General features: G+C 66.8%; 36 protein-coding genes and 2 pseudogenes (1 of these 38 only partly in view). 20 read left to right on the top strand and 18 right to left on the bottom strand.

The genetic code is table 11. The annotated features are described in order from the left end of the window. Nucleotides 1-135: 135 nt before the first annotated feature. From A5791_RS21725 to A5791_RS21705, 5 genes are read right to left on the bottom strand one after another with little or no spacing between them, the layout of a single operon-like run. A complete protein-coding gene (locus tag A5791_RS21725; protein WP_067241257.1) occupies nt 136-693 on the bottom strand; it encodes a pentapeptide repeat-containing protein in 558 nt (185 codons plus the stop codon). Next, on the bottom strand, nt 693-1,277 hold the full coding sequence (locus tag A5791_RS21720) for an ATP/GTP-binding protein (RefSeq protein ID WP_067241255.1): 585 nt from the start codon (nt 1,275-1,277) through the stop codon (nt 693-695). The genes A5791_RS21725 and A5791_RS21720 overlap by 1 nt, the downstream gene beginning before the upstream one ends. Further along, a complete protein-coding gene (locus A5791_RS21715) occupies nt 1,258-1,635 on the bottom strand; it encodes a DUF742 domain-containing protein (RefSeq protein WP_067241253.1) in 378 nt (125 codons plus the stop codon). Before A5791_RS21715 ends, A5791_RS21720 begins: the two co-directional genes overlap by 20 nt. A gap of 6 nt (nt 1,636-1,641) precedes the next feature. After that, entirely contained in the window at nt 1,642-2,058 is a 417-nt protein-coding gene (locus A5791_RS21710; RefSeq protein WP_067241251.1) for a serine protease inhibitor, read from the bottom strand. Next, entirely contained in the window at nt 2,055-4,859 is a 2,805-nt protein-coding gene (locus A5791_RS21705; RefSeq protein WP_067241248.1) for a HAMP domain-containing sensor histidine kinase, read from the bottom strand. The genes A5791_RS21710 and A5791_RS21705 overlap by 4 nt, the downstream gene beginning before the upstream one ends. Before the next feature lie 386 nt (nt 4,860-5,245). Here A5791_RS21705 and A5791_RS21700 point away from each other — a divergent pair, with 386 nt between their 5' ends. Continuing rightward, nucleotides 5,246-5,710 (top strand): tRNA (cytidine(34)-2'-O)-methyltransferase, encoded by a 465-nt coding sequence (locus tag A5791_RS21700; protein WP_067241246.1) that lies wholly within the window; start codon nt 5,246-5,248, stop codon nt 5,708-5,710. A gap of 3 nt (nt 5,711-5,713) precedes the next feature. Here the strand turns inward: A5791_RS21700 and A5791_RS21695 are convergent, their stop codons facing one another. Further along, a complete protein-coding gene (locus A5791_RS21695; RefSeq protein WP_067241244.1) occupies nt 5,714-6,358 on the bottom strand; it encodes a nitroreductase family protein in 645 nt (214 codons plus the stop codon). Between the two features lie 23 nt (nt 6,359-6,381). On the opposite strand from A5791_RS21695, the gene A5791_RS21690 reads away from it, so the two are divergent. Beyond that, complete coding sequence (locus A5791_RS21690; RefSeq protein ID WP_067241242.1) at nt 6,382-6,792, top strand: TIGR03667 family PPOX class F420-dependent oxidoreductase; 411 nt, start codon at nt 6,382-6,384, stop codon at nt 6,790-6,792. A gap of 80 nt (nt 6,793-6,872) precedes the next feature. On the opposite strand, the gene A5791_RS21685 is transcribed toward A5791_RS21690, so the two are convergent. After that, nucleotides 6,873-10,160 carry an error-prone DNA polymerase gene (locus A5791_RS21685; RefSeq protein ID WP_067241239.1) on the bottom strand — a complete coding sequence of 1,096 codons (3,288 nt, stop codon included), beginning with the start codon at nt 10,158-10,160 and terminating at the stop codon, nt 6,873-6,875. Nucleotides 10,161-10,226: 66 nt separating this feature from the next. On the opposite strand from A5791_RS21685, the gene otsB reads away from it, so the two are divergent. Next, nucleotides 10,227-11,384 (top strand): trehalose-phosphatase, encoded by a 1,158-nt coding sequence (otsB, locus tag A5791_RS21680; protein WP_067241237.1) that lies wholly within the window; start codon nt 10,227-10,229, stop codon nt 11,382-11,384. Nucleotides 11,385-11,498: 114 nt separating this feature from the next. Here the strand turns inward: otsB and A5791_RS21675 are convergent, their stop codons facing one another. Beyond that, the gene (locus tag A5791_RS21675; protein WP_067241234.1) at nt 11,499-12,365 is read right to left on the bottom strand and encodes a MaoC/PaaZ C-terminal domain-containing protein; all 867 of its coding nucleotides are present in this window, start codon (nt 12,363-12,365) and stop codon (nt 11,499-11,501) included. 94 nt (nt 12,366-12,459) lie between these two features. Here A5791_RS21675 and A5791_RS21670 point away from each other — a divergent pair, with 94 nt between their 5' ends. The 3 genes from A5791_RS21670 (at nt 12,460) to A5791_RS21660 (ending at nt 16,025) form a co-directional block, all read left to right on the top strand. Continuing rightward, complete coding sequence (locus tag A5791_RS21670; RefSeq protein WP_067241231.1) at nt 12,460-13,167, top strand: histidine phosphatase family protein; 708 nt, start codon at nt 12,460-12,462, stop codon at nt 13,165-13,167. Nucleotides 13,168-13,242: 75 nt separating this feature from the next. After that, a complete protein-coding gene (locus tag A5791_RS21665) occupies nt 13,243-15,249 on the top strand; it encodes an SDR family oxidoreductase (RefSeq protein ID WP_067241229.1) in 2,007 nt (668 codons plus the stop codon). Between the two features lie 125 nt (nt 15,250-15,374). Further along, nucleotides 15,375-16,025 (top strand): 2OG-Fe dioxygenase family protein, encoded by a 651-nt coding sequence (locus tag A5791_RS21660; protein ID WP_082967065.1) that lies wholly within the window; start codon nt 15,375-15,377, stop codon nt 16,023-16,025. A 29-nt stretch (nt 16,026-16,054) separates the two neighbouring features. Here the strand turns inward: A5791_RS21660 and A5791_RS21655 are convergent. Beyond that, nucleotides 16,055-16,426 (bottom strand): annotated as a pseudogene (locus A5791_RS21655) (alpha/beta fold hydrolase); the annotation flags it as partial. A gap of 274 nt (nt 16,427-16,700) precedes the next feature. Between A5791_RS21655 and A5791_RS21650 the strand changes: the two are divergent. Then, nucleotides 16,701-18,287: an HNH endonuclease signature motif containing protein gene (locus A5791_RS21650; protein ID WP_067241224.1), complete on the top strand. Its 1,587-nt coding sequence runs from the start codon at nt 16,701-16,703 to the stop codon at nt 18,285-18,287. A gap of 221 nt (nt 18,288-18,508) precedes the next feature. Here A5791_RS21650 and A5791_RS21645 read toward each other — a convergent pair whose 3' ends face one another. After that, nucleotides 18,509-18,760 carry a hypothetical protein gene (locus tag A5791_RS21645; protein ID WP_067241222.1) on the bottom strand — a complete coding sequence of 84 codons (252 nt, stop codon included), beginning with the start codon at nt 18,758-18,760 and terminating at the stop codon, nt 18,509-18,511. 60 nt (nt 18,761-18,820) lie between these two features. Here A5791_RS21645 and A5791_RS21640 point away from each other — a divergent pair, with 60 nt between their 5' ends. Continuing rightward, entirely contained in the window at nt 18,821-19,765 is a 945-nt protein-coding gene (locus A5791_RS21640; RefSeq protein ID WP_067241220.1) for a nucleoside hydrolase, read from the top strand. Here the strand turns inward: A5791_RS21640 and A5791_RS21635 are convergent. Continuing rightward, nucleotides 19,762-20,160: a nuclear transport factor 2 family protein gene (locus tag A5791_RS21635; protein ID WP_067241218.1), complete on the bottom strand. Its 399-nt coding sequence runs from the start codon at nt 20,158-20,160 to the stop codon at nt 19,762-19,764. The genes A5791_RS21640 and A5791_RS21635 overlap by 4 nt on opposite strands. Nucleotides 20,161-20,224: 64 nt before the next feature. On the opposite strand from A5791_RS21635, the gene A5791_RS21630 reads away from it, so the two are divergent. After that, the gene (locus A5791_RS21630) at nt 20,225-20,677 is read left to right on the top strand and encodes a hypothetical protein (protein WP_067241216.1); all 453 of its coding nucleotides are present in this window, start codon (nt 20,225-20,227) and stop codon (nt 20,675-20,677) included. Here A5791_RS21630 and A5791_RS21625 read toward each other — a convergent pair. Continuing rightward, complete coding sequence (locus A5791_RS21625; RefSeq protein ID WP_067241214.1) at nt 20,664-21,776, bottom strand: enolase C-terminal domain-like protein; 1,113 nt, start codon at nt 21,774-21,776, stop codon at nt 20,664-20,666. The genes A5791_RS21630 and A5791_RS21625 overlap by 14 nt on opposite strands. Nucleotides 21,777-21,820: 44 nt before the next feature. On the opposite strand from A5791_RS21625, the gene A5791_RS21620 reads away from it, so the two are divergent. Together A5791_RS21620 and A5791_RS21615 are read left to right on the top strand one after the other, a co-directional pair. After that, the gene (locus tag A5791_RS21620) at nt 21,821-23,611 is read left to right on the top strand and encodes a glycoside hydrolase family 15 protein (protein ID WP_067241211.1); all 1,791 of its coding nucleotides are present in this window, start codon (nt 21,821-21,823) and stop codon (nt 23,609-23,611) included. Nucleotides 23,612-24,274: 663 nt separating this feature from the next. Next, the gene (locus A5791_RS21615; RefSeq protein WP_067241209.1) at nt 24,275-25,015 is read left to right on the top strand and encodes a cutinase family protein; all 741 of its coding nucleotides are present in this window, start codon (nt 24,275-24,277) and stop codon (nt 25,013-25,015) included. A gap of 32 nt (nt 25,016-25,047) precedes the next feature. Here the strand turns inward: A5791_RS21615 and A5791_RS21610 are convergent, their stop codons facing one another. After that, nucleotides 25,048-26,301, bottom strand: a complete 1,254-nt coding sequence (locus tag A5791_RS21610) for a KasA/KasB family beta-ketoacyl-ACP synthase (protein WP_067241206.1) — start codon at nt 26,299-26,301, stop codon at nt 25,048-25,050. A 259-nt stretch (nt 26,302-26,560) separates the two neighbouring features. Between A5791_RS21610 and A5791_RS21605 the strand changes: the two genes are divergently transcribed. Together A5791_RS21605 and A5791_RS21600 are read left to right on the top strand one after the other, a co-directional pair. Continuing rightward, nucleotides 26,561-27,301 carry a cutinase family protein gene (locus tag A5791_RS21605; RefSeq protein WP_067241204.1) on the top strand — a complete coding sequence of 247 codons (741 nt, stop codon included), beginning with the start codon at nt 26,561-26,563 and terminating at the stop codon, nt 27,299-27,301. Nucleotides 27,302-27,469: 168 nt separating this feature from the next. Then, nucleotides 27,470-28,635, top strand: a pseudogene (locus tag A5791_RS21600) (alpha-hydroxy-acid oxidizing protein). A 2-nt stretch (nt 28,636-28,637) separates the two neighbouring features. Here A5791_RS21600 and A5791_RS21595 read toward each other — a convergent pair. The 4 genes from A5791_RS21595 to A5791_RS21580 all read right to left on the bottom strand — a co-directional run bounded on the left by A5791_RS21595 (nt 28,638) and on the right by A5791_RS21580 (nt 34,030). Next, complete coding sequence (locus tag A5791_RS21595; RefSeq protein WP_067241276.1) at nt 28,638-30,173, bottom strand: DNA polymerase Y family protein; 1,536 nt, start codon at nt 30,171-30,173, stop codon at nt 28,638-28,640. A 35-nt stretch (nt 30,174-30,208) separates the two neighbouring features. After that, on the bottom strand, nt 30,209-30,847 hold the full coding sequence (locus tag A5791_RS21590; protein ID WP_067241201.1) for a hypothetical protein: 639 nt from the start codon (nt 30,845-30,847) through the stop codon (nt 30,209-30,211). 323 nt (nt 30,848-31,170) lie between these two features. Continuing rightward, nucleotides 31,171-32,745, bottom strand: a complete 1,575-nt coding sequence (gene guaA / locus A5791_RS21585; RefSeq protein WP_197504753.1) for a glutamine-hydrolyzing GMP synthase — start codon at nt 32,743-32,745, stop codon at nt 31,171-31,173. Nucleotides 32,746-32,836: 91 nt separating this feature from the next. Next, nucleotides 32,837-34,030, bottom strand: a complete 1,194-nt coding sequence (locus A5791_RS21580) for an acyl-CoA dehydrogenase family protein (RefSeq protein WP_067241197.1) — start codon at nt 34,028-34,030, stop codon at nt 32,837-32,839. Between the two features lie 58 nt (nt 34,031-34,088). Here A5791_RS21580 and A5791_RS21575 point away from each other — a divergent pair, with 58 nt between their 5' ends. Beyond that, nucleotides 34,089-34,742: a TetR/AcrR family transcriptional regulator gene (locus tag A5791_RS21575; protein WP_067241194.1), complete on the top strand. Its 654-nt coding sequence runs from the start codon at nt 34,089-34,091 to the stop codon at nt 34,740-34,742. 12 nt (nt 34,743-34,754) lie between these two features. Here A5791_RS21575 and A5791_RS21570 read toward each other — a convergent pair whose 3' ends face one another. Continuing rightward, nucleotides 34,755-35,396: a helix-turn-helix domain-containing protein gene (locus A5791_RS21570; RefSeq protein ID WP_067241192.1), complete on the bottom strand. Its 642-nt coding sequence runs from the start codon at nt 35,394-35,396 to the stop codon at nt 34,755-34,757. A 79-nt stretch (nt 35,397-35,475) separates the two neighbouring features. Between A5791_RS21570 and A5791_RS21565 the strand changes: the two genes are divergently transcribed. From A5791_RS21565 to A5791_RS21540, 6 genes are all read left to right on the top strand, one after another. Continuing rightward, entirely contained in the window at nt 35,476-36,996 is a 1,521-nt protein-coding gene (locus tag A5791_RS21565) for an MFS transporter (RefSeq protein ID WP_067241189.1), read from the top strand. Beyond that, nucleotides 36,993-38,084, top strand: a complete 1,092-nt coding sequence (locus A5791_RS21560; protein ID WP_067241186.1) for an NmrA family NAD(P)-binding protein — start codon at nt 36,993-36,995, stop codon at nt 38,082-38,084. Before A5791_RS21565 ends, A5791_RS21560 begins: the two co-directional genes overlap by 4 nt. Beyond that, on the top strand, nt 38,081-38,293 hold the full coding sequence (locus tag A5791_RS21555) for a hypothetical protein (protein ID WP_067241184.1): 213 nt from the start codon (nt 38,081-38,083) through the stop codon (nt 38,291-38,293). Before A5791_RS21560 ends, A5791_RS21555 begins: the two co-directional genes overlap by 4 nt. Further along, entirely contained in the window at nt 38,290-39,099 is an 810-nt protein-coding gene (locus A5791_RS21550) for a class I SAM-dependent methyltransferase (protein WP_067241182.1), read from the top strand. Before A5791_RS21555 ends, A5791_RS21550 begins: the two co-directional genes overlap by 4 nt. 75 nt (nt 39,100-39,174) lie before the next feature. Next, nucleotides 39,175-39,927: a beta-phosphoglucomutase family hydrolase gene (locus tag A5791_RS21545; RefSeq protein ID WP_197504751.1), complete on the top strand. Its 753-nt coding sequence runs from the start codon at nt 39,175-39,177 to the stop codon at nt 39,925-39,927. After that, nucleotides 39,924-40,940: the start of a glycoside hydrolase family 65 protein gene (locus A5791_RS21540; RefSeq protein WP_067241177.1), read on the top strand. Its footprint extends 1,344 nt past the window's final position; only the first 1,017 of its 2,361 coding nucleotides appear in the window; its start codon is at nt 39,924-39,926; the stop codon falls past the right edge of the window. Before A5791_RS21545 ends, A5791_RS21540 begins: the two co-directional genes overlap by 4 nt.

Genomic DNA, 40,940 nt, shown 5'->3' with positions numbered 1-40,940 from the left:
GACTCAGAAACCTGAACCCGACCCATGACACAACACCCCTTCACTCAGGTGTTGCGGTCATCCCTTGAATTCGCCCGTCGATTTCCGCCCTAGATTCACAGCCAACGCCCTCGATTCACACTGAATCTGCGCGGCTCACCCGTCCAGACGGAGGCCGTGCGCCACCGCGAAAGCGAGGGCTTGCGGGACGTCCACCCAGGCACCCGGCAGTGACGCGCTTCTCCACAATGTGGGATCCACCGTCGCGCCGCGTAGGTCGGCGTCGTCCAGGCGGGTACCGGTGGTCCGCGCACCGCTGAGGTCGACACCGCGCAGCACGGCCTTGCGCAGGTCGGTCTCTACCAGGCTGGCCTCTCGCAGCCGGCAGCCACTCAGGTCGACGCCGCGGAGGTCGTTGCCGCCCAGCACGGCAAGAGTGAAATCCACCTCGTCGAGGGTCAACGGCCGCATCCGGCACTGCTCAAAAACCGAGCCCAGCATGCTGCATTGTTCAAATCTGCTGTGCCACAGCAATGTTCGCCGGAAAGTACAGTTACGAAAGGCCGACCCGCGATGATGCGACTCGGCCAGGTTGGCACCGCTGAAATCGCATTCGGTGAACACGACCCGTTCGGTGCACAACCGGCTGAGGTCTTCGTCGGTGAAATCGTGACCGGCGAATTCGCAGTCAGTCCACTGCCCGTCCCGGGCCACTAGCTGGCCAGGGTGGCCAGCGCGTATTCACTCACCGCGATCAGGGCGTCCGTCGCCGACCGGCGATCGCGGGCGTCGACGGTGATCACCGGGATGTCAGCCGGCAACGTGAGCGCTTCGCGCACCGCGTTGAGCGGATACGTTGGGGCGCCCTCGAATTCGTTGACCGCGACCAAGAACGGCAGATTGCGGTGCTCGAAGAAGTCGACGGCGGCGAAGCTGTCCTCCAGGCGGCGGACGTCGACCAGGACGATCGCGCCGATGGCACCGCGTACCAGGTCGTCCCACATGAACCAGAACCGGCGCTGGCCCGGCGTCCCGAACAGATAGAGCACCAGATCCTCTTCCAAGGTGATCCGGCCGAAGTCCATTGCAACCGTAGTGGTCTGCTTGCCCGGAGTGGACTCGAGCGCGTCGACGCCGGACGAGGCGTCGGTAACCATCGCCTCGGTACGCAGCGGCATGATCTCCGAAACCGCGCCCACGAAGGTGGTCTTTCCGGCGCCGAACCCGCCCGCGATCACGATCTTCGTGGACGCAGTGCCGTGCCCGCCGGAGTGCGCCTCAGAGTGCCTTAAGGCCACGCAGCGTCCTTCCTATGAGTTCCTGGCGCTCGTCGCGGGTCGAACGGTCGGTCAACGTCCTGTGCACCCGAAGGTAACCGGCGTTGACCAGATCGCCGACCAAGACGCGCGCGACACCCACGGGCAAATCCAGCCGGGCCGAGATTTCCGCGACCGAGGGACTCTTGACGCCCATCCGGATGATGTTGCTTCGCACGTCGCCGGCCGGCCAGGAGTGCGCCAGTCCCAGCGTCTGCACCGGCGCTTCCAGCGGCAGGTCGACGTCGGTGCCGGTTCGTCCGGCCGTCAGCGTATACGGGCGGACCAGGTTGGCCTCCCGCGCGGTTGATCGGGATTTACGCGGCTCGCGTCCGTCCATCGCGGCTCAGGAATACGCCGGGCCCGGCGCTGCGCGGCGGGAGGACTGCACGACTCCGCCCACCCGTTCGACCAGCATCGCCATCTCGTAACCGATCTGACCGATATCGCACGACGTCACAGCCAGCGCCGCCAGATGCGAGCCGTCGCCGACATGCATCAGCAACAGATAGCCCCTCTGCATCTCGACCACGGACTGCAGCACCTGCCCACCGTCGAACAGCTGCGCGGCGCCGGTCGCCAGGCTCGCCAGCCCGGACGCCACCGCGGCGAGCTGGTCGGCGCGCTCGCGCGGAAGCCGGTCACTGGCGGCCAGTGGCAGGCCGTCGACGGAAACCAGCAAGGCATGCGCCACGCCGGGAACCTCCCGCGCGAACTTCGACACCAGCCAGTCCAGCGTGTTGTCCGACGTTTGCGTCGTCATTCGTCGTCACCCGGTCCTTGAGTGTCTTCCCGGGCATGCGAGCGTGCGCTGCGCACGCCGCCGAAATGGCTGCTCATCGACGCCCGAATCGCCTCGGGATCGCGACCCGCGGCGGCGTGCTCGACCTCCCTGGCCGGTTCTTGATGTTCGCCCGAAACCAGCCAGGTGCTCGACTCTCCCGTTTCGGTTCCCTTGGCGGCCCCCGGTACCAGCCGGGCGCCGGGTTTGCGCATCGGGAGGCCGGTGTCGGTCTGAGACTCGACGGGCGTCTCCTCGGCATGCGCGGCGAGCACCCAGCCGCGGTCCCACACCGACTTCCAATCGAGGTCGGGGTGCTGCGCCAGTTCGTGCGGGTCGCCGACGATCTCGGCGAGCATCCGCTGGTAGATCACGTCGTCGGCGGCTGAGTCGGGCGGGGCCGGTGGTGTGGCGGCCCGCCTGACCGGCGCCGCCGCTTGCGTTGACTGTTGCGGCGGCGCCGGGGAACGTCCCGCCGACTGCACAGCGGAGCGCGCTGCGAAGAACCCCGAGGTGTCCGACGCCGTCTGCGCCGGCTCCGGGGCCGGCGCTTGCTGCGGCTCCGGCGCTTGCCCGTGCTCCCACCATGGAGTGGGCAGCTCACGCCGCTGCTGCCGGGGCTGTTCCTCGGCAAAGGGGAGGTCGGTGATACCGCTGGAACCCGGACTGCGACGCGGCAGCAGCGTGACCGGCGGGGCGGATTCCGCTTCGGAGCCCGGGACGCCGTTGCGGTTCGACGTCTCGAGCACGGCGGTGTCCGGCTCCGCGGCAGGTGCGGCTGCCGGAGCCGCGGCCAGCGGCGAGCCGGCCGCGCGGTCGGGCTTGACGTTCGGCGCTCCGGCTCGTGCGCGTGCCCGCGGTCGCGCCCCGCGAACCACGACGGAGGCCTCGCTGAACACCGACAACGGCAGATATACCTCGGCTGTCGTGCCGTGGCCGCCCTCCGACATCGCCGGGCCGCGCAGCCGCACCCGGATGCCGTGCGGGGCGGCCAGCCTGCTGACCACGAACAACCCCATGTGGCGGGCGTTGTCGGGAGTGACCTCGCCGCCGGACTGCAGCCGCATGTTGGCGATCCGCCGATCGGAATCGTTCATACCCAGACCGGCATCCGAGACCCGCAGCAGCACTCCCCCGTCCCGGGCGGGCGCCGCCGAAACGGAAACCGGTGACGACGGGGGCGAGTAGCGCAGCGCGTTGTCGATCAGCTCGGCGAGCAGGTGGATGAGGCTGCCGGCCGCCGTACCGATGACGGTGGACTCCGGCATGGCCGCGATTTGCACCCGGCGATAGTCCTCGACCTCGGAGACGGCGGCCTGCACCACCGTCGACAGCTGCACCGGCTCGCGCCGGTCCCGCGAAAGCCGGGCGCCCGCGAGCACCAGCAGGTTGGCGCTGTTACGGCGCAACCGCGCCGCCAGGTGATCGAGACGGAAAAGACTGTCCAGGCGCTCGGGGTCCTCCTCGTCACGCTCCAGGCCGTCGATGAGCGACAGTTGCTGGTCGACCAGCGAACGGCTGCGCCGGGACATGGTTTCGAACATGTCGTTGACCAGCAATCGCAGCCGCGCTTCGTCACCGGCCAGCAGCAGGGCCTGGGTGTGCAGCTCGTCGACCGCGTGCGCAACCTGGCCGATCTCCTCGGTCGTGTACACCGGCAGCGGATGCGGGGTCGGCTCGGCGTCGCCGGCGCGCACCCGGGCTATCTCCTCCTCGAGGTCGGCGTGCGCGACTTTGAGTGCGGCGTCGCGCAGCACGCGCAGTGGCGCGACCAGCGCGCGCGCCACCAGCAGCACGATGAACACGGCGATCGCAATGGCGGCCAGCACCACTACCGCGTCGCGGATGGCGGCATCGCGCCGCACATTCGCCTGGCTCTGCACCGACTTGGTCACCGCCGTGGTCGCGTTGTTGATGACCTGCTCGGCGATCCCGTCGGTGACCTGAATGGAGTGCAGCAGCGCGGGGTTGTTGACGAGCGCGCTGGCCGGGTCGGACATGATCGCCATCCGAGTCACCATCTGCTGCTGCAGGGTCTTGGCGTCCGGCGAGCCGGCACCGAGCACCTCGGCCATCCCGAAAAGCGTCGAGGGCTCGGTTCCGGCCAGGGTGGTCATCGACGTGCGCAACTGCGGCTCGGGCAGCTCGGCGCCGCGCGTCACCAAAAGCTCCTGCATGGTCATCTGGCCGCGGGCACCGACCGCCCTGCTCAGGCCCTGTGCCTGGGCCCGGATCTGCTCGCTGTCCACCTGCACCGAAGCGTTGATCACGTTCTCGGCCGTCAACAGCAGCGGCGCGTAGGTGGTCACCCGGTCGCGCAAACCGATGCTGTTGGCCAATACCTTGTCCAACAGCGCCTGACCGCCGTTCAGCAGGCTGTTCACACCCGATCGGACGTCGGGGTTGACGTCGGTGGCGGCCAGTCGCGTCTGCAGTTCGTCCTTGCGGGCCTCGAAGTTGTTCTTCGCTCCTCCCACGTCGTTTCCGGCGGAGCTCGCCTTGAGCGCCACGTCCAGTGCCGACATGTACTTGGTGATCGCCGGTATCACGTCGGCGCGGGCAGCGGCCAGCCGCAGCGCTTTGGAGCTGGCCATCGCATCCGACACCCGCAAACCACCGAAAACAGTGGCCAGCGTCAGCGGCACCAGCACAATCGCCAGCACTTTCCACCGAACCGGCCAGTTACTCAGCGACCAGGCCAACGGCCGCTTCACCGGGTCGGCGGGAGGAACTTCCGGGGTGTCCGCCTGGGCCAGGTGGGCCGGGCGGGTGAAAGCGGTCACGTTGCTGCGGCTTTCGTTGGTTTGGCGGTACCGGCCGCTGCGCTGACACTCGGCGCTCCGACAAATAAGAGGCTCATGAAACTTCCTGCTTTATGTCGCCCGCCCCAGGCAGATCGGCGCGAGCGGTAAACGCCTGGCGATCCTGCGAGTATGACAGCCCGAGGCCCACGTCACCACATTCCTCCCTCTGTTCACAGCAGGCGCGGAATTTCTCCCGCGCAGCAGATATGGCCGACGGGGATGCGGGCGGCTATTCGCCGCATCTCTCTATATAAGGGGCCAAGGCGAAATTCTCCGCGAGCAGCAGTCAATCCGTGCCGAAAACCGCATACTCAGGTGCCGAAGTCCGATCGGACTTTGGGTGGATTTCGATGTCAGGGGAAGCCGTGTTCAAGCTGATGTTCGTTTCCCCGCGCATCGCCCCCAACACCGGCAACGCCATCCGGACCGCGGCCGCCACCGGCTGCGAACTCCATCTCGTCGAGCCCCTCGGCTTCGACTTGTCCGAACCCAAACTGCGCCGGGCCGGCCTGGACTACCACGACCTGGCCTCGGTCACGGTGCATCCTTCACTGGACGCCGCATGGGAAGCGCTGATGCCGGCCCGGGTGGTCGCGTTCACCGCAGGGGCGACGACGTCGTTCGCCGAGGTCGGCTACCACGCCGGCGACGTGCTGATGTTCGGGCCGGAGCCCACTGGGTTGGATACGGCCACCCTGGGCGACGCGCACATCACCCATCGGGTGCGCATCCCCATGCTGGCCGGCCGGCGGTCGCTCAACCTGTCCAATGCCGCGGCCATCGCCGTCTACGAGGCGTGGCGCCAGCATGGTTACGCGGGAGCCGGCTAGCCGCTACCAGGCGTTCCAGTGCGTCAGGCGCTCGGCCGGCAGGCGCTTGGCCGGCCGGAAGTCGGTGCCTTTGGTGTAGGCGATCGGAAACAGCCCACCCTGGCTGACCTGGTCGTACGGGATACCGAGCAGGTCAGCCACCTTGCGCTCGCCGTCGTGCAGCAGATGCAGCGTCGTCCAGCAGGAGCCCAGCCCGCGCGAGCGCAGCGCCAGGCAGAAACTCCATACCGCCGGGAACAGCGACGCCCAGAACGACACCCCACCTAATGGCTGCTTTTCTTCCCGACCGTAGATGCACGGGATCATCAGGACCGGTGCCTCGTGCATGTGCTCGGCGAGATAGGTCGCGGAGTCGCGGACCCGGCCCATCCGCTCGCCGCGTGTGTCGCCCTCGGCGTACTCGGCCGCGGGCGAGCTGAGGTAGCCGCGAGCGTTGGACAGATAGACGTCGCCGATTGCTTTCTTCTTTTCGGCGTCCTCGACGAACACCCACTGCCAGCCCTGCGAATTGGAGCCGGTGGGCGCCTGCAGCGCCAGGTCGAGGCATTCCATCAGCACTTCGCGAGGCACCGGCTTGTCGAAGTCGAGGCGTTTGCGGACCGAGCGGGTGGTGGTGAGCACTTGGTCGACGGACAGGTTGAGGGTCATGACGTGGAGGCTACCGTTACGTCATGAGCGTCGAACTGACACAAGAGGTTTCCAGCAGACTCAGCTCCGACCAGTACGGATGGCTGACCACCGTCGCGAAGTCGGGGCAGCCGGTGCCACGGCTGATCTGGTTCTACTTCGACGGGACCACGCTGCGGGTGTACTCCATGCCGCAGGCGGCCAAAGTCGCCCACATCAAGGCCCGCCCGCAGGTGAGCCTGAACCTGGATTCCGACGGCAACGGCGGCGGCATCATCGTCGTCGGTGGAACCGCGGCGATAGACGCGACCGATGTCGACTGCCGGGACGACGAGGCGTACTGGGCCAAGTACCGCGATGACGCCGCGAATTTCGGTCTGACCGAGGCGATCGCCTCCTACAGCACCCGGATGATCATCACTCCGACCAGGGTGTGGACCACGCCCACGGCCTAGCCATCTTCGGGCGAGCGTGCATGTTTGTACGCGACATGCCGGGTTTTGCCGGCATTTTGTGCACGTTCGGCAAAGGCGGTCTAGCGGAAGTCGCGGGACTTGGATCCGACGCTGAGGGAAATGCGGCCCATCCGCTCGGCGACGACGGTGATCGCGCCGCTGGCGTTTTGGAGCTGTCCGCGGATCAGCAGCGCCGGCGCGGTGTTCGCCAGCTTGCGGTGCCGCGACCACAACCCTGGCGTGCAGAGCACGTTGACCATCCCGGTCTCGTCCTCGAGGTTGAGAAACGTCACTCCCTGGGCGGTGCCGGGCCGCTGCCGGTGTGTCACCGCGCCGGCGATCAGCACCCGGTCGCCGTCGGGCACCGAACCCAGCGCCCCGGCGGGGACCACTCCCATCGCGTCCAGGTCCGCCCGCAGGAACTGCGTCGGATAACTGTCCGGGGAGATGCCGGTGGACCACACGTCGGCGGCGGCCAACTCCAGCTCGCTCATTCCCGGCAATTCCGGGATGTGCGACGACGAGCCCACCCCGGGTAGCCGATCCGGCCGCTGGGAGGCCGCGGCACCGGCCGCCCACAGCGCCTCCCGCCGGGACATCCCGAAGCAGCCCAGCGCTCCGGCCGTCGCCAGCGCTTCGGTCTGTGGCACACTCAGCTGCAACCGCGAGGTCAGGTCCAGCAGCGAGGCGAAGGGGCCGTTGGCTTTTCGCTCTTCGACCAGCTGTTCCGCCAGATCGTCGCCGATGTGGCGAACGGCGCCCAGACCGAGCCGGACCTCGGTGCCCGAATTCTCCAAAGTGGCGTGCGCCAGGCTGACATTGACGCATGGACCGTGCACCAGCACACCGTGCCGCCGGGCGTCGGCCACCAGCGACTGCGGCGAATAGAAGCCCATCGGCTGGGCCCGGAGCAGCGCGGCGCAGAACGCCGCGGGGTGATGCAGCTTGAACCACGACGAGTAGAACACCAGCGACGCGAAGGACAGCGCGTGGCTCTCGGGGAAGCCGAAGTTGGCGAACGCTTCCAGCTTTTCGTAGGTCCGGTCGATCACCTCGTCGGGTGCACCGTGCAGCGCGCGCATGCCGTCGTAGAACCGGCCGCGCAGCCGTCGCATGCGTTCGGCCGAACGCTTGGAACCCATGGCCCGCCGCAGCTGGTCGGCCTCGGCGGCGGAAAACCCGGCGCAGTCGACCGCGAGCTGCATCAGCTGCTCCTGAAAAAGAGGTACTCCCAGCGTCTTTCGCAATGCCGGCTCCATCGACGGGTGGTCGTAGACGACCGGGTCGAGACCGTTGCGCCGCCGGATATACGGGTGCACCGATCCACCCTGGATGGGCCCCGGACGGATCAGCGCTACCTCCACCACCAGGTCGTAGAACACTCGCGGCCGCAGCCGCGGCAAGGTGGCCATCTGCGCGCGCGACTCCACCTGGAACACTCCGACGGAATCGGCGCGGGACAGCATCTCGTACACCGCCGGCTCGGAGAGGTCGAGTTTGGCCAGGTCCACCTCGATGCCCTTGTGCTCGGCCACCAAGTCCTTCGCATAGTGCAGCGCGGAGAGCATGCCCAGGCCGAGCAGATCGAACTTCACCAAACCTATTGCTGCGCAGTCGTCTTTGTCCCACTGCAGGACGCTGCGATTCTCCATGCGCGCCCATTCGACGGGGCACACATCGGCGATCGGGCGGTCGCAGATCACCATGCCGCCGGAATGGATGCCCATATGCCTTGGCAGGTTTCGGATTTGGGTCGCCAGGTCGATCACCTGCTCAGGGATGTCCTCGATATCGGCAGAATCCGCAAGTCCGTTCCAGTGGCTGATCTGCTTGCTCCACGCATCCTGCTGGCCCTGCGAGAAGCCCAGGGCACGGGCCATGTCTCGCACCGCGATCCGGCCCCGGTAGGTGATGACGTTGGCGACCTGGGCGGCATAGTCACGGCCGTATTTGTCGTAGACGTACTGGATGACCTTTTCCCGCTGGTCCGACTCGATGTCGATGTCGATGTCGGGCGGCCCGTCGCGGGCGGGGGAAAGGAAGCGCTCGAACAGCAGCTCGTTGGCTATCGGGTCGACGGCGGTGACGCCGAGGGCATAACAGACCGCGGAATTGGCCGCCGACCCCCTGCCCTGACAAAGGATGTTGTTCTCCCGACAGAACCGGGTGATGTCGTGCACCACCAGGAAGTAACCCGGAAACTGCAGCTGGGCAATGACTTTCAGCTCATGCTCGATCTGGCTATAAGCGCGCGGCGCAGCCCCGGGCGGCCCGTAGCGGTCGCGCGCACCAGCCATGACCAGCCACCGCAGCCAGCTGTCCTCGGTGTGACCGCCGGGTACGTCGAACGGCGGCAGCTGTGGTGCAATGAGTGCCAGTCCGAATGCGCACTGCTCGCCGAGCTCGGCGGCGGCAGTGACCGCCTCGGGACACCACGCGAACAACCGGGCCATCTCCTCCCCGGACCGCAGGTGCGATCCGCCCAATGGCGCAAGCCATCCGGCCGCCGAATCCAGCGACTGCCGGGCCCGGATGGCGCCCATAGCCATGGCCAGCCGTCGGCGCGACGGCTGCGCGAAATGCGCTGCGGTGGTGGCGACGACGCCGACACCGAAACGCGGCGCCATCCCGGCCAGCGTCGCATTGCGTTCGTCGTCGAGCGGCTGACCATGATGTGTCAACTCGATGCTGACCCGATCGGCGGTGAACCGGTCCACCAGATCGGCCAGCGCCCGCTCCGCCGCTTCCGGGCCATTCTGGGAAAGCGCCTGTCGCACAGTACCTTTACGGCACCCGGTCAGTATGTGCCAGTGTCCGCCGGCCGCTTCGGTCAACGCGTTCAAGTCGTAGCGCGGCTTGCCCTTCTCGCCGCCGGCCAGATGCGCCGCGGCCAGCTGACGCGACAGCCGCCGGTAGCCCTCCGGGCCGCGAGCCAGCACCAGCAGGTGCGGGCCGGGCGGGTCCGGCTGCTCGGTGCGGGCGCCAGACCCCACGGACAGCTCCGCGCCGAACACGGTACGCACGTCGAGTTCCGCGGCAGCTTCGGCGAATCGCACCGCTCCGTACAGGCCGTCGTGGTCGGTCAGCGCGAGGGCGCGCAGATCCAGCCGGGCAGCCTCTTCGACCAGCTCTTCCGGCGTGCTGGCCCCGTCCAGGAAGCTGAACGCCGAATGCGCATGCAACTCGGCATACGGGATGGATGAACGCACCACCCTGTCGGCGGTGGGGGGCTGGTAGGTCGGGCGCCTACGCGATAACGGACCGTCTTCCGGGGCTTCGGCGGCCACCGGCGCGCCGGCATGACGCGGCTTGCTGTCGAGCACCCGCTCCATCTCCGACCAGCTCGGCGGCCCGTTGAACCATCCCACGCTTGCCAGTCTATCGAAAGTTTGTTCGAATGGCTCGCAATTTGACCACCGTGAGAAGGTTGGTCAATGCCGGTCACGATCGACCCGCGCCGCCACGACGCGGTGCTGTTCGACAGCGCGTTGAACTCCACCCAGACGCTGGTCCGGCAATTGCAGGAGGTCGGGATCGGCAGCGGCGTAGCCGAACCGGACGGTGGCGCTCTGCTCGAGGCGGCGCACCGGCTTTCGGTGCGGCCGGGCCGTTGTGTCGTCGTCGCCCACGACGAGGCCGGCGTCGCAGCCGCGCGAGACGGCGGATTCGCAATGGTGATAGGCGTCGACCAGACCGGGCACCGCGACGCCCTGCGCAGTCACGGTGCGGACACCGTCGTCGCCGACTTGGCGGAGGTCGAGGTACGGACCGGAGATCGGCGCATGTCCGAACTGCCCGACGCGCTCCAGGCCCTCGGACTGGCCGAAGGCCTGATCGCCCGGCAGCCCGCGGTGTTCTTCGATTTCGACGGCACGCTGTCCGACATCGTCGACGATCCCGACTCGGCCAAGCCGGCCGCCGGTGCGGTTGAGGCACTGCAGCAGTTGGCCGTGCACTGCCCGGTCGCGGTGCTGTCCGGCCGTGACCTCGCCGACGTGACCGACCGGGTCGGGCTACCCGGCATCTGGTACGCCGGTAGCCACGGGTTCGAGCTGACCGCACCCGACGGGGCCCATCACCAAAACGACGCCGCTGCGCAGGCCATACCGGTGTTGGCCGAAGCGGCCGCCCAACTTCGCGACCAGCTGGGGCCGATTGACGGTGTTGTGGTGGAACACAAGCGCTTTGGTGTGGCCGTCCATTACCGCAATGCCGGCCGAGACCGGGTGGGCGAGGTGGCCGCGGCGGTGCGTGCCGCGGGCCAGCGCGACGCGCTGCGGGTGACGACGGGCCGCGAAGTCATCGAGCTGCGACCCGATATCGACTGGAACAAGGGCAACACGCTGCGCTGGGTAATCGATCACCTGCACCATGCCGGCTCCGGGCCGCTGCTGCCGATCTACCTCGGCGACGACATCACCGACGAGGACGCCTTTGACGCGGTGCGCCACGACGGTGTCCCAATTGTGGTGCGGCACAACGAGGACGGCGACCGAGCCACGGCGGCGCTGTTCGCCCTGGACAGTCCCGCCCGAGTCAGCGAGTTCACCGAGCGTCTGGCCCGTCAGCTCGGCAGTCGCGAAAAAGCGTAGACAGGGCGACCAAGCGGCTGTCGAGTCTGCGTTCTTCGCTCCGAGCCTGCGGCTACGGCGCGAGTTTCTTTGATTCGGACGCCCTCACCGCAGGCTCGCTACGCATGCCGGGTCTTAGCTCTCCACGTATTCGACCACGCCGTCGTCCAGCACCACCCGAGGCTCGTCGGCGCCGTCGACCACCGTGCGATACACCGCCCTGCCGGGTTCGGTGCGCCAGATCAGCGTGGTCAGCGTCTCGCCGGGAAACACCGGCGAGGTGAACCGCGCCGCGATCGAGGTGACCTTGGTGGCGTCACCCTTGCCGAGTTCGGCCACCAGCGCCCGGCCCGAAACCCCATAGGTGCACAGCCCGTGCAAGATCGGCTTGGGGAAACCGGCCATCTCCCTGGCGAACCAAGGGTCGCTGTGCAGCGGGTTGCGATCGCCGGACAGCCGGTAGATCAGCGCCTGGTCTTCCCGGGTGGGCAGCGAAATGCGGGCATCGGGCTCGCGCTCCGGAAACTCCGGTGCGGCCGGCCGCTCGCCCGGCTGCCCGCCGAACCCACCCTCCTGACGGATGACCAGGGTGGTCAGTGTTTCCGCGACGAGCTCACCGGAATCCGGATCACTGCCCTTGCCGCGCAGCACGACGATCGCGTTCTTGCCCTCGCCCTTGTCCTGGATGTCGGCGACCTCGGTGACGACGGAGAGTTTCCCTGCGGGCGGCAAGGGTGCGTGCAGGCGAATGGTCTGGGATCCGTGTAACAGCAAGGCCCAGTTGAACGTTCCGATCTTGGCGGCGGCCCCGAACGCCGGGCAGCAGATCACCGCGTACGTCGGCAGCACCTGTTGAGTGATGCCATGGCTGTTTTCGGTGGTGAACTGCAAATCTTCGGTGCCCGCACCGACCCCGAGCGCGTAGAGGATCGTGTCACGGTCGGTCCATTCGAACAGCATCGGCTCGGTCACCGCGCCCACGGCGTTGGGGTCGATCGCCATACCAGTCTCCTATCGATGAAAATTTCGAGCCTTTTCTGCACCCAACCATCGCAAACCCTTCACATCGACCCCATCGGCAGGGCAGGCTATCGCCATGCGTAACCGCACCTTGGTCTGGAAAGCGGCGGCCGTGCTCGCCGCAACGCTGGTCGTCGGCGCCTGCGGCGGAGAACCGCAGGCGCGCAGCATCACGGTGACCTTCGTCCGAAACGCGCAGTCCCAGGCCGAGGCCGACGGGATCATCGACACCAACATGCCCGGTCCAGGGCTCAGCCAGGAGGGCCAAGACCAGGCCCAGCAGTTGGTGCACAAAATCGTCCACAAAGACGTCGACAGCCTCTACTCGTCGGGCATGGCGGAAGCGCAGCAGACCGCCGCGCCGCTGGCCAGCGAACTCGGCAAGCAGGTCGAGGTCCTGCCGGGCCTGCAGCCGATCAATGCCGGCTGGTTCAATGGCAAACCTCAATCGATGGCGAGCACGACGTATATGTTGGCGCCGCTGGACTGGGTCAACCACGGCGACATGAAGAACAGCATCCCGGGGTCGATCAACGGAAAAGACTTCAACGAGCAGTTCACCAAGGCCGTCAAGAAGATCTACGACAGCGGCCACAGCAAGCCGATGGTGTTCTCCCAGGGCACGGCGATCATGATCTGGACGCTGATGAACGTCCAGAATCCGAAGAACACTCTGCTGGACAACCATCCCCTGCCGAGCGGCGGCCGGGTGGTGATCAGCGGGAACCCGACCAACGGCTGGAAGTTGGTGGATTGGGACGGGATCCGGGAGTTCAGCAGTTGATCGGGTAGATCACACGAGGGTCGATCTGATCACACGATGTTGACGCGGGCGGCGGGCAGCCGCCACCATGGCTGAATGCGGTATGTCGTTACCGGCGGTACCGGGTTTATCGGGCGCCGTGTCGTGTCTCGTGTGTTGGCCACTCAGCCGGACGCCGAGGTGTGGGTGCTGGTCCGCCGTCAGTCACTGGGCCGCTTCGAACGCCTCGCGATGGAGTGGGGTGACCGGGCAAAGCCGCTGGTGGGCGAGCTGCCTGAGCTCGAGCTGACCGAGCAGACGATCGCCGAACTGGGCCACATAGACCATCTTGTGCACTGTGCGGCCATTTACGACATGACCGCCGGCGAGGCCGAGCAGCGCGCAGCCAACGTCGAGGGCACGCGCGCGGTCCTGCAACTGGCGCGCCGGCTTGACGCCCTGCTTCACCACGTGTCGTCGATCGCGGTGGCCGGCGACTTTCGGGGCGAGTACACCGAAGACGACTTCGACGTCGGCCAGCAACTGCCCACTCCGTATCACCAGACCAAGTTCGAGGCGGAGTCGCTGGTCCGTTCCACGACAGGGCTGCGCTACCGGATCTACCGCCCAGCAGTGGTGGTCGGCGATTCGCGCACCGGCGAAATGGACAAGATCGACGGGCCCTATTACTTCTTCGGCGTGCTGGCGAAGTTGGCCGTATTGCCGTCGTTCACACCGATGCTGCTGCCGGATACCGGGCGCACCAACATCGTTCCGGTCGACTATGTGGTCGACGCGGTGGTGGCCCTGATGCACGCCCCTGGCCGCGACGGGCAGACGTTCCATCTCACCGCGCCGAAAACCATTGGGCTGCGCGGAATCTACCGCGGGGTGGCCGATGCCGCCGGCCTGCCACCGTTGCGTGGCGCGTTGCCCCGGTCGATGGCCACCTCGGTGCTCAAGGTGAGCGGTCGCGCCAAGGTGCTGCGCAACATGGCGGCCACCCAGCTGGGCATTCCCGCCGAGATTCTCGACGTCGTCGACCTCGCGCCCACGTTCATCAGCGACGAGACGCAGGAAGCCTTGCGAGGCACCGGGATTGAAGTGCCGGAGTTCGCCAGCTACGCGCCGAAGCTGTGGCGGTACTGGGCCGAACACCTCGATCCCGACCGCGCCCGTCGCGCCGATCCGAAGGGACCACTGCAGGGCAAGCACGTCATCATCACCGGCGCCTCCAGCGGGATCGGCCGGGCTTCGGCCATGGCGGTCGCCGAGCGGGGCGCGACGGTCTTCGCGCTGGCCCGTAGCGCCGAGGCGCTGGACACACTGGTCGCCGAGATCCGCGCAAACGGCGGGCAGGCGTACGCCTTCACCTGCGACGTCACCGATTCCACGTCGGTGGAGCACACGGTCAAGGACATCCTGGGCCGCTTCGACCACGTCGACTACCTGGTGAACAATGCCGGCCGATCGATCCGTCGCTCGGTGGTCAACTCCACCGACCGGTTGCACGACTACGAACGGGTCATGGCGGTCAACTACTTTGGCGCAGTACGGATGGTGCTGGCGCTGCTGCCGCACTGGCGAGAACGCCGGTTCGGTCACGTCGTCAACGTCTCCAGTGCAGGTGTGCAGGCACGCAACCCCAAGTACAGCTCGTACCTGCCCAGCAAGGCGGCGCTGGACGCGTTCTCCGATGTGGTTGCGTCCGAGACATTGTCCGACCACATCACCTTCACCAATATCCATATGCCGCTGGTGCGCACACCGATGATCGCGCCGTCGAAGCGGCTCAACGTGGTGCCGGCGATCAGCGCCGAGCGTGCCGCGGCGATGGTGGTGCGCGGACTGGTCGAGAAGCCGGTGCGGATCGACACCCCGATGGGCACGCTCGCCGAAGCCGGCAACTACTTCACGCCGCGGATCTCGCGGCGAATTCTGCATCAGCTGTATCTGGGCTATCCCGATTCACCTGCGGCGCGCGGAGTGGTCGAACCACCCAAATCTATTGCCAGCCAACCAGTTTCCCGTCGACCCAAGCGTCCAGTGCGGGCCGTCACGCGCATGGCGGTGCCCAAACCGGTGAAGCGGCTGATGCGGTCGGTGCCCGGAGTGCACTGGTAATTTGTTTTAGCGGTACGGGATTGCGGTACTCCGGCGCTGTGGCCCGGATTCGCTGCGACAAGCCGACGGGCGCCGACCCGGAGGCTGTTGCGGTCCAGCAGCTTGCCACGACGGGTGTGTCGTTGATGGGCTCGGTCGGCGTGATGCGAAGCCTCGGGGTGGATCGGGACGAGTGGACTCGATTCGCCCGGCACTGGGAGGATTTGGCGCCCGACCCATACGCCGCGGAGCTGGGAATCCAGCGGCTGCGCCGCTACGGCCGGTACCTGTTGCGCGACGGAAGGCGACAGCCGATGCCAGCGGAGTCCTTCGTGCAGCCGGAGAACAGCAACCCCCTTTACATCGACCGGGATCGCCACTTCGAACCGCTGACCGACGCCTTCGCCGACGACCCGCTGCTGCGCCGTCTGCTGCAAGTGCTGCGACGGGTGGCCGATTCCCTGGACGCCGTGGCCGAATGGAACGTCAAGGTGCATCCGTTCCGCATCGAGGCGCCGGCCCATGGCGACGGCCGGCCCACTCCAGAGGGCCTGCACCGCGACGGCGTCACCCTGGTGTCGTCACTGCTGGTCGGGAGGCGAAACGCCATCGGCGGCGAAAGTACCGTGTGCGATCTCTCCGGCCACACGTTGGCGACGACGACGCTGGAAGAGCCCGGCACGTTGCTGCTGGGCGACGACCGTCGCACCCAGCACGGTGTCTCGCCGATACGGCCGATCGACGGCTCGGGGCCGGCCGTGCGTGACGTCCTGGTGATCACTTTCGCGTCGCGCTGACGTTTCGCGGCGCCGTGTTGGCCGTGGCACTAGGCAATGGTCAGCACTTGATTTCGCGCAATCCAGTCGTCGATGTGGCCCATGGTCGTCGGGACCGCCGGCCCGGAGAAGACGAGGTGGTCGGCGCAGGGAATCTGGACATAGGTTCCCCGGTGATACCGGGCTGCCGTCTTAGGGGCGATCTGTGCTGGGGGTATAGGGCAGGCGGCCACCACACCGGCGTGAAGGGTACGAGTGGCGACCAGCTGCGCCAACAGACCGCCCAGCGACAGGCCCACGACAAGCGGGGGCGACTCCAGCGAGTCGACCAGCGCGACGAGGTCGTCGGTGTACTCGCGCATACTCACCGGCGCGATCTTTATGGCACCTTCCTGCAAAGGCAGTTCATGATGACGCAGCGAAGGGGTGTGGACCGTTTAACCGCACTCTTCGAATGCCGCCCGGGCAGGACCCCAACTGTCGCCACGGGCCCATGCGCCGTGGATGAGAACCACATGCTTGGCGTCGGACATGACACAAAGGATGACACCCGGCGGGTCAAACAGTGCGCATTACGCCGGGAGAGACCGGTTTGCCCGCCCCTGCCGGCTCGGGCATGCCTGAAATGAGTCGGGTCGCTTACAGGGCAGGCGGCTAGCCACGGAAGTGTCGTACGGTCCAACTATACTCGAACACATGTTCGATGATTTGCTGGAGTTGGCTCCCGCGGCGCTGGTCGGGGTGGTCGAGTCGGTGCATCGGCAGGAGTCGATGTTGGTGGCGCGGCGGTTGGCGGCAGTGGCCAACCTGTTGGAACACCGGGTGGCTGCGACCGCCGATCAGGTCGAGCAGCTCGGCTATGCCACGGTCGACCCGTATATACAGACTGCCGCCGAGGTGGCCGCGGCGATGAACTTGTCGGCGCTGGCCGCGGGATTTGTGGTCTCCGACGCCGAGGCGCTGGATCGACGGTTCCCGAAGATAGGCGCGGCGTTGGCGGCGGGGCACACCGACTGGGCCACGGTGAAGGTGATCATCCGGCGCGCCGAGCTGGTCAGCGACGACAAGGTCGCCGCCTTGGATGCGTCGCTGTCGGCACGCCTCGGTGCCTGGCAAGGCTGGTCACGCCAGCGGGTCATCAACGCCGTTGATGCCGCGGTCCGCGCCCATGACCCCGATGCCATCCGCGAGCGTCGTCGCGACGCCGAAGACAAGCGCCGTATCGACATCCGCGCGGGCGAGCACGGCATGGGCGAGATCTCGGGCACCATGGCCGCCACCGGCGCCGCGGCGTTGGACCGGCGGCTTGCGCAGTTGGCCACCGGGGTGTGCGCCGGTGACCCACGCAGCCTCGATCAGCGCCGCGCCGATGCGCTGGGAGCCCTGGCGCAAGGCCAGAGCCTGGTCTGCCGGTGTGGGCAGCCGCACTGCCCCACCAAGACCGCGCCGGGCCCGGCCGATCCAAGCGGGGTGGCCACCGTGATCCATGTGCTGGCCGGCGAGCAGACCGTGCACGGCGACAGTGAACAGCCCGGCTACCTGGAGGGTTATGGGGTGATCGACGCCGAGCAGGTCCGCGCATTGGCCGCCGCGGCGAGCCTGGTGCCGGTGGTCGATCCGGTCACCAGCGCCGGTGAGGCGCTGCGCTATCAACCTTCGGCCGCGCTGGCGCGCGCGGTGCGCTGTCGAGACCTGACCTGCCGCTTCCCCGGGTGTAGCCGCCCGGCCCTGTACGCCGATATCGACCACACGATCCCGTTCAATCACGCCGATCCCGCTGCCGGCGGGCGCACGGTATTGACGAATCTAAAGTGCTTGTGCCGGCTGCATCACCGCCTGAAAACCTTCGGCGGGTGGCGCGATGAGCAGCTGCCCGACGCGACAGTGGTCTGGACCTCCCCGAGCGGACGCACCTATCGCACCGCCCCGGCCGGGGCGGATCTGTTCGCGCCGCCGCGCGCGCCGGCCTGCGCGGTCCCCACCCCATCGCGGCGACCCAACCGCTCCCGTCGGCGCAGCACCCGCATCGCCCGGGCACGCCAACACAACCGCGAGCTGCGCCCGCTCAACCACGCCCGCCGCCAGTTCGACCAGGCCCGCAAAGACGAGATCGAGGGCCGCAAATTCCGAAACCACATGCGCGACATGCTCTTCGCCTTCAAAGGCGCACCAAGCACCAGCCCGTTCTGCCCCTGGATCAACGACCCCTACGAATCCGAAGAACTCCCACCCGACTGGACACCCCCCGAACCAGAACCCGTACCCGACGACCCACCCTTCTAGAAGTGGTTATTTTGGTGATTCCGAACATCCTGTACAACGGCCGAGGTAGCGTCTTTGCCCAGCTTGGTTACAACAACCACGGAGCCACTAATGGGTTTTACGACAGGGCTTTCGGCGCGGCTCGGCACCTGTCTTGCCGTCTGCGCTTTCCTGGGTACGTTCTTGGCTCCGAGCTCCGCTGCGTTTCCCAGTAGTGGTAAGTGGCAAGGTTTTTGGTCAGACTATCCGGCCGACCAAACTCGCTCGGTTCCAGTCACTTTGACATTGTCGAGCACCGATCCCATCAAGGGAACGATTGTTGTCCCCAGCATGGGTTGCACGTCGAGTTGGACTGAGACGAATCGCACGTCGGATACGTTGCGGACGGTGGCGGCGAACAACATCGGGGGGCCCTGCCGGGACAACGTCTGGAATGTGACACTCGAGGCCGACGGGCGCATCTCCGGCACCGACAGTGTCGATTCCGGCGTCATCGTGAACCTCACCCCCAGCCGATAACGTCGAACGGCGGGGATCTGACGACCCTTACCGCGATGAACCTCGTTTTCACCGACGTCGACACCGGCATCGACGATGCGATGGCGTTGATATTCCTGCTGGCCAGTCCGGATGCCGAGCTGGTAGGCATCGCATCGACGGGCGGAAATATTTCCGTCGACCAGGTGTGCGCGAACAACCTCGGTTTGCTCGAATTGTGCGGGGCCGCCGACATACCCGTTTCGAAAGGTGCCGACGACCCACTCTGCGGCGAATGGCCCGATCACGCAAACTTCCACGGGCCCAAGGGCTTAGGTTATGCGGAACTGCCACCGACCAACCGCCGGATCACCGGCCACGACGCCGTCACCGCCTGGGTCGACGCGGCCCATACCCACTCCGGGGAGCTGATCGGTGTGGTCACGGGTCCGCTGACCAACCTGGCTCTGGCGGTGCGCGCCGAACCCGCGCTGCCCACGATGTTGCGCCGATTGGTCATCATGGGCGGCGATTTCGGGACGGCTGCCACCACTGCCGAGTGGAACATCAGAGTCGATCCCGAGGCGGCCGTCGAGGTATTCGCGGCTTGGACAGGGCGGCAACAACTTCCAATAGTGTGCGGCCTCAACGTAACTCGTAAACTCGCGATGACGCCGGACAGGCTGAGCACGCTGGCGTCCGCCGCGGGCCCGTCCGCGTTGACACGGGTGATCGAGGACGCGATGCGGTTCTACTTCGAGTCACACGTAGCCCGCGGTCACGGCTATCTTGCATACATGCACGATCCGTTGGCTGCAGCGGTCGCACTGGACCCCGAGTTGATGGCAACCGAGACGGCAACCGTGGACGTCGAACTGACGGAGCCGCGCGGCGCGGCGGCGGCCGACTGGTCGAGAACGCGAGAACCCAACGCGCAGATCGGAACTGACGTCGAGCCGGCGCTGTTCTTCGACCGCTACCTCGACCGCGTCGCGCCGTTCGCCCGTAGACTAGCCACCTAACCGGGCTCCGCCTGAACTACCGCCTTGATCTGATCCATGACCGACTTCAGGTCGTAGGCTTCTCGCCACTGCATGATTCGCCCGTCCGGGTCGAACTCGAATACCGCCATCACCACCGACGTAATCGGACGCCCCCGGAAGGTGGCGTTGCTGACCTGCTCCACCATGACGGTCGGCCCGTCGACGACCAGCGTCGTCACCTCAACACGCACGCCGCCGAGCGCGGTGAGCTGCGCGGTCAGTTCGGACTTGATGGCGTCGGCACCCTTGCGCACACCTTGCGGACCGTCCACCCATTCGGCGGCGGCGTGAAAAAAGCCGCCCAGTTCGTCCGGCTTCGGGTGTTCCCAAGCGGCAAAGAACCTGCGTACCAAGGACTCCGGCGAATAGCTCATGGCAGAATCCTAAAACTACGCCCGCTCGATTGGAGCCGGCAGGATTCGGGCATATCTGTAGGCCATGAACGTTCGTGGTATCGAGCTGTTGCGCGCGGCATGGGGTGCCGTGCTGCTGGCGGTCCCCGGTCTGGTGCTCACGTCGATGCGCGCGGTGCAGGTCGACCGAAAGTCCATTGTGGTGGTGCGCATCCTTGGAGCACGCCACCTTGTCCAGGCGATGTCGTCGGGCATCAATCCCAGCCCGGAAGTGCTCGCGGCGGGCGTGTGGGTCGACACCGTGCACTCGATGACGGCCGTGGGCCTCGCGGTCGCCGACCGGAACCGACTTCAGGGCGGCCTGGCGGACAGCGTGGTTGCGGCGGCGTGGGCGCTACTGGGTCGGCGACACCTGCACACCGGCAAGTTCGAGGTACGGCCCATGAGCGCGCGTGATCGGTTGGCGTACTTGGTGATAGGGAATCTGCCCGGGGGACGAGCGCTGATGTCCCAAGCGCGTCAGATCAGGCAACCCTGAACTGCTCGAGGTCCGCCTGCTTGACGGTCAACCCATGCCCGGGTGCCGTCCGGTCCGGGCGCAGCAGGCCGCCCGATTCGGGTTCGATCGCCCCGTCGAACGCCAGCCCTTCGATGCGGACGTGGTCGTGGAAGTACTCCAGGTGCCGCTGGTGCCACACCGCGGTGCCGACCTGCGCGCTTATCTGTGGGGCGCAGTGCAACGAGAGGTCCAGGCCACGCGCGTCGCACAGTGCGGCCACCTTGAGCACCCCGGTGATGCCGAGGGCACGGGTCACGTCGGCCTGCAAACAGTCCACCGCCCCCGCGGCCAGCATCTGGTGAAAGTACGGCAGGTGATATCCGTATTCGCCGGCAGCGATGTCCATCCCCGGCGGCCCCTGCTCGCACAGCTGGCGCAGACCGTCCAGATCGTCAGAGCTCACCGGCTCCTCGAACCACCGCACGTCGTACTCGGCGAAGCGGTTAGCCCACAACAATGCCTGTTTGCGGTGATAGGCGCCGTTGGCGTCGACGAACAATTCCACGTCCTCGCCGATCGCCGACCGGGCGGCCGCGACTCGGCCGATGTCGGCGCCGGGGTCCCGGCCGACTTTCATCTTGACCCGCGGAATACCGGCCTCGACCCAACCTTGTAGCTGGGAGCGCAGGGTGTCGTTGTCGTAGGAGGTGAACCCGCCGCTGCCGTAGATCGGCGTCGCGTCGTGAACAGCGCCGAGCGCGACGACGAGTGGTTCATCCAAGAGCCGGGCGCGCAAGTCCCACAGCGCGATGTCCACCGCCGAGATCGCCGAGGCCACCACTCCCGGCTTGCCCAGGTTGCGGACGGCGTGCTGCATCTGCGCCCACCGGGCCGGCGGTTGCAGGGCGTCGGCCCCGTTGAGGACATCGGCAAGCTTGGAGTCCACCACGGTGACCACCGAAGTGCCGCCGTAGGTGTAGCCGGTTCCGACCTGGCCGCCGGCCCGCACGCTCACCAGGATGAGGGTGGTGGAATCCCATGCCAGTGTGCCGTCCGACTCCGGCGCGTCGGTGGGGATCGAGTAGGCCGAAGCCTCGACCGATTCAATGGGGACCGGTTCGCCCGCATGCAACGTCATGCCGGGTGACTACCCGCCAGGTAAACGGGGTATGCCCGCATCCAGTGAAAGACCGCAAGGACAGACCACAAGCCGAACTGGCTCTGCCGCACGTCCTTCGCGAATACGCGTTGCTCGCCGACGGGGAACGCGGGATCGTCGTCGGGCCGCGCGGGGACTGCTGCTGGATGTGCTTGCCGCGCTGGGACAGTCCCGCGGTCTTCAGCTCGCTGCTCGGCGGTCGCGGCGGGTACGCCGTCGCTCCGGAACATCCCCGGTTCGTCTGGGGCGGTCGTTATGAGCAGCGGTCGCTGATTTGGGTGTCGCGCTGGGTGACCACCGACGGCATCGTCGAATGCCGCGAGGCCCTGGCGTTTCCGGGTGACCCCCACACCGCGGTGGTGTTGCGCCGCGTCCGCGCCATCGACCAGCCGGTCGCGATGCGCGTTGCCCTCGATGTGCGCGCCGGCTACGGCGCCAAGCGCATGCGCCAACTCTCCTGCGACGACGGAGTGTGGACGGGACGGTCGGGACCGCTCCGCTTCAGGTGGACCGGCGCCGGCGCGGCCACGCATCGCGAGAACGGCTCGCTGCAGATGGTTGTCGAGGTCAATCCCGGCGAGGACCACGACTTGGTCCTCGAACTCTCCGATCAGGAGCTACCCACCAGCGCAGCCCGGCCCAACGATGCCTGGCGCGACACCGAAAGCGCTTGGGCACAAGCGGTTCCAGCATTCTCCGACACGCTGGCCGACGCGGATACGCAGACTGCGTACACCGTGCTGCGCGGTCTGACCAGCAGCGGGGGCGGGATGGTGGCCGCGGCCACCATGTCGCTGCCGGAACGAGCCGAGCAAGGACGCAACTACGACTACCGCTATTGCTGGATCCGCGACCAGTGTTATGCAGGGCAAGCCGTCGCAGCCGCCGGCGCGCACCCCCTGCTCGACGACGCCGTCCGCTTCGTCAGCGAGCGGGTGCTTGCCGACGGTCCCGGCCTCAGGCCGGCCTACTGCGTCACCGGGGCTGCACCTCCTGAAGAAGAAGCCCTCGACCTCCCCGGTTATCCGGGTGCCGCAGTCAAGACCGGCAATTGGGTGACCGGCCAATTTCAGCTGGACGCGTTCGGCGAGGCGCTACTGCTGCTGGCCAGCGCCGCTCGGCTGGACCGCCTCGACAAAGAGCATTGGCAAGCCGTGCACACGCTGGTGCAGGCGATCGAACAACGGTGGCGCGAACCGGACGCCGGAATCTGGGAGGTCGACGACCGGCGCTGGGCTCATTCGCGGCTGATTTGTGCGGCAGGACTGCGGCGCATCGGCGAGGTGGCGCCGTTGCGGCACGGGTCCGAATGGCAGCGCCTGGCCGATCTGCTTGTCAACGACACGAATTCGGACTGCCTGCACTCCAGCGGAAGATGGCAACGCGCACCGAAGGATTCGAGGGTCGACGCGGCATTGCTGATGCCGTCGATCCGCGGCGCCATCCCGGTCAACGATCCGCGTACCGTCGCGACTCTGCAGGCGGTGCGCACCGAGCTCGGCCAAGACGGGTTCGTCTTCCGCTTCCGCCCCGACGAACGCCCGCTCGGCGAGGCCGAAGGGGCGTTCCTGCTCTGTGGGTTCCTGATGGCTCTGGCCGATCATCAGCAGGGCAACGAGCTGGCGGCGGTGCGGTGGTTTGAGCGCAACCGGACCGCGTGCGGCCCACCCGGTCTGTTCACCGAGGAATTCGACATCGAACAACGGCAACTGCGCGGCAACTTGCCCCAGGCCTTCGTGCACGCGCTGTTGTTCGAAGCGGCGCACCGGCTGGCGGATGCGAGCGGCCCGCCGGTGGGCACCGGAACCAACTGACGCAGCGGTTTCCGCCGTTTAACCGGCGTATCGGGCGGGTAAACCCCCGATTATAGCCATTGGCAACTGTTGCTCAAGGAGCCTGATGCCCAAGCGCGCGTCCACTCAGCCTGTCGGGTGAGACGGTGAATGTCGCTGTGGTGAATGTCGCTGTGGTGATCGACTTCTCGACGTATCTCACCGACCCCGTCGAGATCGACCCGCTGGGCAGTCCGGACGTCGCGGTGCTGGACCACCATGGAGCTGCTGACTCCAGTACAACGAACCTAGCGTCGAACTGCGAAAGAGTATGCGTACCAACGGTTACGGACTTTTGCTGCCGCCGCCCGCGCGTAGGATGAAAGCGCCGCTGCCCGCAGTGAAGCGCATAACTCCGGGCAAGACCTCCGCACCGAAGCGTCTTATCAGCCCGTCCGCACGAAAGTCGGCATGAGCACTGGGAGTTCGGCGACATCTGCGCGGGCTGCGACTGGACGATAGGATGGGTTGTTCACCCAACAGATTGAATTGATAGGACGTCGCGTGACTGATGAGTGGCGAAGGCTCTGGCGGCCAGCACATTTGGCTATCGAGAACGGGCATTGCGGGCAGCAGCGGACCCCGCGCTACAGGTCCGGAAAATTTTTCCGTTTAGCCAACGGTTCAGCGGGCAAGTACTGCGGCATGAACGCACGTGACATCCTTCGCCTTCTTGGTTCAGCAATCCTGACAGCCGCAGGCGTCGGCGCGGCAGTCCTGTGGGCTCCCGCTGTCCCGGACGCGTCGGCCCAGTCGTGTCCCGACGTAGAGGTGGTGTTCGCCCGCGGCACCGGTGAGGCTCCCGGTGTGGGTCCCACTGGACAGGCGTTCGCCGATAACCTGCGCTCACGCATCGGCGGACGATCCATGGACGTCTACGCGGTCAACTACCCCGCCAGCGACCAGTGGGACACCGGCATCGACGGCATCAGAGACGCCGGCGCCCACGTCGTCAACATGGCCGGCAGCTGCCCGCAAACCCAGATGGTGCTCGGCGGCTACTCGCAGGGCGCGGCCGTCATGGGCTTCGTCACCTCCAACTCCGTACCCGAAGGAATCGACCCCGCCACCGTGCCCAAGCCAATGAGCCCCAACGTGGCCAACCACGTCGCCGCCGTCGTGCTGTTCGGCATGCCCAACGTGCGCGCGATGAACTTCCTGGGCGAGCCCCCGGTCGTCATCGGCCCGGCCTACGCGGCCAAGACCATCAAAGTCTGCGCGGTCGAAGACCCGGTCTGCTCGGACGGAATGAACTTCTCCGCCCACAACACCTACGCCGACGACGCCTCAGTCATCGACCAGGGCGCTGCGTTCGCCGCAAGCCGCCTCGGAGGGCACAGCGCACCACCGCCAGCGGGAACACCCCAACCCGGCTTCGGAGAATAGCCAGCTCTCAGGAGCGGTAAGCCACCGAGGTGCTACCCGCACCGGCCAAAGACCAGGGCGACGTTGTGGCCGCCGAAGCCGAACGAATTGTTGACCGCGTACGTGTAGTTACCGGTCCGCGGCTCCCCTGTCACGACATCCAGGTCGATCTCCGGATCCAGATAACGCAGGTTCAGTGTCGGCGGGATGACGCCGTCCCGCAGTGCCAGAACCGTGAGGATCGACTCCACCGCGCCGACCGCGCCGATCGAATGACCGAGGGCCGCCTTCGGCGCGTAAACCGCCGGCCTGTGGGCACCGAACGCTTTGTTGATGGCGTTCGCTTCGGCCCGGTCACCGAGGTCGGTCCCGGCGGCGTGCGCATTGACGTGGTCGATGTCGGTGGGGGCCAGTCCGGCCAGCTGGATCGCCTTGGTGATCGCGTGCGCAGCCCGCACGCCGGTGGGATCAGGCGCCACTACGTCGTAGCCGTCGGAGGTGATGGCCGCACCCATCAACCTTGCCATCATGGGGGCACCACGGGCTTCGGCATGCTCTTTCGTCTCGACCACCAGCAGCGCGCCCGCTTCGCCGAACACAAAGCCGTTGCGGTCCTTGTCGAACGGGCGGCACGCGCCGGCAGGATCGTTGTCGGTCGTCGACAGCAGGCCCATCTGGCCGAACGCCGCGACGGGCACCGCCTCGATCTTGGTCTCGATGCCGCCGCAGATCGCGATGTCGGCCTCGCCAAGCACAATGTGCTGCCAGGCTCGGGCGATTGCCTCGGCACCGGAGGCATCGGCCGACGTCGGGGTGAGGATTCCGGCCCTGGCCCGATGTTCAAGGCCTACCCAGGCGCTACCCGAGTTGGGCATCGCCATCAGCACGCCCAACGGGTTGACGCCCTTCATACCGCGCTTGCGAATGTCGTCGTACCAGACGACCATTTGCTCCGTCGAACCCATCCCGGTGCCGATCGAAACCATCAACCGATTGGGTTCGGCCTCAGGCGAACCGGCGCTCGCCCACACTCGCCGCCCCAGCACTATGGCCATCTTCTGCAGGAACAGCAGTCGGCGCCGCTCCACCCGCGTCAATTCGCAATCAAAATCCTCGAGCAGTTGCGCGCCGATGCGTAACGGTGCGTCCAACAGCTCGGCATGCAGACCATCGAGCTTGCGAATCCCGGTCTGTCCGTCCAGCAGCTTCTTCCAGGTACCGTCCGCATCCGTGGCCAGCGCGGTCGTCATCGCGACACCGGTCACAACGATCTCGGGGAACCCATCTATGGTCGAGAATTCAGCCACAGCGTTGCCTCGTCTCCTCCAAAAGCCATGCTGTCAACCAACTTCAGTACCCATCGACGCGGAATGTCTCCGCTTGGACAGGGTAAACTGTCCGACGTTGCTGAGTCCGTTGCCAAAGAGGCCGGCGCAGCCGGGCCGACGGCTATGGCCTGTGGTCGCCGCGACCAGCACTTAAGCGCCCTGCGATGGTGGACAGCGGGTGGGACGCCTGGCGAAATTGCCCGTTTAGGCAAATCGTCCTGCGGGGAAATATTGCGGCATGAACGCACGTGACATCCTTCGCTTCCTTGGTTCAGCAGTCCTCACCATCTCAGGCGTCGGCGCGGCTGCCCTGTGGGCTCCCGCTGTCCCAGCTGCGTCAGCCCAGTCATGTCCCGACGTGGAGGTGGTGTTCGCCCGCGGTACGGGTGATCCTCCCGGTATCGGCAAGACCGGACAGGCCTTCGTCGACAACCTGCGCCCACGCATCAGCGGAAAGTCAATGGACGTCTACGCGGTCAACTATCCCGCCAGTGAGCAGTGGGAGACCGGGCTCGACGGTATTCGCGACGCGGGTGCCCACATCGTTTCCATGGCGAACAGCTGTCCACAAACCAAGATGGTGCTCAGCGGCTTCTCCCAGGGGGCTGCCGTCATGGGCTTCGTCACCTCGAACGCGGTGCCGGACGGTGTCGATCCTGCGACCGTGCCCAAACCAATGGACCCGGGAGTGGCGGATCATGTCGCTGCAGTCGTACTCTTCGGGACGCCGAACGCCCGGGCCATGAACTTCCTCGGCGAGCCGCAGGTGGTGATCGGCCCGCTGTATCAGGCAAAGACCATCAAGGTATGCGCCGTCGAGGATCCGGTGTGCTCGGACGGGATGAATTTCGCAGCACACACCACATATGCAGACGACGCCGCCGTGATCGACCAAGGGGCGGCCTTCGCGGCAGGCCGCCTGGGAGGTCGCAGCGAACCACAGCCGGCCGGAGCTCCACAGCCGGGGTTCGGGGAATGACCAGTTCCTGACCCGACTTTCGCGACCAAAGCTGGTTGGCGGCAGTGCGATTCCCCCGGGCTGATAAGCGGTGACACAGTCTCATGTAGTGGGGCAGCAGGTTTAGTTCGGATACCTGTTCGTCCGCGGGCGGCGTTTAGGGGACCAATCGCCGGGTATCTGCGTGCCATGGCGTTCGCCGAGTATCAAAACGAACTCTATGAACAAGGACAGGCCGGCAGGCAGCCGCCGTACCCGATCGCCTTCGCCGAGTTAGAAGCCAAGGCAGCCGCGGCGATGCCGCCGAAAGTGCTGGGGTATGTCGCCGGCGGCGCCGGAGACGAACTGACCCAGCGGGCAAATGTCGAGGCATTCAAGCGCTGGGGTGTGTTCCCGCGCATGGGTATTGCTCCCACCGAACGCGACATGTCGGTCGAGCTCTTCGGGTTGACATTGCCGGCACCGATATTCATGGCCCCGATCGGGGTCATCGGAGTGTGCGCCCAAGACGGCCACGGCGACCTGGCTGCTGCCCGCGCGTCCGCCCGCACGGGCGTGCCGTTCTTCGTCGGGACGCTGACCTCCGATCCGATGGAAGACGTCGCCCCCGCGCTCGGTGACACCCCGGGGTTTTTCCAGCTGTACACGCCCCCGACCGGGAGATGGCCGCCAGCCTGGTGCACCGCGCTGAAGCATGCGGGTTCAAGGGCATCGCGGTCACCCTCGACACCTGGGTCACCGGCTGGCGTCCACGTGACCTGAGCGCCGGGAACTACCCGCAGGTGCCCAGCGGCTGCCTGGCCACCTACACCAGCGACCCGGTTTTTCGCGCCGGCCTGGATCCCGGCGAAGACGCCACCGAGGCGGCCGTGCGCAAATTGCCGATCTTCGGCGGCCCATTCAGGTGGGACGACCTGGAGTGGTTACGGTCGCAGACCAGCTTGCCGCTGATGGTCAAGGGCATCTGCCATCCCGACGATGCGCGGCGCGCCAAAGACCTTGGTGTCGACGGCATTTACTGCTCCAACCACGGCGGTCGGCAAGCCAACGGCGGGCTGCCCGCGCTGGACTGCCTGCCGGGGGTGCTCGAGGCCGCCGACGGGCTGCCGGTGCTGTTCGACTCGGGCATCCGCAGCGGCGCCGACATCATCAAAGCCCTCGCGATGGGGGCGACCGCGGTGGGCATCGGCCGCCCGTACGCCTACGGCCTGGCGCTCGGGGGTGTCGACGGCATCGTGCACGTACTGCGCTCCTTGCTTGCCGAAGCGGACCTGATCATGGCCGTCGACGGGTATCCCTCGCTGAAGGACCTGACGCCTGATGCATTGCGCCGCGTCGAATACCTTGGGGCATAACCCTATTCGTAGATCCCTTCGAGATACCACCTCCTTTGGCGATAGCACAGCAGCAGCGCGCGCTCGGTTTCCAGCAGCACCTGGGCACGGGCGGTGCGGCCGGCGGCCCCCGCTCGCTCCGGATCCCACCACCGCTCGTCGACCGGCCACGGTCCGGACCACCACCGCAGCCGATCGTCTTGATCACGGAAGGTCAATCGTGCAGGGTCGGCGGAGAACATTCCCCGGTTGGTCACCCGTATCGGATTGCCTTGAGCGTCAAGCAATTCCACCGGATCGTCGAGCAGCACCGCCGGCGACGGTCCCGGCAGCTGGCCGGGCCAGGGCTGATTCGGGTCGGACTGCGGCACCGGCTCGTCGCCCAGCGGAGTAAGGGTGATGCGTTCGGCCGGTCCGCGGCCGCCGGACAACACCGGCACCTGCACCGCCTCCGGGCCGAGTAGGCCCTGCACCCGAACCAGCGCGCGACGGGCCCGCAGCCTGTCCTCCTCCCCCAGACCGCCCCAGAGCGGCAACTGCAGCGCCTCGGCGGACACCACCTCTATCGCCTGCAGCCTTAGCAACGTCACCGGCGACGTCGGCCGGTCCAGAGCCTTTCTGTTGCTCAGCCACCCGTCCAGTTGCCAGCGCACCCGGTCAGCGGTGGCATCCTCGGTCAACGGCTCGGCACACCGCCACACCCGTTCCAGCTCTTCGCCGTTGGCGGTGACGGCATGTATGGCCAGCCGGGTACATCCCACTCCGGCGGCCATCAGCATTTGATGCAAACTGCCGGCCAGCGAGCGGCCCGCGAAAGCCGCGGCATCAACCCGGTCGATCGGCGGATCGCAGTCCAGCACGGCTTCGAGCTCTTGCGGTGGCTCGCGACCGGACGGCCCACGTTCGGATTGCCCGCGAGCGAACCGGTGGGCCGCCACCCCGTCGGCACCGAATCTGGAAGCCACGTCGGTGCGGGACAGCGCGGCGAACTGACCAATGGTGCGAATCCCCAACCGCCACAACAGATCCGTCAGCTCTTCCCGGCCCGGACCGGACAGGCTCGGCTCGGTGGCAAGCTGCCGGATCGACAGCACCGACAGAAACCTCGCGTCGCCTCCCGGCTCTACGACACGGCCCGCACGCGCAGCCAGGACCGCGGTGGACAGCTGGTCTGCGATCCCCACCTGACACTCGGCGCCGGCCACGGCGACGGCATCGATCAACCGCTCGGCCGCCTGTTGCTCGGACCCGAAATAGCGGGCCGCCCCGCGCACCGGCAGCACCAAGAGCCCGGGCCGCAGCACCTCGGCGCGCGGCACCAGGTCGTCCACCGCCGCGATCACACCTTCGAAGAAGCGGGCGTCGCGGTCGGCGTCGGCGGTCGCAACGTGCAGTTGCGGGCAGCGGGCCGCCGCCTCCCGGCGACGCAGGCCTCGCCGCACTCCCGCCGCACGAGCGGCAGACGAGCACGCGATCACCCGGTTGGCCAGAGTGACCGCGACCGGAGCCGTCGCGGGCCGGCCCGCTGCTGCCCCCGCCGCGACCGCGGGCCAGTCCATGCACCAGATCGCCAAAACCCGGGAAGCCACGAGATTCACCCGGTTCGGATCCGGCCGATCACCCGTCCCCCCGCACACCCGCGAATCTGCAGCCGCACCCCCCTGATTCGTCCGAACCCGGGGCTGCTGTCGGCCGTGATCTCGTAGCCGCAAACCCGGGCCTCCAGCCGGGCCAGGGCTCCTTGCCAGTCGCCGTCGGTGACCAGCAGGGTGCAGCCTTTGTGACGGGCCCGGGCCGCCACCACCCGCGTCCGCGACCACGGCACCCGGCGCCCACCCAGACCGAGCACCACCAGGTCCATGCCATCGATGAGCACCGCGGCCACCTCCACCGGGTCGGTCCCGGGATCCGGTATCACTGCGAGCCGGCTCAGATCCGCTCCCATCTCCGCAGCGGCCAGCAGTCCGATATCCGGCTGCCCGACGATCGCCGCGTTACCTCCGGCCGCCGTCACCGACGCGACCATGCTCAGCACCAGCGACCGGGCCCCCGACAGCATCGCCACCGTTCCGCGGGGGACCAGCGCCTGCCCGGTCGGCTCCGGCAGCAGGTCATCTGGGTGGACATGGCTGCCGGACATCTTCTCGGAAACCGCCGCCATCTTCCGGCGCAGCAGTTTCAGCTGCTCAGCACGGTTTTCCTGAGGCAGTTCGGAGGCCAAAGCCGCAGTCATGCCAAGCCTCCCGAGAGTGATTGTTCGAAAGTATGTTCGATTAATTCGAGTAAACACCCGCCCTTGGACCCCGTCAAGCCACCGTCAAGACGCTGAAAACGCTGCCTTGCGGGAGGCGTGAAACCGCAGGGCAACCGCGGTCCGGCACACAGCGCCGGTTCAGTGTGTATCTACGGCGTTGGCTGTGAATCTATGGCGTTGACAGTGAATCCTGGGCGGTTAGAAATCGCGAATCGACGCCGTAGGCTCACGCGCAAAGCCCAGGATTCACGCGCAAAGCCCAGGATTCACACCCAACGCGCAAGGCCCAGCCGGCCTACCCGCTACTCCCACTCGATGGTGCCGGGCGGTTTGCTGGTGATGTCCAGTACGACGCGGTTGACCTCGGCCACCTCGTTGGTGATCCGGGTCGAAATGCGCTCCAGCACTTCGTACGGCACCCTGGTCCAGTCGGCGGTCATGGCGTCCTCGCTGGACACCGGCCGCAGCACGATCGGGTGCCCGTAGGTGCGGTTGTCGCCCTGCACCCCGACCGAGCGGACGTCGGCCAGCAGCACCACCGGGCACTGCCAAATCTGGTGGTCCAGACCTTCCGCCGTCAGCTCCTCACGCACGATCGAGTCGGCGTGCCGCAGCGTAGCCAACCGCCCGGCGGTGACCTCGCCGACGATCCGAATGCCCAGCCCCGGTCCTGGAAATGGCTGACGCGCAACGATTTCCTCCGGCAAGCCCAGCTCCCGGCCGACCGCACGCACCTCGTCTTTGAACAGCAGCCGTAGCGGCTCGACGAGTTTGAACTTCAGGTCGCCGGGCAGACCGCCGACGTTGTGGTGGCTCTTGATGTTCGCGGTGCCGCTGCCGCCGCCGGACTCCACCACATCCGGATACAGTGTGCCTTGCACCAGAAACTCAATGTCTTTTCCGGGGCCGTGCCCCCCCAACACATCCCGCACCGCACCCTCGAAGGCGCGGATGAACTGCCGGCCGATGATCTTCCGCTTGCCCTCGGGGTTAGTCACACCCGACAACGCCTCCAGGAAAGTCTGCGCCGCATCGACGGTGACCAGATTGGCGCCCGTAGCCGCGACGAAATCGCGCTCCACCTGAGCCCGCTCACCGGCGCGCAACAGCCCGTGGTCGACGAAGACACAGGTCAGACGATCACCGATGGCGCGTTGCACCAGCGCTGCGGCCACCGCGGAATCCACGCCGCCGGACAGCCCGCAGATTGCGTGGCCGTCGCCGATCTGCAGACGCACCTGGTCGACCAACGCGCTGGCGATGTTGGCCGGTGTCCAGTCGGTGCCCAGCCCGGCGAAGTCGTGCAGAAACCGGCTGAGCACCTGTTGGCCGTGCGGGGTGTGCATCACTTCGGGGTGATACTGCACCCCCGCCAGCCGCCGATCGCGGGCCTCGAAGGCCGCCACCGGGGCGCCCGCGCTGCTGGCCACCACGTGAAATCCGTCGGGCGCGGCGGTGACCGCGTCGCCGTGGCTCATCCAGACCGGCTGGACCTGCGGTAGGTCCGAATGTAGCTCGCCGCCAAGGACTTTCAATTCTGTCCTGCCGTACTCGCTGGTGCCGGTGTGGGCGACGGTTCCACCGAGCGCCTGCGCCATGGCCTGAAACCCGTAGCAGATGCCGAACACTGGCAGGCCGAGGTCGAACAGCGCAGGATCCAGTTGCGGAGCACCCTCGGCATAGACGCTGGCGGGTCCGCCGGACAGCACGACGGCCAGCGGATCACGGGCCTTGATTTCGTCGATCGGCGTGGTGTGCGGGATCACCTCCGAGAAAACCCGTGCTTCTCGAACCCGGCGGGCGATCAACTGCGCGTATTGCGCGCCGAAGTCGACCACGAGCACCGGTCGAGCCGGCGGTGAAGGCGATGTAGGCACGGCGACCTCGTCGGAGACATCAGCGGATTCGGCCACGCAGCCAGCTTAGTGGCTCGCGAAGCGTGCCCGGGTGGGTCTTAACTGCGCTGCTTCACATCATGTGGGTCGGTTGCGCAATGCCGAAGCGGGTGCCGGCGTAGCGCTTGAGGGCGGACGGGCTGAAATACACATGCTGGCCGGCGGTGTGCAAATCCCGGAAGCACCGTTGCAGGGGGTGGCTCGCGTGCACCGCGCGCGCACCGGTCAACGAGAACGTCGTATCGACTGCTTGACGTGCCGCCCGCATCGCCTCCTGGGCGGCGAGTTGGAAGCCGGCGCGCTGCTCCAGCGATGGCGGGTCGCCGGCACATGCGGTGGCCCACAAGGAACCGGCCTCATCGAGAACGAAAGCGCGCGCTGACCTCAAACTGGCTTCAGCACAGGCGAACTCGACCTGTGCGGCCGGATCCTCGGCAAGCTGCTGGAAGGTGCCGGCGCGGGTCTTGGTCGCCGCGAGATCGGTGAATTCGTCGAGTGCGCGTCTGGCGATCCCGAGCGGGACACCGACCAGGGCAATTCCGACGAGGGTGAAGAACGCCAGTCTCCACAGTGGCCCGTCGTGACGTGCCGGCTGGAAGAACGGGCTGATGGTGTGCTCTTCGGCGACGTGGAGACCTCGGGCGACGATGTCGTTGCTGCCGGTGGCGCGCAGCCCCAGGACATCCCAGTTGTCGACGATTTCGGCGTTGGCGCGCGGAAAGAACGCGAGGCGCCAGTCGGGACCCTGTCCGGGGATCATTCGCGGCGTTTTGCCGTCGAACACGAATATCCCGGTCAGCATCCATTCGGCATGGCGGCAACCGCTCGCGAACGGCCAACGACCGTCGACGGCGAACCGTCCGCTGCCATCCGAGACGGCCCGCCCGGTCGGAGCGAACACCGTGGCCGCCAAAAAGTCGGCGTTCGAGCCGAATAGCTCTGTGGCGACGGCAGTTTCGAGCCAGGCCGTGAACGCCGGTGCGCCGGCACCGATCGCCGCGATCCAGCCAGTCGAACCGTCGGCTCGCGCCAGTTCCTCGACTACCTGAATGAATTCGACTGGGGCCAACTCCAACCCGCCCAGGGAGCGTGGCTGCAGGGCGCGGAAGACGCCGGCCTCGCGCAGCCCCTCGACCAGATGGGGCGGCAGTGTCCCGAGCGCCTCGGCCTCGTCGGCGCACTGTGTGATTTCGGGTGCCAGCGCCCGCGCTGCCGCCGCGAGATGATCACCGTCCGAAACGACCGCGGGGCGTGTTGCGGTTGTCATGTGCGCTCCCAGTTCTGATACAGTGACTAGTAATAGATACAGGAGCATGTACTGAAATATGGGATCTGTCAAGAGCCAGCCGCCGCGCCGCTACGACTCGACCCGTCGTCGTCAACAGGCACAGCAGAACCGACACGCGGTGCTGGCGGCTGCCCGGAAGCGCTTCCTGGCGCAGGGTTATGCGACAACGACCATCGCAGAGATCGCGCGGGACGCCGGCGTGTCTGTCGAAACGGTGTACAAGGCCTTCGCGACCAAAGCGGGCGTGCTCAAAGCACTTTTCGACGTGTCCGTCGCGGGCGACGACGAGCCGATCCCGATGGTGCAGCGAGACGTGATCCAGAACGTGGTCAATGCGACCGAGGCGGCCCGCAAGCTCGAAATCTACGCCCAGCACCTCGCGTCTACCATGCCGCGCAGCGCTCCGGTCCAGCTACTCGCACGCGATGGCGCCGCGTCGTCCCCGGACGCTGCGGAGGTCTGGAAGCAGATCCGTCAGGAAACTCTTGCTGCAATGACGATGTTCGCGTCGGATCTCGCCAATACGGGCCAGCTACGAGTCAGCTCCAGACAGGCGCGCGACGTCCTGTGGACGTATCACGCGCCCGAGCTCTACGAGCTTCTCGTCATCGAACGCGGTTGGTCGGCGGGGCGATACGGCAAGTTCATCGCACACGCACTCATCGCCGCCCTGCTCGCGACCCAAGATTGAAACGCTTGACACCTACAGCGAAAACGCTTTACGCACCGCGCCGACGGCATCGGGGTCGCCCTTGCAGTCGATGCGCCGGAGCGCCGCCCTGCGCTTACCTTCGGTCGCTCCCAGTCGCGCGGTGACCAGGTCGGTGGCGCTGGCGTTGATCGTCACCGCGGGTTCGCCGTGAGCCGGGCCGAGACGACCTTCGGTCACCGCGAATTCGAAACGGCGGCCGTCGATCTCGACCCGGCACGTCACCTCCAGACCGGCCGCCTGACGCGAGTTGAAGCCCAACAGGATGCCGGCCAGGAACCCGTTCAACGGCGATGCCGGGCCGTCCCCGATCGGGTCCAGCCGGTCCAGCCCGAACCATGCGATGCTCTGCAGAATCGGCAGCACCCGCTGCCAGCCCAGGTCGCTGAGGGTGTACACGGTCCGCCCGATCGGGGCCGGCAGGTCGGCGCGGTCGACGAGCCCGGCGTCTTGCAGTTCCTTGAGGCGCTCGGCCAGCAGATTGGTGGCGATACCCGGTAGCTCGTCGCGCAGGTCACCATAACGGCGAGCGCCGCCGACCAGCTCCCGCAGGATCAGCAACGTCCACCGCTCACCGAGGACATCGAGCCCGCGGGCGATCGGACAGTTCTGGTTGTAGTTCCGGCGAGGGGGCACCCCAACACGTTAACAAGGCTGGACATCTTTTTCTACTAGGTACTTGATTTATTTGTCTATTAACTTTAGTGTCTTGTCCATGCGCACCGAGCCGATGCTCCGAAACCATCCCATTCCCGCACTCGCGGTCATCTGCCTCGGGGTCTTTGTCATCAGCGTCGACGCCACCATCGTCAACGTCGCGCTCCCCACCCTGTCGCGCGAACTCGGCGCCGACACCGCCCAGCTGCAATGGATCGTCGACGCCTACACCCTGGTCATGTCCGGCCTGCTGCTGTCGGTCGGCAGCCTGTCCGACCGCTACGGCAGGCGTGGCTGGCTCAACTCAGGACTGGCCCTGTTCGCCCTCACGTCTGCCGTTGCCGCACAGTCGGATTCGGCCAACGCACTGATAGCCGCCCGAGCAGCCATGGGCGTGGGTGCGGCGGTGATCTTCCCGACCACGCTGGGGTTGATCACCAATATCTTCACCGATCCGGCTCCGCGCGCCAAGGCGATCGGGCTGTGGGCGGCCATGGTCGGCGTCGGGGTGGCGGTGGGCCCGATCAGCGGCGGCTGGCTGCTCGAGCACTTCTGGTGGGGCTCGATTTTCATGGTCAACATCCCGATCGCGGCGCTGGCGATCGTCGGCGGCATCCTGTTCGTTCCGACCTCGCGCGACCCGGCCGCGCCGCGCGTCGACGCGCCTGGGTTGCTGTTGTCGGCAGCCGGCATCACGACGCTGGTCTACACCGTCATCGAGGCGCCCACCTGGGGATGGACCGACGCACGGACCGTCATCGGATTCGCGATCTCGGCAATCGTTCTCGCGGGGTTCGCACTGTGGGAGCGGCACACCACCCACCCCATGCTGGACGTCACGGTGTTCTTCAACCGCCGGTTCTCCGGCGGTAGCCTGGCCGTGACCGCCGGGTTCCTGACACTGTTCGGCTTCATCTTCGTCATCACCCAGTACTTCCAATTCATCAAGAACTACACGGCCTTTCAGACCGGCGTGCGACTACTGCCGGTCGCCGCGTCCATCGCCCTGGCCAGCATCCTGGGACCGCGACTGGTCGAACGAATCGGCACCACCACCGTCGTCGCCGCGGGCCTGACCGTGTTCGCCGCGGGGCTGGCATGGGCGTCCACGGCCGACGCGGCCACGCCATACATCGAAATCGCCGCGCAGATGCTGTTGCTCGGTGGCGGGCTCGGCTTGACGACGGCGCCGGCCACCGAGGCCATCATGGGATCGCTCTCCGCCGACAAGGCCGGCGTCGGCTCGGCCGTCAACGACACCACCCGCGAACTCGGCGGCACCCTCGGCGTTGCCATCGCGGGCAGCATCTTCGCCTCGGTGTACTCGGGACATCTCGACACGGCGCCAGGGCTGCCCACCGAGGCGATGCGGCACTCAATGGCGCTGGCGCACAGGGTGATCGAGCAATTGCCCGCAAAACAAGCCGAGTCCGTCCGCGACGCCGTCAATCACGCATTCCTGGACGGCCTGCAGGCCAGCTCGCTGGTCTGCGCGGGCATCGCGCTGGGCGCGGCAATCGTCGTCGGCTGGCTGTTGCCGGCCTGGGAGCCGGCACGTCAAGAAAGGGAAATTCGATGACACACAATCGCGTATTGGTAACCGGTGCCACGGGCAGGATCGGCGGCGCGGTCGCCGTCCAACTGCTGAAGCGGGGGATCCCGACCAGAACCATGGTCCATCGCGACGATGCACGCAGCGCTCGGCTGCGAGACTTGGGAGCCGAGGTCGTGGTCGCCGATATGTTTGACGTTCAACAGGTTACGGCCGCGATGGAGGGCGTCGACCGGTTCTTCTTCAACGCCCCATACCATCCCCATGCGCTCGATAGCGCGGTGACGTTTGCCGTGGCCGCCCGGCGCGCGGGTGTGCAAGCGGTGGTGGCCCTTGGCCAGTGGCTGGCCAGCCCCGAGCATCCGTCCCTGATGACCCGGCAAGCCTGGTTGACTGACAAGTTGTTCGAGCTGTTGCCGGACACCGCCCACGTGGCGGTCGATCCGGGCTACTTCGCCGACAACTACCTACAGCTGGTCCCGGTGGCCGCGCAGCTGGGAGTGTTGCCGACGCCGACCGGCGCGGGCCGAAACGCACCGCCCTCCAACGAAGACATCGCCCGGGTTGCCGTCGGCGCGCTGCTCGACCCGCACCGCCACGACGGCCGCACCTACCGCCCGACGGGACCGGCACTGCTGTCCGGGGCGGAGATCGCCGACGCGATCGGTGCGGCGCTGGGCCGGCGGGTGCGCCACATCGACAGTCCCCCTTGGCTGTTCATGCGTGCGGTACGGGTGAACGCCAAGCGACTCCACGCCGACATGTTCTTCGAATCCAGCCTGCGTCACTATCTGCCCGAGCACGGCCTGGGGACGTGGGAAATGGGCGGCCCCACCACGCACGTCTACGACGTCGCAGGCGTCGAACCCGAGGACTTCCTGACGATCGCTCGCCGTTATGTCACCGGGCCGGAATCCCGCCGCACCGCAACCAATCTCATCCGCCAAGTGTGGAACTTCATGTTGATCGGACTGGTACCGATGCACCGGCTGGACAAGTTCGACCGACTTCAGCAGCATCCCCGGCCCGCCCATCCCCGGCTCTCGGCTCAATCAGCGGTGTGGCGCGACGAGCACAGCGCAGTGCGCGAGCCAGAAAGGACAATCACGCGATGAGTACAACCCCCACCGGCAGCCGCTATGTCCTGGGCCATGCCGACGTCGAGGTGCGGCGATTGGTCTCTCCCGTCGCGCAGCACAACGGCTTCGGCATCGACGAGCTAACCGATACCGACGAGTTCGTGTCGCGGTTCCGTGCAGAGGCGCTCGCGGCCGGCGCCCTCATCACGATGCCTCCCCTCCTCACCGAATGGGTGCAGAAATGACGGAGACAATCGCGGCCCAGTACTCGACCGGCCTGTCGCGGCGGAACATCGAGGCGGCACTGACCGCCGCCGGGAAAGACCTCGACCACCTCGAACCCGCCGACCTGGCCCTGCTGGAGGACTTCCACACCATGGGGCGCTACGCCACCAGCCAGCTGGTGGACCTTGCGCAGATCACCACCGACAGTAGGGTGCTCGACGCCGGCAGCGGGGTCGGCGGCACCGCGCGCTACGTGGCCCACCGCTACGGCTGCCCGGTCACCGCCGTGGATCTCACCGACGAGTACTGCCAGACGAATCGTTGGCTCAACGGGCTCGTCGGGCTCGACGACCTGATCTTGGTTCGTCAAGCGGACGTGACCGAACTCCCCTTCGCCGACGGCACTTTCGATGTCGTCGTCAGCCAACACGTCCAGATGAACGTGGCCGACAAGTCGCGCCTGTACTCCGAAGCACGCCGCGTCCTCACAGCCGGTGGACGGCTTGCCATGTGGGACATCACGATTGGCGACGCCCGCGAACTCGGCTATCCGCTCCCGTGGGCCGATCACCCCACAGCCAGTCATCTGGTCACCTCCGAGGGATTGCGCGTCGCCGTCGAATCGGCCGGGTTCTCGGTCGACGGCTGGAACGACCTCACCGACCAGGCGGCCGCCCTCATGCAGACCATGCTGGCCCAGCCCGTCAACCCGCTGGGCCTGCACGCGTTCGTCCCCGGCTTCGCATGCAAAGCCGAGAACCTGACCGAGGCGCTGGCCGACGGGCGACTGCGAGTCATCCAGGGGGTCGTCCGGGCGGTCGGCTGAAATCGACTCACCAGATTGGTGGCGGCACACGCACAAGCATGGTGGAGTGGATACCGCCCAACCCCCGAAAGTGAGGTGTCCGTGAGCCCGCTGGGTCTGCCGGAAAACATACGTGCTTGTTTGTTCGACCTCGACGGTGTGCTCACCGATACCGCGAGCGTGCACACCAAGGCGTGGAAAGCCATGTTCGACGCGTATCTGAAGAAACGCGCCGAGGACACCGGAGAAGAGTTCGTGCCCTTCGACGTGGCTGCCGACTACCGCAAGTACGTCGACGGCAAGAAACGCGAAGACGGGGTCCGGTCGTTTCTCGAGAGCCGCGGAATCGAGCTGCCCGACGGCAGCCCGGACGACCCGGGTGACGCCGAGACGGTATACGGGCTGGGCAACCGCAAGAACGACATGTTCCAGAAGGTGCTGCACGACGACGGCGTCAAGGTGTTCGACGGGTCGCGACGCTATCTGGAGGCGGTGTCGGAGGCGGGTCTCGGGGTGGCCGTGGTGTCTTCCAGCGCCAACACCCGCGACGTCCTGGAAATCACCGGCCTCGATCGGTTTGTCCAGCAGCGGGTGGACGGGGTGACGCTGCGCGAGGAAAACATCGCCGGCAAGCCTGCGCCGGACTCGTTTCTGCGCGCGGCCGAGCTGCTCGAGGTTCCCCCCGACGCGGCTGCGGTGTTCGAGGACGCGATATCCGGCGTGCAGGCGGGCCGGGACGGTAACTTCGGCGTGGTGGTAGGCGTCGACCGGGTGGGCCAGGCCGAAGATTTGCGCCGCAACGGCGCCGACATTGTGGTGACCGACCTCGCCGAGCTGCTGCAGTCATGATTACTGAAGAAGCCTTCCCCGTCGAACCGTGGCAGATCCGTGAGACCAGGCTCAACCTGAATATTCTGGCCCAGTCGGAGTCGCTGTTCGCCTTGTCCAACGGGCACATCGGGTTGCGCGGCAATCTCGACGAGGGGGAGCCGTACGGCCTGCCGGGTACCTATCTGAACTCCTTCTACGAAATCCGGCCGCTGCCGTACGCCGAGGCCGGATACAGCTACCCCGAGGCCGGCCAGACCGTTGTCGACGTCACCAACGGCAAGATCATCCGCCTGATGGTCGACGACGAGCCGTTCGACGTCCGCTACGGCGAACTGATCGAGCACGAGCGGTGCCTCGACCTGCGCGCCGGGACATTGGTCCGCCGCGCACACTGGCGCTCGCCCACCGGCAAGGAAGTCAAGGTGGTCTCCACCAGGCTGGTGTCGCTGGTGCACCGCAGCGTGGCGGCCATCGAGTATGTGGTCGAAGCGGTCGACCAATTCATCCGCGCGACAGTGCAATCCGAACTGGTGACCAACGAAGACCAGCCGGAGACCTCGGACGACCCGCGAGTCTCGGCCATCCTGGAAAACCCGCTGGAGGCCGTCGCCCACGAAAGCACCGAGTACGGAGCACTTCTCATGCACCGCACCCGCGCAAGCTCGCTGATGATGTCCGCCACGATGGACCACGAGGTCGACGTTCCCGGGCGGGTCGAGGTTTCCACCGATGCCCGCCCCGACCTGGCCCGCACCACGATCATCTGCGGGCTGCGTCCCGGCCAGAAGTTGCGCATCGTCAAATACCTGGCATACGGCTGGTCCAGCCTGCGTTCCCGCCCGGCACTGCGCGACCAGGCCGCCGCCGCACAGCACAGCGCCCGCTACAGCGGCTGGAAGGGGCTCATCGAATCGCAACGGGCGTTCCTGGACCTCTTTTGGGACTGCGCAGACGTCGAGGTCGAGGGCGACCCGGAATCTCAGCAAGCCGTGCGGTTCGGGCTGTTCCACCTGGTGCAGGCCAGTGCGCGC

Origin of the sequence: Mycobacterium sp. 852002-51163_SCH5372311, assembly GCF_001667115.1 — a bacterium.
Taxonomy (GTDB): domain Bacteria; phylum Actinomycetota; class Actinomycetes; order Mycobacteriales; family Mycobacteriaceae; genus Mycobacterium.
The sequence above is the reverse complement of the archived record's forward strand: the minus strand, read 5'-3'. Positions and strand labels throughout refer to the sequence as shown.

Coding starts and splice junctions, on each gene's coding strand:
- A5791_RS21715 (WP_067241253.1), bottom strand. CDS start 1,635: ATGGACGGACGCGAGCCGCGTAAATCCCGATCAACCGCGCGGGAGGCC.
- A5791_RS21710 (WP_067241251.1), bottom strand. CDS start 2,058: ATGACGACGCAAACGTCGGACAACACGCTGGACTGGCTGGTGTCGAAG.
- A5791_RS21695 (WP_067241244.1), bottom strand. CDS start 6,358: ATGACCCTCAACCTGTCCGTCGACCAAGTGCTCACCACCACCCGCTCG.
- A5791_RS21690 (WP_067241242.1), top strand. CDS start 6,382: ATGAGCGTCGAACTGACACAAGAGGTTTCCAGCAGACTCAGCTCCGAC.
- otsB (WP_067241237.1), top strand. CDS start 10,227: ATGCCGGTCACGATCGACCCGCGCCGCCACGACGCGGTGCTGTTCGAC.
- A5791_RS21675 (WP_067241234.1), bottom strand. CDS start 12,365: ATGGCGATCGACCCCAACGCCGTGGGCGCGGTGACCGAGCCGATGCTG.
- A5791_RS21670 (WP_067241231.1), top strand. CDS start 12,460: ATGCGTAACCGCACCTTGGTCTGGAAAGCGGCGGCCGTGCTCGCCGCA.
- A5791_RS21665 (WP_067241229.1), top strand. CDS start 13,243: ATGCGGTATGTCGTTACCGGCGGTACCGGGTTTATCGGGCGCCGTGTC.
- A5791_RS21660 (WP_082967065.1), top strand. CDS start 15,375: ATGGGCTCGGTCGGCGTGATGCGAAGCCTCGGGGTGGATCGGGACGAG.
- A5791_RS21650 (WP_067241224.1), top strand. CDS start 16,701: ATGTTCGATGATTTGCTGGAGTTGGCTCCCGCGGCGCTGGTCGGGGTG.
- A5791_RS21645 (WP_067241222.1), bottom strand. CDS start 18,760: ATGACGCCGGAATCGACACTGTCGGTGCCGGAGATGCGCCCGTCGGCC.
- A5791_RS21640 (WP_067241220.1), top strand. CDS start 18,821: ATGAACCTCGTTTTCACCGACGTCGACACCGGCATCGACGATGCGATG.
- A5791_RS21635 (WP_067241218.1), bottom strand. CDS start 20,160: ATGAGCTATTCGCCGGAGTCCTTGGTACGCAGGTTCTTTGCCGCTTGG.
- A5791_RS21630 (WP_067241216.1), top strand. CDS start 20,225: ATGAACGTTCGTGGTATCGAGCTGTTGCGCGCGGCATGGGGTGCCGTG.
- A5791_RS21625 (WP_067241214.1), bottom strand. CDS start 21,776: ATGACGTTGCATGCGGGCGAACCGGTCCCCATTGAATCGGTCGAGGCT.
- A5791_RS21615 (WP_067241209.1), top strand. CDS start 24,275: ATGAACGCACGTGACATCCTTCGCCTTCTTGGTTCAGCAATCCTGACA.
- A5791_RS21605 (WP_067241204.1), top strand. CDS start 26,561: ATGAACGCACGTGACATCCTTCGCTTCCTTGGTTCAGCAGTCCTCACC.
- A5791_RS21595 (WP_067241276.1), bottom strand. CDS start 30,173: ATGGACTGGCCCGCGGTCGCGGCGGGGGCAGCAGCGGGCCGGCCCGCG.
- A5791_RS21590 (WP_067241201.1), bottom strand. CDS start 30,847: ATGACTGCGGCTTTGGCCTCCGAACTGCCTCAGGAAAACCGTGCTGAG.
- A5791_RS21580 (WP_067241197.1), bottom strand. CDS start 34,030: ATGACAACCGCAACACGCCCCGCGGTCGTTTCGGACGGTGATCATCTC.
- A5791_RS21575 (WP_067241194.1), top strand. CDS start 34,089: ATGGGATCTGTCAAGAGCCAGCCGCCGCGCCGCTACGACTCGACCCGT.
- A5791_RS21565 (WP_067241189.1), top strand. CDS start 35,476: ATGCGCACCGAGCCGATGCTCCGAAACCATCCCATTCCCGCACTCGCG.
- A5791_RS21560 (WP_067241186.1), top strand. CDS start 36,993: ATGACACACAATCGCGTATTGGTAACCGGTGCCACGGGCAGGATCGGC.
- A5791_RS21555 (WP_067241184.1), top strand. CDS start 38,081: ATGAGTACAACCCCCACCGGCAGCCGCTATGTCCTGGGCCATGCCGAC.
- A5791_RS21550 (WP_067241182.1), top strand. CDS start 38,290: ATGACGGAGACAATCGCGGCCCAGTACTCGACCGGCCTGTCGCGGCGG.